Here is a 54,956-nt window from a genome sequence, read left to right as displayed (position 1 = left end):
TCGGCACGCCGGCCAGCGCGCCGCGTTCGCGCACCTGGCCGTAGACCTCCGACGAGGAACGGATCTCCGGCAGCATCGACATCGGAATGCCCATGTCGGAAGCGATCGACTCGTCCCACTGCAACGTGTCGAGGTCCATCAGCATGGTGCGCGACGCGTTCGTCGGGTCGGTGACGTGCACGCCGCCGTCCACCCCGCCCGTCATGTTCCACAGCACCCACGTGTCCATGTTGCCGAACAGCAGGTCGCCGGCTTCGGCCCTCTCCCGCGCGCCTTCGACGTTGTCGAGGATCCAGCGGACCTTGGGCCCGGAGAAGTAGGTCGCCAGCGGCAGGCCGACCTTCTGGCGGTAGCGCTCCTGGCCGCCGCCGAGCGCACCCAGCTCCTGCACGATCTTGTCGGTGCGCGTGTCCTGCCAGACGATGGCGTTGTAGACGGGCTCACCGGTGTTCTTGTCCCACACCAACGCGGTCTCGCGCTGGTTGGTGATGCCGACGGCAACTATGTCCGAAGTGGACAGATCGGCTTTCGCGAGCGCGCCCGCGGCGACCTGGCGGGTGTTCTGCCAGACCTCCTTGGGGTTGTGCTCGACCCACCCCGCCCTGGGGAAGATCTGCTCGTGCTCCTTCTGGTCGACCGAGACGACCCGCCCGGAGTGGTCGAAGATCATGCACCGGGTCGACGTCGTGCCCTGGTCGATCGCGGCCACGTACTGCGTCATGCGAGAAGTCCTTTCAGACCGGGAGAACCAGGAAGAGCAGCGCGGCGAGCGCGCCACCCACGAGCGGGCCGACGACGGGGACCCACGAATAGCCCCAGTTGGCGTTGCCCTTGTTGCGGATCGGCATCATGAAGGCGTAGGCGATGCGCGGACCGAGGTCGCGCGCCGGGTTGATCGCGTAGCCGGTCGGGCCACCGAGCGACGTGCCGATCACCAGCACGACGAACGCGACACCCGCGTAGCCGAGCGCCGAGTTGCCGAACGTCGGCACGCCGTCCACCGCCACCTTCGCGGCCGGCGACAGCAGGATCCACGCGACGAGAACGAACGTGCCGATGATCTCGGAGACGAGGTTCCACGGCTTGTTCGGCACGGTCGGGCCGGTGGAGAAGATGCCGAGCGTGTTCTGCGGTTCGTCGTGCGTGTCGAACTGCAGCTTGTAGGTGGCCCAGCAGAGCATCGCGCCGATGATCGCGCCGACCATCTGCCCGAGGATGTAGACGGGCACATCGCCCCACGGAGTCTTGTCCGCGATCGCGAGTCCCAGCGTCACCGCCGGGTTGAGGTGCGCCCCGCTCGGGCTGGCGATGCTCGCGCCGGTGAAGACCGCGAAGGCCCAGCCGACGTTGACGAACAGGAATCCCGTGCTGTTTCCGAGGGTGTTCTTGAGCACCTGGTTCGCGACGACACCGGTGCCCAGGAGAATGAGAACCGCCGTCCCCAGCATCTCCCAGACGAAGATCGAGCCTGCGCTCATCGTCGGCCTCCACTCGTTTGCGGCCAGGCAGGACGCGCAAACCCGAGGTCAGGGCCGCGCCGCCCGCCTACAACGTGCTCGGACGCTATTACCGACCTGATCAGTTGTCCACGCCAAGTGGGTGCGGTCAGGCCATTTGCGGGCCGGAAGGTTCTGGCCAGCGCGCCCGTGGGCGGACGGCGGTCGCTGAAGGTAGCGTGAGGCGAAGTCGTAGCAGGGAGGCGTCTGTCGTGGCCACGCGCAAGAACGCAGCTGCACCACCGCGAACCCATGCCGAACCGCCGATCACCGGCCGGCTCGGTCCGGCCGAACGCGAGGAGGCCTGGCAGCGGCTGGGCGCCGAGACGTTCGACGTCGTGGTCGTCGGTGGCGGTGTCGTCGGTGTCGGCGCGGCACTGGACGCCGCCACTCGCGGACTGCGGGTGGCGCTCGTCGAGGCCCGTGACCTGGCGTCGGGCACGTCCAGCCGGTCCTCCAAGCTCTTCCACGGCGGCCTGCGCTACCTGGAGCAGCTGGAGTTCGGCCTGGTGCGCGAGGCACTGCGCGAGCGCGAGCTGATGCTGACGCGAATCGCGCCGCACCTGGTGAAGCCCGTCGCGTTCCTCTACCCGCTGACCAACCGCGTCTGGGAACGCCCGTACTCGGCGGCCGGCCTGTTCCTGTACGACACGATGGGCGGCGCCCGGTCCGTGCCGGGGCAGAAACATCTCACCCGAGCGGGTGCGCTCCGGCTGGTTCCGGCGTTGAAGCGCGACGCGTTGATCGGCGGCATCCGCTACTACGACGCCCAGGCCGACGACGCCCGGCACACGATGATGGTCGGCCGCACCGCCGCCCACTACGGCGCCGTGGTGCGCACGTCGACCCAGGTGGTCGAGTTCCTGCGCGAGGCGGACCGCGTGTCCGGCGTGCGGGTGCGCGACGTCGAGGACGGGCGCGAGGTCGACGTGCGGGCGCACGCCGTGATCAACGCGACCGGTGTCTGGACGGACGAACTGCAGCGGCTTTCGGGCTCGCGCGGACGGTTCCGGGTGCGGGCGTCGAAGGGCGTGCACATCGTCGTCCCGCGCGACCGGATCGTCGCCGAGGCCGGGATGATCCTGCGCACCGAGAAGTCCGTGCTGTTCGTCATCCCGTGGCGCAACCACTGGATCGTCGGCACCACGGACACGGACTGGAACCTCGACCTGGCGCACCCCGCGGCCACCAAGCACGACATCGACTACATCCTCGAACACGTCAACTCGGTGCTCGCGACCCCGTTGACGCACGACGACATCGAGGGCGTCTACGCGGGCCTGCGGCCGTTGCTGGCGGGCGAGTCCGACTCGACGTCGAAGCTCTCCCGTGAGCACGCGGTCGCGCGGGTCTCCCCTGGCCTGGTGGCGATCGCGGGCGGCAAGTACACGACGTACCGGGTGATGGGCGCGGACGCCGTCGACGCGGCGCACGTCGACCTGCCGGGCCGGATCCAGCCGTCGATCACGGACAAGGTGCCGCTGGTCGGCGCCGACGGCTACCACGCGCTGGTGAACCAGGCCGATCAACTGGCGGCCAAGCACGGCCTGCACCCGTACCGCGTGCGGCACCTGCTGGACCGCTACGGCTCGCTGGTGCACGAGGTGCTGTCGCTGGCCGCGGACAACCCGGAGCTGTTGAAACCGATCCCGGCCTCCCCCGACTACCTGCAGGTCGAGGCGGTGTACGCGGTCTCGCACGAGGGCGCGATGCACCTGGAGGACGTGCTGACGCGGCGCACCCGCATCTCCATCGAGTACGCCCACCGCGGCGTCGACTCGGCGGACGCGGTGGCCAGGCTGGTCGCGCCGATCCTCGGGTGGGACGAGGACGCGATCAAGCGCGAGGTCGAGATCTACAACGCGCGCGTCGAGGCCGAGCGCACGTCCCAGACCAAGCCGGACGACCAGGCGGCGGACGCGATTCGTGCCTCGGCACCGGAAGCGCGTCCTCAGTTGACCGAACCCGTGAGCTGATCTTCGGCATGCTGTAGGGCATGACTGGGGTTGGCAGACGAACTTTCCTGATCGGCGCAGCCGTGGCCGGTGCCGCTTCGACCGGTACCGCCCACGCTGCCCCTCCTGTGTTCGAGCACGGTGTCGCGTCCGGCGACCCGTTGCCCGACGGTGTCCTCCTGTGGACGCGCGTGGTGACGTCGTCGCCGATCCGGTGGGAGGTCGCTCGTGACGAGGACTTCCACCGGATCGTGAAGCGCGGTGTCACCCGCACTTCCGCCGCACGCGACCACACGGTGAAGGTCGAGGTCCACGGCCTGCGGGACAACACCCGCTACTGGTACCGGTTCCGCGTCGGCGAGGTCGTGTCGCCGGTCGGCAGGACCAAGACCGGCGGTTGCGGTTCCGAGTTGAACTTCGGCGTCACGTCGTGCGCGAACTGGTCGGCCGGGTACTTCGCCGGCTACGGGTACCTCGCCCGCCAGGACCTCGACGCCGTGATCCACCTGGGCGACTACATCTACGAGAACGTCGACGGCGAGGTCCGCGTGCAGGACCCGCCGCACAAGTGCCTCACCCTCGACGACTACCGGCGCCGGCACGCGAAGTACAAGACCGACCAGCACGTCCAGGCGCTGCACGCGGCGCACGCCATGATCGCGACCTGGGACGATCACGAATCAGCTGACAACTCGTCCAGCATCGGTTCGCCGCAACACGATCCGGCCACCGAAGGCCCGTGGGGCGCGCGACTGGCCGCCGCGACGCAGGCGTACTACGAGTGGATGCCCGTGCGCGAGGGCAGGCTCGACCGGACGTTCCGCTTCGGCGAGCTGGCGACGTTGACCATGCTCGACCTGCGTTCGTACCGCACCGACACCACGATCCTCGGTGCCGCCCAACGGGACTGGCTGATCGACACCCTCACCACCGACCGCGCCCGCTGGCAGCTCGTCGGCAACTCGGTGATGCTCAGCCCGCTGAAGGTCCCGCCGCTGCCAGGGCTTCCGCAGACGAACCCCGACCAGTGGGACGGTTTTCCCGCCGACCGGGAGCTGGTGCTCAGGTCGTTGGGCGAGCGGAAGAACACGGTGTTCCTGACCGGCGACATCCACAGCTCGTGGGCCAACGACGTGCCGCTCGGCGGTCAGTCGGTGGCCACCGAGTACGTCGTCACGTCGCTGACGTCGGACAACTTCGACGACCTGCTGAAGGTGCCGCCGCGCACGGTCGCGTTGCAGGTCGAGGCGCAGTTCCTGGCGCTCAACCCGCACGTGCGGTTCGTAGAACTGGACTCGCACGGCGTCTCGACGCTGCGGGTCACCGCGGACGAGGTGCGGTTCGACTGGCACTACGTGACGGACAAGAAGAACCCGGACAGCGTTGTGGCGCATGCGCATTCGTTCCGCACGCGCCACAACACTGCTCAAACCGAGAGGGTTCCGCTCTAGGCGAGCGCTGCCAGCGCGGTGTGCACCATCACGCGGACGCCCACGAGGAGCGCACGCTCGTCGAGGTCGAACGTAGGCTGGTGCAGATCGCGCTGCTTCTCCTGGCCGTTCCACACGCCGAGGCGCGCGAACGAACCGGGGACGTGCTCCAGGTACCAGCCGAAGTCCTCACCACCGGACGACTGCTCGGTGCCTGCGAGCGCGTCGTCGCCCAGTGCGGCCTCGATGCCGGCGCGCAGGATCTGGGTCGACTCTCGCTCGTTCACCACCGGCGGCACGCCGCGGCGGTGGTGCAGGTCGAAGCCGACGCCGGTCGGGGCCAGCAGGCCCGTCACGAGGTCCTTGACCAACGGCTCCAGCTCGGCCCAGATGTCGCGGTCGCCGGTGCGCAGCGTGCCGCGCACCAGACCGTCCTGAGGCACCGCGTTCGGCGCCTCGCCCGCGTGCACCGCGCCCCACACCAGGACGGTGCCGGAGCGGGGGTCGACGCGGCGCGACAGCATCGTCGGCAGGCCGGTGATGACCGTGCCGAGCGCGTGCACCAGGTCCGCGGTGAGGTGCGGGCGCGAGGTGTGGCCGCCCGGCGACGACAGCCGCAGCTCCAGCAGGTCGGAGGCCGACGTGATGGCGCCGATGCGCGTGCCGATCCGACCGACCTGCAGACGCGGGTCGCAGTGCAGACCGAAAATTCGTTCCACGCCGTCGAGTCCGCCCGCGGCCAGCACGTCGAGCGCACCGCCCGGCATGACCTCCTCGGCCGGCTGGAACACCAGCCGGACGCGGCCGGGCAGTTCCGTCGCTGAAGCGAGGGCCAGCGCGGTGCCGAGCAGGACCGTCGTGTGGGCGTCGTGACCGCACGCGTGCGACACACCGTCCACAGTGGATCCGAACGGCAGGCCGGTGTTCTCGTGCAGCGGCAGGGCGTCCATGTCCGCGCGGAGAGCCACGCAGCGTGGGCCGTGGCCGATGTCGCAGATCAGGCCCGTGCCGCCGGGGAGGATGCGCGGCTTGAGGCCGACCTCGCGCAGCAGCTTCGCGACGAGTTCGGTGGTGTTGTACTCGCGCCGGGACAGCTCGGGGTTGGCGTGAATGTGCCTGCGCCAGGCGACGACGTCGGCGGAGTTCGCCTTCAGCCAGTCGTCGAGCCAGGCGGGGCCACGGCCTTCTCCCAGATCATCCACAGGAGACATGCTCACCCCGGTGGGGTCCACGAGCATCTCGGTGGACGTCTTCACAGTTGAGGAGCCCGAGGGCCGGGAGTCCAGAACCGTCATGCCGCACCTCCGCGGGCCAGCAGCCGTGCTCGCTGCTGGGAATCGGTGGCTGTCGCGATCGTCGTCCAAGCCATGGCTAGTGCTCCGTCGAGGAGCGCACGGTCGGCCGACGCCGAGGCACAGGCGGTCGCGAACTCTAGTTGGTGGTTCACCGCGTCTCCGCAGTCGATTGCGATGGTCGGGTGGATTGCGGGCAACACTCTGGTGACGTTGCCCATGTCGGTGCTCCCGATCTTCTCTCGTTGTTCCTGTTCGGGCGAGAGCGGTCGTCTTCCCAGCTCAGTGGCCGCACGCCGGTAGGCGTCCGCGAGCCACGGATCAGGAGTCAACTCGGCGTAGATCGGTGAGACCTGCACGACCTCATGGGTGCAACCGGTCGCGAGCGCGCCGGCCGAGAAGCAGTCGCGGATCCGGTTCTCCAGACGCTGCAACGATTCCAGGTTCTCCGCCCTCACATCGAACATCGCTGATGCGCGGGCGGGTATTACGTTCGGCACGCTGCCGCCGTGGGTGACGATGCCGCTCACCATCTGGCCGGGCTCGAAGTGCTGCCGCAGCAGACTGATCGAGATCTGCGCGACGGTCACCGCGTCCGCGGCGTTGATCCCCAGGTGAGGGGCGGCGGCCGCATGTGACGGCTTGCCCGTGTAGCGCACCTCGAGATCGGTGATGGCGAGCGATTTGGCGGCGCACGACTCGTACGGCGCCGGGTGCACCATCATCGAGAGCGAGACGTCGTCGAACACGCCTCGTTCCAGCATGAGCACCTTGCCGCCGCCGACCTCTTCCGCTGGAGTTCCGATCACCTTGACGGTGATACCCAACTGGTCGGCGATGTCACGCAGAGCGAGCGCGGAGCCGACGGAAGCGGCGGCGATGACGTTGTGCCCGCACGCGTGCCCGACTTCGGGCAAAGCGTCGTATTCGGCACAAAGCCCCAGCACCAGCTCGCCATCGCCGTACGTCGCGACGAACGCGGTGTCGAGATCTGCGACCCCGCGATCGACCTTGAAGCCCTCGCGGGCCAGCAGGGAGGTGATCTTCTCGACGCTGCGGTGCTCCTCGAAGGCCAGCTCAGGCTCGGCGTGGATCGAGTGCGACAGGTCCAGCAGCGCGTCCGAGTACCGCTCGAGGGTCGAGCGTGTGCTGATCTTCAAGTCGGTACTCATTTGCCACCATCCTGCATCACCACCTGTAGGACGCAGCGCGCTGATGATGATCAACCGGACGGCCGGTCGCGGCGCTGCGCCAAGCGGCGAGCGAGTTTCGGTCTGACCGATCAACGATGACGCAGATGGTCGCGAGACACGCTTAATTTTGACTATTACGTCCCAGCATGTGAGACGTGGCGTCTCAGCCCACCGACCGTTCGGCTAGCCCTTCTTGGCAGCCCGTTCCTTGCGCCACTTCGCCCACCGCTTCTTGTTGCGGTAGTAGACCAGCACGAACAGCAGCACGGCGATGCCGCCGATCCACAGCTTGCGCTTGGTCTCTTCACGGGTCTCAGGCGACGGCGCCTGCGGCGCGTTCACGTCGGGAGCCGGGTTCACGGTCGTCTGCTGCGCAGCCGCCACAGGCGTGTTCGCCGCCTCTTGCGCGGACGCCACTCCGGCGATCCCGAGAACGCTCATCAGCGAGAACACGCAGGCCAGCAGCAACCTCGACATGGCCTGAACTCTACCTCGAATACCACGATCGAAGGTCACCCAAACTAGTTAAGCGCCTACCGTGAGTCCGATTGGAACGCCTTCAAAATCTGCTCGGCCGCCAGGGTGGCGGTGAGCTCTCCGAGGCGGACCTTCTCTTCGAGAGAGGGGGCGAGGGAACGCACGGCGGTGCTTTCGCGCACCTGCCGCCACAGTTCGTCGTGGACCATCATCCAGGTCCATTCGACCTGCTGACGGCGACGGCGTTCGTCCAGTTCCCCGGCTTCTTCCAGGGTGCGGCGGTGTTCCAGCACTCGGGACCACAGCTCGTCGAGACCGGCTCCGGTGAGACCCGAGCAGGTGAGGACCGGCGGGTGCCACAGCGCGTCCGGCGGGCGCAGCATCTTCAGCGCCCCGGCCAGTTCGCGGGCGGCCTTGCGGGCGTCCAGCTCGTGGTCGCCGTCGGCCTTGTTGACCGCGATGACGTCCGCGAGCTCCAGGATGCCCTTCTTGATGCCCTGCAACTGGTCACCGGTGCGCGCGAGGGTGAGGAAGAGCGAGCAGTCCGTCATGTTCGCGACGGCCACCTCGGACTGCCCCACGCCGACGGTCTCGACCAGCACCACGTCGAAGCCTGCGGCCTCGACCAGCACGATCGTCTCGCGGGTGGCCTGCGCGACGCCGCCGAGCGTGCCGGACGTCGGCGAGGGCCTGATGAACGCGTTCTGGTTCACCGACAGCCGCTGCATCCGCGTCTTGTCGCCCAGAATGCTGCCGCCGGTGCGGGTCGAGGACGGGTCGACGGCGAGCACCGCGACCCGGTGCCCCTGCTCGGTCAGCGTGGTGCCGAGCGCGTCGATGAACGTCGACTTGCCCACGCCGGGCACACCGGTGATGCCGACCCTGATCGCGTCGCCCGACTTCGGCAACAGCTCGATCAGCAGCTCCTGAGCCTTGGCCCGGTGCTCGGCTCGCGTCGACTCGACCAGCGTGATGGCCCTGGCCAGCACGCCGCGATTGCCGTCGAGGACGCCCTTGGTGTACTCGGCGACATCGATCACCCTAGCCATGGTGCTCGAGTTGCTTCGCGAGTTTCACCAGAAGGTCCTTGGCCGCGTCCGCGATCACGGTGCCGGGCGGGAAGATCGCCGCCGCGCCCGCCGCGTACAGCTCGTCGAAGTCCTGCGGCGGGATCACGCCACCGACGACGATCATGATGTCCTCGCGGCCGAGCTTCGTCAGCTCCTCCTTGAGCGACGGCACCAGCGTGAGGTGACCGGCGGCGAGCGAGGACACGCCGACGATGTGCACGTCGGCCTCGACGGCTTGGCGCGCGACCTCGTCCGGCGTCTGGAACAGCGGGCCGACGTCGACGTCGAAGCCGAGGTCCGCGAACGCCGTGGCGATGACCTTCTGGCCGCGGTCGTGCCCGTCCTGGCCCATCTTGGCGACCAGAATGCGCGGCCGGCGCCCTTCCTCCACCGCGAAGGCCTCGACGACCTCGCGGCAGGCGTCCACGTTGGACACCGATCCGACCTCCTGCCGGTAGACACCGGAAATGGTGCGGATCTGGGCGGTGTGCCGCCCCCACACCTTGCCGAGCGATTCGGAGATCTCGCCGACGGTCGCCTTCGCGCGGGCGGCGTTGATCGCCAGCTCCAGCAGGTTGCCGCCGTTGTCCGTCGCCCTCGTCAGCGCGTCCAGCGCACTGTCCACTGCGGACTGGTCGCGTTCTTCCCTGAGCCTGCGCAGCTTTTCGAGCTGCTGCGTGCGCACGCCCGCGTTGTCGACCTTGAGGACCTCGATCTGCTCGTCGGTGCCCACCAGGTACTTGTTGACGCCGATGACGGGCTGCCGTCCGGAGTCGATGCGCGCCTGAGTTCTCGCCGCCGCTTCCTCGATGCGCAGCTTCGGGATGCCCTCGTCGATCGCGCGGGCCATGCCGCCGGCCTTCTCGACCTCGCTGATGTGCTCCCACGCCTTGGCGGCGAGCTCGTTCGTGAGCCGCTCGACGTACGCGCTGCCGCCCCACGGGTCGATCACCCGCGTCGTGCCGGACTCCTGCTGGAGCAGCAGCTGCGTGTTGCGGGCGATGCGCGCGGAGAAGTCGGTCGGCAGTGCCAGCGCCTCATCGAGTGCGTTGGTGTGCAACGACTGCGTGTGACCTTGCGTCGCCGCCATCGCCTCGACGCACGTGCGCGCGACGTTGTTGAACACGTCCTGCGCGGTGAGGCTCCACCCGGACGTCTGGCAGTGCGTGCGCAGACTCAGGGACTTCTGGCTCTTCGGCTGGAAGTCGTTCACGAGCTTCGCCCAGAGCAGACGCGCGGCCCGCATCTTGGCGATCTCCATGAAGTAGTTCATGCCGATCGCCCAGAAGAAGCTCAGCCGCGGCGCGAACGCGTCGACGTCCAGCCCCGCTTCCTTGCCGGCGCGGATGTACTCGACGCCGTCCGCGAGCGTGTACGCCAGCTCCAGGTCGGCCGTCGCCCCGGCCTCCTGCATGTGGTAGCCGGAGATCGAGATGGAGTTGTACTTCGGCATGTTCCGGCTGGTGTAGCTGAAGATGTCGGAGATGATCCGCATCGACGCCGCGGGCGGGTAGATGTAGGTGTTGCGGACCATGAACTCCTTGAGGATGTCGTTCTGGATCGTCCCCATGAGCTGCTCCGGCTTCACCCCCTGCTCCTCCGCCGCCACCACGAACAGCGCGAGAATCGGGAGCACCGCGCCGTTCATCGTCATCGACACGGACATCTTGTCCAGCGGAATGCCGTCGAACAGCGTGCGCATGTCGTAGATCGAGTCGATCGCCACACCGGCCATGCCGACGTCACCGGCCACGCGCGGGTGGTCCGAGTCGTAGCCGCGGTGGGTGGCGAGGTCGAACGCCACTGAGAGGCCCTTCTGGCCGGCCGCGAGGTTGCGGCGGTAGAAGGCGTTCGACTCCTCGGCGGTGGAGAAACCCGCGTACTGGCGGACGGTCCACGGCTGGTTGACGTACATCGTCGGGTACGGGCCGCGGAGGAACGGCGCCACGCCGGGGTAGGTCCGCAGGAAGTCGAGACCGTCCACATCGGACGGCCCGTAGACCGGCTTGACCGCGATGCCCTCCGGCGTCTCCCACGGCGGCAGGTCGGTCTCGTACTTCGCCTGCGGGAGCGGGCCGAGGTCGATGTCCGCGAAGTTGGGGATCATCGCTCCACTCCCAGAAAGCCGTAGGTGTCGTTGAGGATCTCTAGCGCCGGGCATCCCATGTGGACGAAGCCGTCGACGGTCGCGTCTGTCTTCTTACCCGCCAGGAGTACCCGCTCGGCTCCGGCCTGACGCAGCGCTTCGACGGTCGGGACGGCGCTTTCGGCATAGCTGGTGTCGCTGCCGCACAGGACGGCGACCTTCGCGCCGGACTCCTTGAACTTCTGGGCCACGTCCTCGGGGGTTCTGGTCGCGCCCGCGTTCGGGGTGGCGAAACCGCCGGCGTTGAAGAGGTTGGCGGCGAAGGTGGCCCTGGCGGTGTGCGCGGCGACCGGGCCGAGGGTGGCCAGGAAGACCTGCGGCCGTTCGGCCTGGGCGTCGGCGAGGTCGCGCAGTTCCTCGAAGGCCTGTGCATAACGGACCCGCGGCAGCCCGAAATTGTCAGACCTGCCTGAGAAACTTGGGATGGGGGGTGTTTCCCCCCAGGGGGCCTGCGAATCCGAATCGATTCCGAGGGCGGGTTCGGCGGGCGCGGATTCGGCAGCAGGCGCGGGCTGGCGGACGACCGGCTTCTCCGTCAGGTTCGGGAACTCGCTCACCCCCGTGATCGGGTCGCTGCGGTCCGCGAGCCGAGCCGACCGCGCCGCCCAGGTAGCCGCGATCCGCGAGGCCACCAGCGAGCGCGCCTCGTCCAGCCCACCCGCCCGTTCGATCTCCTGGAACCACGCCCAGGCCTCCACGGCCAGCGAATCGGTCAGCTTCTCCACGTACCAGGACCCGGCCGCGGGGTCGATCACCTCGCCGAGGTGCGACTCCTCCAGCAGCAGGTTCTGCGTGTTGCGCGCGATCCGCCTGGCGAACTCGTCCGGCAGCCCGATCGCCGCGTCGAACGGCTGCACGGTCACCGAGTCGGCGCCGCCGAGTCCCGCGGACAGGCAGGCCACGGTGGTGCGCAGCATGTTCACCCACGGGTCGCGGCGGGTCATCATCGCCGACGACGTCACCGCGTGCTGCGCCTGCACGGCGTCGGAAACGCCGGACACCTCGGCCACGCGCGCCCACAGCCGACGGGCGGCGCGCAGCTTGGCGATCGTCATGAACTGGTCGGCCGTCGCGGCGAAGCGGAACTCCAGCTGTGCGAACGCGGCAGACGCGTCGAAGCCGGCGGCAGTCAAAGCGCGCAGGTGCGAAACCGCCAGCGCGAGAGAGGCGCCCAGCTCTTCGGAGTCGGAGCCACCGGCGTCGTGGAACGGCAGCGCGTCCACCACGACGGTCCGCAGGCCCGGGAACTGCGAACGGGCCTGCTTGATGACGTCGAGAGCCTCGCCGTAGGGCGTCAGGGCCAGGTTGCCGCGCACCTCGTCGGCCAGGATCGGCGCCTGGTCGTAGATCCGCAGCATCGCGCGCGCGGCGTCCACGGAACCGTCGAGCACGATCGGCGCGAGGTCGAGGTACACGCCGTCGAGAAGGCCTTCCAGCGACGAGGCCGGCACGGCGAGCCACAGCGAGGTGACGCCGCCCTCCAGGTCGTTCATCAGAGCGACCGGATCGGGCACGGCGTGGCGCTGCCGGATGTCCCAGCCCTGCTTCACCGGAGCGAGCGCGTAGGGCTCCAGCGCGTCGTCGAGGGTGTAGAGCGGCTGGAGTTCGATGCCGTCGTACGTCTTCGTGACCAGGGAGTCGAAGCTCGCGCCGGTCTTGCGGAGCACGGCGTCGACCAGCTCACGCCACTGTTCCCTCGACGCTGAGGGGAACTCGTTCGGGCGGAATTCGGCGGTCAATGCCAACTCCATCATGCGTTGCAGTGTTACCGACCAGTACCGACACGGCTATGTGAGGTTCACCGCCGTTAACGATGCAGTCAGTGTGTCAGGAACAATTGAGGCGTGGACAAAGGTGACCTGAAGCGCCTGATCGCGGATCGATATCGGCTGCTGCACGTGCTCGGTCAGGGCTCGATGGGCACCGTGTGGGCCGCTCACGACGAGGTGCTGGGCAGGCAGGTCGCGGTGAAGGGCATCCTGCAGTCCCCCGGCATGCCCGAGGTCGAGGCCGCTCAGCTGCGCGAACGGACCATGCGCGAGGCGCGTGCGGTCGCCGCGTTGTCCCACCCGAACCTGGTGACGCTCTACGACGTGCTGCAGCAGGACGGCGACCCGTACGTGGTGATGGAGCTGGTGCCGTCCCGCAGCCTCGGCGAGGTGCTGCAGGAACAGGGCTGTCTCACCGAGAAGCAGGGCGCGGCGGTGCTGGACGCGGTCGCGGCGGCGCTGGCGTCGGCGCACCGGGTCGGCATCACGCACCGGGACGTGAAGCCCGGCAACGTGCTCATCGCGGACGACGGCCGGGTCAAGCTCACGGACTTCGGCATCGCGCGCAACGTCGCCGAGGCCACGATGACCGCGCGCGGCATCACGCTCGGCACTCCCGCGTACATCGCGCCGGAGGTGGCTCAGGGCGGTGACGTGTCGGCGGCCGCGGACAGGTGGTCGCTGGGCGCGACGATGTGGGCCGCGATGTCCGGCGAGCCGCCGTACGTGGGCCGCAACGTCATGCAGACGATCAACGCGGTGATCCACGGCGACGTGCCGGTGCCGGCGGGGGCAGGACGCCTCGCGCCGGTGATCAGCGGGTTGATGCAGAAGGACCCGGCCGAGCGGCTGTCGCTGGTCGACGTGCGCAGGCAGGTCTACCCGCTGCTGCCGGAGCCTGGCACGGACGCGTTCGAGGTCCGCGAGCCGGTGCAGGTGCCGATCATCGTGCGCCCCAAGCCGAAGATCGAGCCGGACGCGCCGCTGGCCGACGACCCCGGCCCGTTGCCGTTCATGATCACGAAGCCGATCGCGCCGGAGAAGCGACGCGGGCGCGTGGCCACGACGTTCGTCCTGGTGGCGGCGCTCCTGCTGTTCGTGGCGGGCTCCGGCGGCGGGTTCGCGCTGACCAGGATGGCCGCGGGCGCGCCACTGCTGCCGCCGGCCGAGCAGACGCTGCCCACCCTGCCGACCCTGCCCACGTCGGCGACCCTGCAGCCCCGCACCGTCTCGGCCGTGCTGGCGAACGGCGACCAGGGCGGCAGGTTCACGCTGAACGTCGAGCAGAGCTGGTCGGTCTACACCGAACAACGTGCCGCCGACCAGCGGTTCCCGGTCTCGGCGATGGTGCACTTCGTGTCGGGCAGCGGCGCGTACGAGGTGACGGTGCAGCGGTTCCCCGAGTACTACCCGAAGCGCGACATCGACACCTACGTGGCCGGGGTGCAGGGACGCTGGCCCGGCAGGTTCTTCGGCGGCGAGACGACCTCGACGACGGACCTCGCGGGGCCGCGCAGCGAGAACAGCGTCCAGTTCGTCTACAAGACGGTCGAGGGTGACGAACCCAACGCGCTGCGCCGGTCGCACTTCTCCCGCCTGCTCCCCTACGGCAACGACCTGTGGGTGGTCGAGGTCATCGTGCCGACCGAGCAGGAGGACGAGGCGCGCGTGCGACTCTTCGACGCGATCGCCTCCACCTTCGCACCGGTTTAAGCTCTCGCGGTGACTCCAGAAGAGCTGGCCGGCAAGGCCGCGGAAGAGATCCAGAGCCGCACCGGCAACGCGAAGCACGACATCGCCATCGTGCTCGGCTCGGGCTGGCGGCCCGCCGCCGACGTGATCGGCGAACCGGTCACCGAGATCCCGGTGGGCGAGCTGACGGGCTTCGAGGCGCCGACCGCGCTCGGCCACGGCGGCACCATCCGTTCCGTCGAGGTCGGTGACAAGAAGGTCCTCATCGTTCTCGGCCGCACCCACGGCTACGAGGGCAAGGGCGTCCAGAAGGTCGTTCACGGCGTGCGCACCATCGCGGCCGCAGGCGTGTCCACGGTCGTGCTGACCAACGCAGCCGGTGGTCTGCGTCAGGGCATGTCCGTCGGGCAGCCCGTGCTGATCTCCGACCACCTGAACCTGACGGCCGTGTCGCCGCTGGTCGGCGCACGGTTCGTGGACCTCACGGACCTGTACTCGCCGCGGCTGCGCAAGGTCGCGCAGGCGATCGACCCGTCGCTGGAGGAGGGCGTGTACGCGGGACTCCCGGGCCCGCACTTCGAGACGCCCGCCGAGATCCGGATGCTCCGCACGATGGGCGCGGACCTGGTCGGCATGTCGACCGTGCACGAGGCGATCGCCGCACGTGCCGAGGGCGTCGAGGTGTTCGGTCTGTCGCTGGTCACGAACCTCGCGGCGGGCATCACCGGCGAACCGCTGAACCACCAGGAGGTGCTGGAGGCCGGCGCCGCCGCCGCCCAGCGCATGGGCACGCTGCTGCGTGAGCTGGTGGACCGCGCATGAGCCTGCCGCCGGCACTGCGTGACGCGACGTTCCGGTGGATCGCCGACGACCCGTCGGACGCGACTCGAACCGAGCTGCAGGGCGTGTTGGCACGGGCGATGGGCGGTGACGCCGCTGCGTTGGAGGACCTCCAGGACCGCATGGCCGGTCCGCTGACGTTCGGCACCGCCGGGCTGCGCGGGCCGGTGCGGGCGGGCACGAACGGCATGAACGTCGCCACGGTGGTCCGCACGACGGCCGGTCTGGCGTCGTGGCTCGGCACGTCCGGCCTGGTGTTCGTGGGCCGGGACGCCCGGCACGGCTCGGAGGACTTCGCCGTGGCCGCCGCCGAGGTGATGGCGGCCGCGGGCTTCGACGTGCGCGTGCTGCCAGGACCGTTGCCTACGCCCGTGCTGGCGTACCTGGTGCGCGCACATGGTGCGGTGGCGGGGATTCAGATCACCGCGTCGCACAACCCGCCCGCGGACAACGGTTACAAGCTCTACCTGACCGGCGGTTCGCAGATCGTGCCGCCCGCGGACGGTGAGATCGAGAAGGCGATCGAGGCCGTTCCGGCCGCGGTGTCCGTGCCTCGCAACGTCACCTACACCACGGTTTCCGACGCCGACGTGGACGCGTACCTGGAACAGGTGGCGTCACTGCCTCGCGGCAACTCACGTTCGTTGAAGATCGCGCTCACGCCGATGCACGGCGTGGGTGGCGCGTTCGCCGTGGAAGCGTTGCGGCGTGCGGGTTTCACCGACGTGCACGTGGTGCGGTCGCAGGCGGTGCCGGACCCGGACTTCCCGACCGTGGTGTTCCCGAACCCGGAGGAGCCCGGCGCGTCCGACGAGCTGCTTTCCCTTGCGGCGTCAGTGGATGCCGACCTGGCCATCGCGCTGGACCCCGACGCGGACCGGTGCGCGCTCGGCGTCAAGGACGGCGAGACGTGGCGGATGCTTCGCGGCGACGAGACGGGCGTGCTGCTCGGCTCGCTCGTGTTGTCGACCACGGAGTCCACGGATCCGTTGGTGGCAACGACGATCGTGTCGTCGTCGCTGCTGAAGTCGATCGCGGCCGCACACGGTGCCCGGTACGTGGAGACGTTGACGGGCTTCAAGTGGCTGGCGCGCGCGGGCGAGGGTCTGGTGTTCGCCTACGAGGAAGCGCTCGGCAACTGCGTCGATCCCGTGCACGTCGCGGACAAGGACGGCATCTCGGCCGCCGTCGTCGCCGCTGACCTGGCTGCCGGTCTGAAGGCCTCCGGCCGCACGTTGCTGGACGCGCTGGACCAGCTCGCGACGGACCACGGCCTGCATCTGACCGACCAGGTCTCCTTGCGGTACACCGACTTGAGCCTGATCGGCGCGACGATGACCCGGCTGCGCGCGAACCCGCCCGCGGACTTCGCGTCCGAGGACCTGCTGCCCGGCGCGGACGTGCTGCGGTGGACGGCGGAAGGTGTGCGCGTGATCGTGCGACCGTCCGGCACCGAGCCGAAGCTCAAGGCCTACCTGGAGGTCGTGGAACCGGTCACGGACGGACTGGAGTCCGCCCGTGCGTCAGGTAGGGCCCGGTTGGCTGAACTGCGGGAACGGGTGACGGCGCTCGTCAGCTAGACATCAGCGCGATCGTCAGCGCGAGCACGGCGAGTGCGAAACCCCCGCCGGCCACGAAGTAGGCCCTTCTGGTCGGCGGGGACACCGCGTTGCGGCGTCCCTCGGTGACCGCCGCGACGGCGATCCGCCCGAAGATGTACGCGATCGCGCAGAGCCCCACGCCGAGTCCGAGCAGCATCGTGTTGACGTCCCACGGGCTGTGGTCGAACCCCGGCCACAGCGACGCGAAAAGGGGCCCGATGCCGATCATCCCGATGCTGATCGCAAGGCCGAAACCCCAGGTGATGCGGCGCTGCCGAGGGCTGGTGTGCATTAGGGCGGTGGTCTTCATGGTCCCTCCTGTGTACACCCTTTAGGACGTGCTTCCCGTGGCGGGGTTCCGTTTCTGGAGCAACAAGAACGCCTGCGGCCCGCCTTCGTCCACACCCTTCTGACGTTGCAGGCGTGCCACTTCGTTGAACCCGGCTTCGGTCGCGTTGGTCACGGTCTCGTCGATGTCGTGCCAGTGGACGTAGAGGTCCACGTCGTGGCCGTACGCGTGCGTGAGGTGTCCCTTCCGATCACCCAGCTTGAAGGCGTGCAACAGGTACCCGCCAGGTTCGAGGACCCGGTGGAACTCCCGCCACGGCACCTCGCTCGCGGGCATGTGGACCGTGGAGTACCAGACGACGGCGCCGCCGAGGCCGTCGTCTTCCAGGTCCAGCTTCGTGATGTCGCCCTGGGTGAACGTGAGGTGCGGGTACAGCCTCCTCGCCTGATCGAGCATGCCGTCGGACAGGTCGATGCCGAACGCGTCGAGGCCGAGTTCGTGCAGGTGCCCGGTGATGCGGCCGGTGCCGCAGCCGAGGTCCGCGACCGGGCCGCCGGTGAGCTCGGCGAACGCGCGCATGATCGCGGCGTCGAGCGGACGGCCGTCGTGCGCGTCCGGGATGAGCTGGGCATAGCTGGCGGCGACAATGTCGTAGGAGGCGCGGGTCATGGTCAACTATCTTGCCGCCCATGGACTACACGCGGCGTGATCTCGCGCTCGCCTACCTCAAAGCACACAGGATGCCCGAGTTCGGGCCCACTCCGCCGGAGTCGCTCGCCGCACGACTGAAGACCCACCACGAGGAGCTGCTGCGCGGGCTGAGGCACCTGTTCGGCTTCAGTCTGGAGGGCGAACCGGCCCTGCGGTTCTTCTTCAACAGCGTCGCGCACTCGTATCGCAGCAACACCCATCCGCTCTCCGGGATGTTGGAGGGCGGTCTGCTCTACAAGCGGGTCGAGGGCACCGGCACGCTGGAGGTCTGCGAGGAACTGGCCGGGCTGCACCGGCAGTCGCAGGAGAGGCACGTCGATCTCGCCGAGATGATCCTGGCCCTGGCCAAGCCGGACAACGGCGAGATCGTCACCAGCGAGCAGCTCAAGGCGATCGGTGTGGACGACGAGGAGCCGACCGACCCCGACTTCGAGTGGTACTAAGAGTGGTCATGAGGCTGCTTCTCGTCCACCACACGCCGTCGCCCGCCCTGCAGGCGATGTTCGAGGCCGTGGTCGCCGGCGCGTCCACACCCGAGATCGAGGGCGTCGAACTCGTGCGCAGGGCCGCGTTGTCCACAACCGCTGTGGATGTCCTGGAAGCCGACGGCTACCTGCTGGGCACGCCCGCGAACCTCGGCTACATGAGCGGTGCGTTGAAGCACTTCTTCGACACCGTCTACTACCCGTGTCTCGACTCCACGCGTGGCAGGCCGTTCGGGCTCTACGTGCACGGAAACAACGACACGGCGGGTGCGGTGCGCAGCGTGGAGACCGCCACGACCGGGTTGGGCTGGGAGAAGGCGACGCAGCACGTGGTCGTCACGGGCGAACCCGCGAAGGCCGACCTGGAGGTGTGCTGGGAGCTCGGCGCCACCGTCGCGGCCCAGTTGTCCACATGAACCCAGGGTTGTCCACAGCCTCTTGTCCCCAACCTGTGGACAACCCTGGGGATATGTTCGAACGTATGTTCTATCGACCGATCGAGCTCATGTCCGGATACCGGTCTCCGGCAACGGCGGAAGCGGGCACGGCGGCCTCGATCGCGGCGAGATCGTCGGCGGACAGCTCCAGCGACGCCGCCGCCACGTTCTCCTCCAGGTACTTGAGCCGCTTCGTCCCCGGGATCGGCACGACGTCCTGCCCGCGGTGCTGCACCCACGCCAGCGCCAGCTGACCGGCGGTCACGCCGCGGTCCGCCGCCAGAGCGCGCAGCGCCTCCACCATCTTGAGGTTCGCGTCGAGGTTCGAGCCGGTGAACCGCGGCTGTGCGAAGCCCCGGAAGTCCCCGGCGCCGAAGTCCGCAGCGGAGGTGAAACGACCGGTCAGCACGCCACGCCCGAGAGGCGAGTACGGCACGATTCCGACGCCCAGCTCACGGGCCGTGGGCACGATCTCGGCCTCGATGTCGCGCGACCACAGCGACCACTCGCTCTGCAGAGCGGTGATCGGGTGCACGGCATGAGCGCGGCGCAGCGTGTCGGCGCCCGCCTCGGACAGGCCGAGGAACCGCACCTTGCCCTCGGTGACCAGCTCGGCCATCGCGCCGACGGTCTCCTCGATCGGGGTGTCCGCCGGCACCCGGTGCAGGTAGTACAGGTCGATCGCGTCCACACCGAGGCGCTTCAACGAACCCTCGACCGACGACCGCACGTACGCACGGTCGCCACGCACAGCACGGCCGCCGCCTTCGTCGCGGACGATGCCGAACTTCGTGGCCAGCACCACCGAGGAACGACGGTCCGCGATCGCGCGGCCCACCAGTTCCTCGTTCACGTGAGGCCCGTACATGTCGGCCGTGTCGATCAGCGTCACGCCGAGCTCCAGGGCCCGGTGGATCACCGCGATCGACTCCGACTCGTCGCCGGCGCCGTAGAACTCCGACATTCCCATGCAGCCGAGCCCCTGCGGCCCGACCTCGAGCGATCCCAACAAACGGCTCACGCCGTCGCCTCCAAGTCCTGCTCGACCACCGCGTAGTGGTCGATCTTGTAGTCGAGCACCTCCAGGCACGTCTGCAGCTCCGCGATGCGGGCGCGGACGTCACCTCGGTGCTCGACGAGGATTTGCTTGCGGCGGCCTGCCGTCAGATCGCCGTGGTGCCTGAGCTGCGCGAACTCGCGCATCATGCGGATCGGCATGCCGGTCGTGCGCAGGCGCGTCACGAAGGCCAGCCAGCCGAGGTCCTCCTCCGAGTAGCTGCGACGGCCGCCCGAGTCACGCGCCGGCGGGTCGACGAGCCCGATTCGTTCGTAGTAGCGCAGGGTGTCGATGGACAACCCACTGCGCTGCGCGGCTTGGGCTATCGAGTAACTCACGGGTTCGACGCTAAGACCTGGAGTGCACTCTAGGTCAAGCGGAATCCTTCGGGAGTCCCCACGCTTCGAGATGACCGGCCATCTCCGGGACATCGATCTTGTCGCGCCCCAGGGAGCGGACGAGGCCGAGCGCGTCGTCCTCGTCGGCGTCGATCCAGTAGCCGTTGATGTCGCACATCGTGACGGCGGCGACCCAGGCGAGCCGCCAGTTGCCCTCGACCAGAGGGCGGGTTCGGACGATCGAGTCGAGCAGAGCGGAGGACTTCAGCCACAGCGTGTCGTAGGCCTCCACGCCGAGCACGGTGGCGCGGGGACGGTAGGCCGCCGTGTCCAGCAGGCCGATGTCCCTGACGAGGAGATCGCCACCGGTCACGGCCGTGGCCAGCACTAAGAGGTCCCCGGCGTCGAGGTAGGAGATCACGGCACCCAGTTGATCACAGAGGTCTGACAGATTCAGGAAGAACCGAGCCTATCCAAAAGACTTCGGTACTTCGGCAGGACTCGCCCGAGCACCTCGCCGAGCTTCTCCTCCTGCTGCATGCGCTGGTAACGATCCGCGATCGCCAGCCGCACGACCTCCTGCTTGGAGCGCCCCTCGGACTGCGCCAGTTCAGCGAGCCGCAGGTTCTCCTCCTCGGTCAACCGCAAGGTCATCGCCATGGAGGGACGGTATCAACCTGATACCACCCAGGCCAGCGGCCGATAGGATTGCGTGATGCCCCGGCCCAAGACCCACGACGACGCTCTGCGACGACGTCTGCTCGAACGAGCGGGCGAGTTGCTCAGCACCGAGGGCCCCGCCGCGGTGAGCCTGCGCAAGATCGCCACGGACGTCAACACCTCGACGACTGCGGTCTATTCCCTCTTCGGCGGAAAACCAGCGCTGCTCGAGGCGCTCTACGACGAGGCGTTCACCAGGTTCGGCAAGAACCTCGCGGCGGTGCCCGTCACCGGCGATCCCGCGGAGGACCTGCTGCGGATCGGGCTCGCGTACCGGCGCAGCGCGCTGGAGGACCCGCAGTTCTACTCGGTGCTCTACTCGAAGGTCGTCGAACCGACGAAGGAGATGAGCCGCGCGGCGGGCAGGACGTTCGCGCCGGTGATCAACGCGGTGCGGCGCGCGGTGGAGCAGGGCGTCTACCTCGCGGAGGACCCCGAGCAGATCGCGATGTCGATGTGGGGCGTCGCGCACGGCCTGGTGAGCCTGGAGCTCAACGGGAACCTGCCGTCCGGCATCGACGCGGCCGCCACGTACGAACTGGCGTTGCGCGCGCACGGCAGGGGCTGGCACACGGAAACCGGGAAAACCCTATGAGCACCACGGAATCCGGGGAGGCGGCCGCCGCGAAACCTCCCCGGACCCGCTGAACTGTCCGGTTAGGACAGTCCGTCTCGGTGGTGCGGTCTTACTTCAGGGCTCCGTCGAGCGCCTTGATCAGTTCGCCGTTGGCGGTGTCGCCGTCGAGCGACCAGATCATCGCGCCGCCGAGCCTGCGGTCGTTGATGTAGCGAGCCTTGCGCTTCATCTCGGTCGCGTCGTCGTAGGTCCACCACGTCTTGCCGTCGTAGATCCACGCGAAGCCGGCCCGCTCGTCGCGGTAGATCTTGTACGCGTTGCCGGGCTCGGAGAGCTTCGCCTTGATGCGGTGGAAGTCCTCGTAACCGGCCTCGTACTTGGCGGGCGCCGGCACACCGGTGCCGAACAGGCCGTTGCGCTTGCCGGGGGCGACGCCGTCCCAGCCGCGGCCGTAGAACGGAACGCCGAGCACGGCCTTCGACCGCGGAGCGCCGCGACGGAGCCACGCGTCGACCGTCACCTCGGAGCTGAACTCGAACTCCGCCGGGTCGCCCTTGGGCACCCGCAGCGCGGACTGCTGGTTCGCCGGGGCGTCCCAGGCACCGTGGTAGTCGTAGCCCTGCAACGTGCCGAAGGTGAGGTAGGTGAACACCTTCGCGACCTCGAAGCCGCGGTCCACCTGCACCGGGTCGGCCGGCAGGAACGCCGTCAGGTCGCGGTTCCAGCCCATCTGCTTGCGGTACTCGGCGAGCAGCTTGGTGAAGTTCTGCTTGTCCTCTGGCCGAATGACGTTCGGCGGGGTCGGGTTGCCCGCGCTCGACGGCCACTCCCAGTCGAGGTCGATGCCGTCGAAGACGCCCTTCGCGGCGCCGGCGGGCAGACCGGGCAGGTCACCCTTGATCCACATGTCGGTGCACGACTTGACGTGCGCGGCACGCGACTCGGGCGTCAGCGCGGCGTTGGAGAAGTAGCGCGAGCCCGTCCAGCCGCCCAGCGAGATGTTGATCCTCAGCTTGGGATACTTGGCCTTGAGCTGCTTGAGCTGGTTCAGGTTGCCCAGCAGCGCCTGGCCTGCCTCGTCGGCCTTGCCGCTGACGGACTGCTCCGCGGTGTAGGGCATCTGCCAGTCGGCCCACGGGTCGGCACTGACGCACTTGCCGGCCTCGTCGAGGAAACCGAAGGCGTAGTTCAGGTGCGTGAGCCGCGCGGCGGCCCCGCTGTCCACGAGGTTCTTGACGCGGAAGTTCCGGTCGTACACGCCCCACTGGATGAAGTACCCAACGGTGCGGGTCTTCGAGTAACCGTGGTGCCCATTGGTCTCGACGTCGGCGTTCGCGGGCGCAACGGCCAGCGACGCGGACAGGGCGCCGACCGCGAGAGCGGCGACACCCCATCTCCGTCTGGACATGAGTCTCCTAGTTCGTTCGCGGCAGCGGCGATGTGTGGTCCACAGCACGATAGGCCTGAGGTCTAGACCACTGCTACGTCCGATCGGAGGTATGTCCTAAACCGCCCCGTACAGTCGGTCACCGGCGTCGCCCAGGCCCGGCACGATGAAACCCGAGTCGTTCAGCCTCTCGTCGACCGACGCCGTGATGAGACGGCACGGCAGCTTCGAGTCCTCCAGGTGATTGATTCCCTCGGGCGCCGCGAGCACGCACACGGCCGTCACGTCGGTCGCGCCGCGCTGGGTCAGCAGGCGGATCGTGTACGCCATCGAACCGCCGGTCGCGAGCATCGGGTCGAGCACGAGCACCGGGCGTCCGGCGAGGTCCTCCGGCAACGACTCCATGTACGGCGTCGGCTGCAACGTCTCCTCGTCGCGGGCAAGACCGACGAACCCCATCTGGGCGTCCGGGATCAGCTTGTGCGCCTGGTCGGCCATGCCGAGCCCGGCCCGCAGCACCGGCACCAGCAGCGGCGGGTTTGCGAGCTTGTAACCGGTGGTACGGGCTACCGGTGTGTGCGTGCGGTCTTCCTTCAGCGGCGCCTCGCGCATCGCTTCGTAGACCAGCATCACGGTGAGTTCCTGCAACGCGGCGCGAAACGCGGCATTGTCCGTGCGCGCGTCACGCATCGTTGTGAGTCTCGCCTTGGCGAGTGGATGATCGACGACCAGGACGTCCATGCTCGACACCGTAACCCGCTGGGAGGAGCTAGGGGTGTTCGAAGAGATCTACCGCGAGGCACGTCAGCGCATCGTCGGACTGACGATGGGCCTGACCGCCGACGAGCTCGAACGGACCGTGCCCGCCTGTCCTGAGTGGACCGTGCACCAAGTGATCGCGCACCTGTCCGGCCAGTCGTCGGATCTGGTCACCGGACGCATGGAGGGCGCACCGTCGGACGAGTGGACGGCCCGGCACGTCGCCGAGCGCGCGGACGTTCCGGTGGACGACCTGCTGGAGCAGTGGAACGTCTTCGGCGACAAGATCGGCGAAATGCCGCGCATCCCGTACCAGCTCGCGCTGGACGCGATCACGCACGAGGCCGACCTGCGCGCGGCACTCGGCCGGGAACGCCTGCCGGACGCCGTGTGGCAGCCGACCCTGGTGTGGATCGCGCCGCGCAGACTGACGGACGTGACGGTGAAGACCGAGTTCGGCGACCTCGGCGACGGCCCGATCACGCTGGAGGTCGAGGGTTACGAACTGTGGCGCGCGTTCTTCGGCAGGCGCTCACGCGCCCAGATGGAGTCGTGGAACTGGTCGGACCGGTCGCCGATCGAGAAGATCCCGTTCTTCCCCTCCAGAGAGACCGACCTTGTGGAGTAAACGCCGTTAACTGAAGAGGTGTAGGGTCGGCCGCGTGACAGACCACGTGCGCATCGGAGTGCTCGGCGCGGCCATGATCGCGCCATCCGCTGTCATCCGTCCGGCCCGCTCTTCGACGGTCGCCGAAGTCGTGGCCGTGGCAGCGCGATCGGCCGACAAGGCCAAGGCCTTCGCCGACAAGCACGGCATTGCGCGCGTGCACGGCTCGTACGAGGACCTGCTGGCGGACCCTGCGGTCGACGCCGTCTACAACCCGCTGCCCAACGGCCTGCACGGCAAGTGGACGCTGGCCGCACTGGAAGCCGGAAAGCACGTGCTGTGCGAGAAGCCGTTCACCGCGAACGCCGCCGAGGCCGCTTCCGTCGCCAAGGCTGCCGACGCGTCCGGCCTGGTGGTGATGGAGGCGTTCCACTACCGCTACCACCCGCTGGCGATGCGCGTCGCCGAGATCATCTCCTCCGGCGTGCTCGGCCCGTTGCGGCACGTCGAGGCCTCGGTCTGCTTCCCGCTGCCGATGTTCTCCAACATCCGTTACGACTACTCGCTCGCGGGCGGCGCGATGATGGACGCCGGCTGCTACGCCGTGCACATGGCACGGCTGCTGGGCGACGAAGAGCCCGAGGTGCGGTCCGCGAAAGCGTTGCTGCGCGGGCCTTCCATCGACCGCGCGATGCGTGCCTCGCTGCGCTTTCCTTCTGGCCACACGGGTTCCGTGCACGCGTCGCTGTGGTCGTCGACCGTGTTGAAGCTGTCGATGAAGGCGATCGGCGAGAACGGCACGTTGAGCGTCTTCAACCCGCTCGGCCCGCAGACGTTGCACCGCTTGTCGCTGAAGCTCAAGGACAAGAAGTCGTCGGAGACGTTCGGGAAGCGCGCGACGTACGCCTACCAGCTCGACGCGTTCACCGACGCCGTGCTGCACGGCAAGCCGTTCCCGACGACCGCGGACGACGCCGTGAAGAACATGACCGTGATCGACTCGATCTACCGGGCGGCCGGACTGCCGCTGCGCCAGCCGACTCCGTGACCCAGGTCACCCAACCTCCCCCGCACCGCGCCGTGTCTTGAGTGCGGACGGAAGGGGGAGGGTTGGCTGACGACGAGTACACCGAGTACGTCACGGCGGCACTGCCTTGGTTGCGGCGCACGGCATATCTGCTGTGCGGCGACGTGCACAGCGCCGATGACGTCGTGCAGGTCGCGATCACGCGGCTCTACACGAACTGGCGAAGAGCCAAGGCCGCCGACAACATCGACGCGTACGTGCGGACGATCCTCGTGCGCACGTTCCTCAACGAGCGCAGGCGGCCGTGGAGCCGGGTGCGCCTGCTGGACCGGGTCGACGAGCTGCGCGCCGCCGCGAACCCGGACGTCGAGACCCGTGAGGAAGTCCGGGTCGCCCTGATGCGCCTGGCACCGGGCCAGCGCGCGGTGCTCGTCCTGCGATTCCTGTTCGACCTGCCCGTCGCCGAGGTCGCGCGTGCCCTGAAGTGCTCGGAAGGCACCGTGAAGAGCCAGACGTCGGCCGGGCTCTCGGCCCTGCGCACACAGTTGGGAGTGACTCAGTGATGTCCGAAGAGGACGGTGCCCGGCTGCTCGGGTCGCTGCGGACCGTGGAGGTGCCCGCGTCGGACGGGGTCAGCGTGTCGCGGGCGATCAGGACCGGGAAGCGCACGAAGTCGTTGCGGGTGGCGACGGCCGGGGTGCTCGTGCTGATCGTCGCCGGCGTGGTGCCGCTGCTGGTCCGGCCTGGCGGAACGCCTCCGGCGGCCGGTTCGGGGTTCGATCCGTTGGTGCGCAACGTGAGCGTGCGCGAGACCGACGGGCTGCGGCCGTCGAGCTACATCACCGGGCGGGACGTGCAGGTGATCTTCCTGAAGCCGGTGGGCGGCGGAGACCAGAAGGGAAGCGTCAACGTCTTCACCGCGGACAGCTTCCGCTATGCCGCGGGTGAGCCCTTGCCGGACATCAACGGCATGCGCGCGAGGTGGAACGGCGACTCGCTGGCACTCGAGTGGTCACCGGGCGCGTGGGCGGTCGTGAGGGTCGAGGGCTTCCCCGACGACCGCGACCGGACCCGACGGCTGGCGGCGAACCTGACGTTCGGCGAGCACATCGAGATCAAGGTCCCGTACACCGTGGAGACCTCCTGGAAGCTCAACCGCGTCTTCGACGACGAGGGCGACGTCCAGCTGGAGTTCGAGAACAGCGTGCGGATCGCTCTTCGCGGTGGCGTCGGCTTCGTGCAGGGCCACGCACCCCAGGCGGAGGTGGAGGCGCTGGAGAAGTCGCTGCGGCGAGCCGACCCTCCGGTGACCAACCCGTTCCGATGACCACCTGATCAGGGGCCCGCACAACCCGATCCGGGAGTAAAGAACCGCCAAAGCAGCTCCGAAGAGTCTCTTAGCCAGTTGAGACGTGGAGGTGCGAACGGTGACGATCGAACAGAAGCCCGTCCAGCAATTGTGTGAATCCCCGCTGGTCATCCTGGGTGTTTCGGGGTCACTCGCCGTGTTGATCGGCGTGCTGCCGCTGACGTGGGGCTACAGCCCGGCCCTCGCGGCGGCGCTCGCCGCATTCCTGGTGATCGCTTTCGCGATCACCATCAAGTACGCACCGAACCGCAAGTGAGCGTTCTAGACTCGATCGGGTGAGCGACGAGCTGGTACCGGCTGACCAGAGTCACATGCGGGCCTCCGACGCGGACCGGGAACGGATCGCGCAGGTGCTGCACAAGGCGACCGCCGAAGGCCGCCTCGACATCCACGAGCTGGACGAACGACTCGTGGCGGTTTATGCCGCGAAGACGTACGGCGAACTCGTTCCCATCACCGCCGACCTGGTGCTGAGCGGCCTGCCGCAGACCCCGGCCGTGCCGCAGTACCAGCCGGCGGTGGGCGACCGCATCGGCGGCCAGCCCGGCAGCGCGGTGTCCGTGGCCTTCTGGTCCGGCGTCAACCGCAAGGGCCAGTGGGTCGTCCCGCGCCTGCACAACGCCGTCGCCGTCATGGGCGGCATCGAGCTGGACCTCACCCACGCGAGCTTCGCCGAGGCCGAGGTCACCATCAGCGTCTTCGCGTTCTGGGGCGGCGTCGAGATCCGCGTGCCCGACGACATCAACGTGAAGGTCGACGGATTCGGGTTCATGGGCGCGTTCGAGGACCGCGCGCCTGGGCGCCGCTACATTCCCGGCGCGCCTACGGTGCGGATCACCGGGCTTGCGCTCATGGGCGGCGTGGAAGTGAAGGGGCCGAAGAGGAAGAAGTCGAGCATCCTGCGCGAACTGCTCGATTGAGGTTGTGGTGAACGAGCATTAAGCACGTCTGACCAGGGCGAACTTCGTCACTTAGGACGGGCGTCCCATTCCGCTTAGACTCCCAGGCATGGCTGCTCCAACGACACTGCCGTCGGCCCTGGCTGACGCCGTGCGCGACGAATCGTCGCTGCGGCGTTTCCTGCACGGGCTCCCCGGCGTCGACCAGGTCGGCGTCGAGCAACGAGCCGCGGGCCTCGGCACGCGGAGCATCAAGAAGGCCTCGAAGCTGCACGCCATCGACCTGGCGATCAGCATGGTGGACCTGACGACGCTGGAAGGCGCTGACACTCCCGGCAAGGTGCGCGGTCTCGCCGCCAAGGCGCGCAGGCCCGATCCCGAGCGGCCCGACGTGCCGAGGGTCGCGGCGGTCTGCGTCTACCCGGACATGGTGAAGACGGCGGCCGACGACCTCAAGGGCACCGGCGTCAACGTCGCCAGCGTCGCGACGGCGTTTCCCAGTGGGCGCAGCACGATCGACATCAAGCTGGCCGACACCCGGTTCGCCGTCGAGCAGGGCGCGGCCGAGGTCGACATGGTGATCGACCGCGGCGCGTTCCTGAGCGGCCGGTACGGGCTGGTGTTCGAGGAGATCGTCAAGGTCAAGGAAGCCTGCGGGGACGCGCACCTCAAGGTCATCCTGGAGACCGGCGAGCTCGTGACGTACGACAACGTGCGCCGCGCGTCGTGGCTCGCGCTGCTGGCCGGCGGTGACTTCATCAAGACGTCGACCGGCAAGGTGCAGCCCGCCGCGACGTTGCCGGTGACGCACGTGATGCTGCAGGCGGTGCGGGACTGGAAGGACCTGACGGGTGAGCTGCGCGGGGTGAAGCCCGCCGGTGGCATCCGCACGACCAAGGACGCGATCAAGTACCTGGTGGCCGTGCACGAGGTGGCCGGTCCGGAGTGGCTCGACCCGCACCTCTTCCGGTTCGGCGCGTCGACGTTGCTCAACGACCTGCTCATGCAGCGTCGGACCCAGTTGGACGGCCACTACAGCGGCCCGGACTACGTGACGGTGGACTGAAGACATGTGGGAATACGCCCCCGCGCCCGAGTCGCGGGACATCGCGAACCTCAAGCCGAGCTACAAGATGTTCGTCGACGGCAAGTTCGTCGAGGGCACCGGCGAGCCGCTCAAGACCATCAACCCGGCCACCGAGGAGGTGCTCGCGGAGGTCTCGACCGCGAGCCAGTCCGATGTGGACACCGCGATCAAGGCCGCACGCAAGGCCTACGACCGCGTGTGGTCGAAGATGCCCGGATCCGAACGGGCCAAGTACATCTACCGGATCGCGCGGCAGATCCAGGAACGCGGCCGTGAGCTCGCGGTGCTGGAGTCGCTCGACAACGGCAAGCCGATCAAGGAGTCGCGCGACACCGACATCCCGACGGCGGCCTCGCACTTCTTCTACCACGCGGGCTGGGCGGACAAGCTCGGTTACGCGGGCTACGGGCCCGACCCGAAGCCGCTGGGTGTCGCCGGTCAGGTGATCCCGTGGAACTTCCCGCTGCTGATGGCCGCGTGGAAGATCGCGCCGGCACTGGCGTGCGGCAACACCGTCGTGCTCAAGCCCGCCGAGACCACCCCGCTCACCGCGCTGGTGCTGGCGGACATCATCCAGCAGTGCGACCTGCCGCCGGGCGTCGTGAACATCATCCCGGGCGCCGGTGACGTCGGCGCCGCGCTCGTCGGGCACGAGGACGTCAACAAGGTCGCCTTCACCGGCTCGACCGACGTCGGCAAGATCATCCAGGGTCAGCTCGCGGGCACGTCGAAGAAGCTCACGCTGGAACTGGGCGGCAAGGCGGCGAACATCGTGTTCGACGACGCCCCGCTCGACCAGGCCGTCGAGGGCATCGTCAACGGCATCTTCTTCAACCAGGGCCACGTCTGCTGCGCCGGATCCCGCCTGCTCGTGCAGGAGTCCATCGCCGACGAGCTCCTGGAGAAGCTGCACGCGCGCGTCTCCACCCTGCGCGTGGGCGATCCGCTCGACAAGAACACCGACGTCGGCGCGATCAACTCCCGCGAGCAGCTCACCAAGATCAAGGAGCTGACCGAGTCGGGCGAGGCCGAGGGTGCCACCCGCTGGACGTCCTCCTGCCCGTTGCCGGACAAGGGTTTCTTCTTCGCCCCGACCGTGTTCTCCGGTGTGTCGCAGGCGATGCGCATCGCCCGTGAGGAGATCTTCGGCCCGGTGCTCTCCGTACTGACGTTCCGCACGCCGGAAGAGGCCGTGGCCAAGGCGAACAACACGCCGTACGGCCTGTCCGCCGGTATCTGGACGGAGAAGGGCTCGCGCATTCTCTGGATGGCACAACGCATGCGCGCCGGCGTCGTCTGGTCCAACACGTTCAACCGCTTCGACCCGACCGCCCCGTTCGGCGGTTACCAGGAGTCGGGCTTCGGCCGTGAGGGCGGCCGCACCGGTCTGGAGGCCTACCTCGATGTCTGATCGACTCACGGTCGCGAAGACCTACAAGCTCTACATCGGTGGCAAGTTCCCGCGCTCCGAGTCGGGCCGCAGCTACCCGGTGGCCGACGCGAAGGGCACGTTCCTCGCCAACGCGGCGCAGGGCTCCCGCAAGGACGCGCGTGACGCGGTTTCCGCCGCCCGCAAGGCTTTCGCGGGCTGGTCCGGCACCACGGCCTACAACCGGGGCCAGGTCCTGTACCGCGTGGCCGAGGTCCTCGAAGGCCGCCGCGAGCAGTTCATCGCCGAGGTCGCCACCTCCGAGGGCGTCCAGGCGAAGAAGGCGCAGTCCCTTGTGGACACCGCCATCGACCGCTGGGTCTGGTACGCGGGCTGGACCGACAAGATCGCGGCCGTCCTGGGTTCCTCGAACCCGGTGGCGGGCCCGTACTTCTCGTTCTCCACCCCCGAACCGACGGGCGTGGTCGCCGTCCTGGCCCCGCAGCAGTCGTCGCTGCTCGGCCTGATCTCGGTGATCGCACCGGTGATCGCGTCCGGCAACACCTGCGTGGTCATCACCTCGCAGGACCGCCCGCTCCCCGCGATCACGCTGTCCGAGGTGCTGGCCACCAGCGACGTCCCCGGCGGCGTCGTCAACATCATCACCGGCCGCACCGCGGAGATCGCCCCGTGGCTGGCCTCGCACGGCGACGTGAACGCGCTGGACCTCACCGGCGCACCGGAGTCGATCCGCGCGGACCTGGAGCGGTCGGCCGCCGGCACCGTGAAGCGCGTGCTGCGCAACAAGCCCAGCGAGGACTTCACCGTGACGCCGGACATGTCGCGCCTGCGCGCGTTCCTGGAGACGAAGACGGTCTGGCACCCGATGGGCGTTTAGGGAAGCTAGTCGGCGGCGTAGGCCTTGCCCTGCGCCGCCAGCTCCTCGCCGAGGATCCTGATCGCCTTCGGACCGACGCCGTGGATCTTCAGCAACGTCTTCGCGGACACCTTCGTCAGCGAGTCGAACGTCGTGTACCCGTGGGCCGTCAGCTCACGGGTCGCGACCTTGCCGATCGAGGTCGGGAACTCGGCTGTCACGAGTTCACCAGCCCCGCGCGCCACGCCCAGGAAGCGATCCCGACGCGGTTGCGCACGTTCAGCTTGGTCTGCACGGAAGCCAGATGCGTCTTCACCGTGGACAGCGACAGGAACAGCGACGAAGCGATCTCCTGGTTGCTGAGCCCTCGCGCCACCTCCCGGACCACGTCCTGCTCGCGAGCCGTGAGCAGCGACAGGTCGGGCCGCTGGGCAGGCCGGGCGAAGTGTTCCAGCATCCGCACGGTGACCTGAGGCGAGATCAGCGCGTTCCCCGCGGCGGCGGCGCGCACGGCCTCCACCAGCAGAGCCGGCCCGGCGTCCTTGGTCAGGAACCCGGAAGCCCCGTTCTCCAGCGCCGTGTGCACGTACTCGTCCAGATCGAACGTCGTCACCACGACGACCTTCGTCGTGGGCGACAGCTTCTTGGTCACCTCGAGCCCGTCCATCCCCGGCATGCGGATGTCCAACAGGGCCACGTCGGGCTTGAGCTCACGAGCGGCGGTGACGGCCGAGATCCCGTCGGGAACGTCGGCGACGACGGTGATGTCCGGCTGCTTCTCCAGGATCATCCGAAAGCCGACGCGGACCATCTCCTGGTCGTCGGCGATGAGGACCGAGATCACTTCTTCCCTTCCAGGGGTAGCTCGGCGAGCACCTGCCAGCCGTGCTCACGCGGACCCGCGGAGAACAGGCCGCCCAGCAGGTCGACCCTCTCACGCATACCTACGAGACCGTAGCCACCCTGGTTCAGCTCGTGCAGCTGCCCGTCGTCGGCGACGATCACGCGCAACGCCCCACCGGGCGTCCGGGAGATCTCCACGTCGATCATCGTGGGCGACACGGCGTGTTTGTGCACGTTGGTGAGCGACTCCTGGACCAGGCGCAGCACCGACCGGCCGAGCTCCGGCGGCACCTCGTCGGGCAGGTCGATGCGCAGGCGGGTGTCGAAGCCGAACTCGCGAGTGCGTTCGACGGCCGAGATGACGTCGGCGGCCAGGTCGGTGGTGGCGGCCTCGTTCTCACCCTGGCGCAGCGTGCCGACGAGCCGGCGCATCGCGCCCAGGGCCTCGGTGCCCGAACGGACGATGCCGGGCAGCAGGCGGTGGGCGGCCCGCGGGTCGTCGTCGGAGACCTCCAGCGCGGCCTGGGCCTGCACGAGCATGCCCGTCACATGGTGGGCGACGACGTCATGCAGTTCACGGGCCAGGGCGATGCGTTCTTCCTTCTGCGCGTCGGTGACGGCGGCGGCGATCAGGCGACCGCCCTCAGTGTCGCGGGCGCGGAAGTACAGGCCTGTGCCGATGGCGGTGAAGCCCAGCACGAGCGAGCCGAGCATCTCGTTGTAGTTGCTCGACGAGAGCCAGTTGTCGCGGACGATGGCGGCGAAGAAGCTCACGGCGACCAGCGAGCCGACCGACCACGTGGCGGCGCGGCGGGGTTCCTCTCGGACGACGACGGCCGTGATGACCAGGCACGCGGCGGTCTCGGCGACGGTCAGCGGACTCAGCAGCGTCGGCAGGTTGACGTTGAAGAGCCGGATCACGAACGACGACAGGAAGATCGACGCGACCGCCACCGGGATGGTGAAGGCACGCGACTTGAACGACGTGACGGCGACGATGCACACCGGCACGGTCATCAGCCACACCAGCGCCTCGGGGCTCCCGCCCCCGCTCATCAGAAGGAGCTCGCCGAGCATCAGCAAGGCGAGAACGGCGGCGATCGGCCATTGGCCCCGATGACTGTCCACGGGAGACAACGGTAGGACCACCACACCTCCACGGCCTCGGTCATCCGGCTGATCCGGTGTGTCGTCAAGGCTGAGGTTTTCCGGCTCCGTGCACGGCACCTTGAGGAACATGAATTCGGTTCTGGCCGCTCGTGGCCTGGTCAAGACCTACGGCGACGTGCACGCGCTCGCCGGGGTGGACATCGACATCAAGGCCGGGGACGTGCTGGCGGTCGTCGGTCCGTCCGGGTCCGGCAAGACGACGCTCCTGCACGTGCTGTCCGGCATCCTGCGCGCCGACGGCGGCGAGGTGTTCCTGGACGGGCGGGCGATCGGCGAGCTGAACGAGACAGGACGCAGCGCGCTGCGGCGCACGGCGTTCGGGTTCGTGTTCCAGTCGGGCATGCTCGTGGCCGAACTGACCGCAGAGGAGAACGCGGCGCTGCCGATGCTGCTCGCCGGCGGTTCGCGCGCGGAGTCGCTCGGCGCGGCAAGGCTGTGGCTTTCGCGGCTCGGCCTGCAGGGCATGGAGAAGCGGCTGCCGAGTGAGCTCTCCGGCGGGCAGGCGCAACGGGTCGCGATCGCGCGGGCCCTCGCGCACAGCCCGCGGGTGATCTTCGCGGACGAACCGACCGGCGCCCTCGACACGCGCACCGGCCAGGAGATGATGACCGTGCTCCTGCAGGCGGCGGAGGAGACCGGCGCGGCGATCGTGATCGTCACGCACGACAAGGCGATCGCGGACCGGGCGTTGCGCGTCGTCGAGATCCAGGACGGCAAGATCGCCGCGGGGGTGTCCGCGTGAGGATCGCTCTCGCGGTGCTGCGCAGGGACCGCCGCAGCCAGGTCGCGACCGTGCTGGTCGCGCTCGGCGTGATGATCGCGGTGTCACTGGTCCTGTGGCTGCTCGCCGCACCGAACGGCCTGCAGGCGCGCGCCGACCGCACGGCGTGGCGCGACGGAATCGGCCAAGCCGACAAGGGCGCCATTTCCGTTGCCATGAACCAGGATTCGTACGATGGCAGGCTCATCGAACGGTTCGACGTCGCTCGCACCGAACAGGGCGCCGTCCCGGTCGCGGCCGGCATCTCCCAGTTCCCGGAGGCGGGCGAGGTGCTGCTGTCGCCCGCGCTCGCGGACCTCGTGCGGAACACCCCGCCGGAAGAACTCGGCAACCGCTTCCCCGGCAGGCAGATCGCGGAACTGGGGCCGGAGGCGCTCAAGTTCCCCGGCGAACTCGTCGCGATCATCGGCCACGAGAAGGTCGGGAACGGCTACCCCGCGGCCGATCTGCGGGGCGGCGCCGGCTCGTACCGCGACGACTACCACGGCATGCTCTACCTGCTCACGCGCGTCGGGCTCGTGGTGCTGGTCGTGCCGTGTCTGGTGCTGGTCGCCTCGGCCGCGAGGCTGACCGCGGCGAAACGGGAACGGCGCCTCGCCGCGCTCAGGCTCGCCGGCGCCAGTCCGCGGCAGGTCGTGGTGATGACCGCCGTCGAGACCGCGATCGGCGCGGTCGTCGGCAGCGTGCTGGGTGTGGTGCTGGCACAGCCGTTCAGCCACATCACCGCCCAGGTCCCGTGGGAGGGCGGCACCTGGTATCCCGGCGACTTCGTGCCGGAACCCGCGGTCGTGGCGGCGGTGGCCGTGCTCGCGCCGTTGCTGGTCGTCGGGGCCGCGATCATGGGACTGCGGCGCGTGGTGAACCAGCCGCTCGCGGCGGAGGCGAAGCGCAAGGTCAGGTCGTGGCGGCTGCTGACCATGGCCGGCGCGCTGGGCGTGTTCTTCCTCGGCATCGTGTACGCGCAACAGTCCAGCGGCGACGGCCAGTTCACCGTCGTGCTCCTCGGCCTCGGCGCGGTGGCGCTCGCGCTGGTGCTGGCAGGGCCCGTGCTCACCGCGTGGGTCGGCAGGTTCTTCGTCGGGCGGTGGCGCCGACCGTCGACGTTGCTGGCCGGACGCAGGCTCGCCGGTGACCCGGTGGCGGCGTTCCGCGGCTCGGCGGGCGTGGTGATCGCCGTGTTCACCGGCTCGATGGCACTCACGATGCTGCCGGGGCTGGAGAGCCAGGTCCCGTATCGCGACTCGACATGGCTGGAGAACGCGATCGTGGCGGAGCAGGTGACGCACGACATCACGCCGTTGCGCCTGGCGACTTCGGCACCGATCGTCACGATGCTCGACGGCACGATCAGGAGTGGCGACTACGGCATGTACGTCGTCGTCGGCGACTGTGCCGACGTCGCGCAGGTGCTGATCGGCCTCCACTGCCAGGCCGGACCCGCCGTCTACTCGTCAGGACCGTTGCAGGGCAACGAGTTCAGATCCAGCGGCAAGGACCCGCTGATCGCGCAGCTGCCGGCGCAGTACGAGAGGCGGCCTTTCGAGGGCGGTGGCCGGGTGAGCGCGGTCATCGACCGCGGTCTGCTGCCGTCACTGGCGGGTGACGTGTCGATGGTCGGCGTGCCGACGACGCCGGAGAACCGCGACACCGTGCACACCGCGCTGATCGGCACGTTGCCGGGCGTGCGGCTGGTGGACGGTGAGCAACGGGGTCTCCTCGGCGACACGCTGCTGGCGGACCTGCAGCGGGCCACGATCATCGGCCTCTCCATCGCGGCGGTGCTCGGCGGCATCGGCGCGGCGGTGGCCGCGGCCGGGTCGGTGATCGACCGCAGGCGCACTTTCGGCGCGTTGATCGCGGCAGGTACTCCGATTCGTGTGCTGGCTCACGCATTGCGCCGGGAAGTGATGCTGCCGGTGGTCGCCGTCACAATCGCGGCGTGTGGTGCGGGAATTGTCGTGGGCCTCGGACTGCTCACTCTTGCGCGCGGACTGGTGGGCCACGGTGAAATGCCGATCACGCCGTGGGTGATCGCCCCGGTGGGCGTCGGCGTCGTGGTCGCGCTGGTGGCGGCTCTGGCGTGCGGTCCGGTACTACGCGGTATCAGCCCCCGGGATTACGCGGCGGAGTAGTACTCGGCCGGAAGTACGAGGATGGAACTGGCCCTCAGCGCGATGTGCGCGGAGGGCCTTTTTCATAACTTTGATTCATGACGAATGCACAGCTCGCGAGCATCCAGTGGGGCGTTTTCCTGTCGGTCGTTTTCCTGCTCCCGCAGCTGCTGTTCCGTCAGCTCACCTTCCGCGGCGCCACCATCACCGTCTACGCGAGCATGCTGTTCTCGGCGACGTTCCTGCCGGTGCAGACCGCGCCACCGCGCCAGTCCGTGCAGCTCGTCCCGTTCCAGTGGATCGCCGACACCTTCCGCGACGGGCAGATCGCGTTCGACCAGATGACGTTGAACGTGCTGCTGTTCGTGCCGCTCGGCGCGATGCTGATGTTCTGGGGCAAGCGCACGATCGGCCAGACCGCGTTGATCGGCTACGGCGTCTCGCTGCTGATCGAGGGCTCGCAGTTGTTGTGGGCCAACCGGATCTTCGACGTCGACGACCTCATCACCAACACCACCGGCACCGCGCTCGGCTGGCTCGGCGCGCTGGCCGCCGTGAAGGTCTACGCCCGCGTGACGGCCGCCGCGGTACCGCAGCGCGAACTCGTCAGCGCACGCTGACCTGCGGATTCCAGAAAACCTGCAAGCCCCGTGTGGATCCTTCACCGCATGAGTGTCAGACGAACGATCGCCGTCATCACCGCACTCCTCGGACTGATCCTGGTGACCGCGGGCCCCGCGTCGGCCGCGACGGGCAGTTGGCAGGCGTACGGCAACACGAACCCGATCACGTCCAGCCCTCACAAGTGGGTCTGCGCCAGCAGCAAGGCGATCGCGACCGACGTCCTCGCGCGGGTGTGCGTGATCAGGACGGCCAGCGGGGGCTCGGCACAGGGCGCGGTGATCGTGCGCAACAACCGGTCCAGCGCCTTCTCCACGACGGCGAGGGTGGACCTGTGGACCGCGGAGCACGGCCAGTTCGACTGGTGGTACTGCACGTCGTCCGGTGTCGGCGCCAACTCGTGGTCGGTGTGCTTCGGCCGGAGCCAGGCCGTGCCCTCCAGCAATCTGGCGAACTCCACCGGATACGCCAGGGAACTGCCCCTCGGCTTCACAGGGCTCGTCTGACCCCACGTTCACCCGGCGGCGTGAGGTGACGCGCGCCGCCGGGCCCTTCGCCTGATCATGGCCGCCATGAAGTTCGTGGAGGCGTTCAGCATCCTGGTCGCCGTGGTCGGCCCGCCGAAGATCCTGCTGGCGTTCCTGATGGACACCGAGGGCGCCGACTCCCGGACGCGCTGGCGGGTGGCGTTCACCTCCACCGCGATCGCGCTGGGCGTCGGCCTGTTCGTGGTGGTGGCCGGGCGGGCGTTGCTCTCGGTCTTCCACATCAGCGAGGGGGCGCTGTACCTCGCGAGCGGCGTCATCCTGTTCGTGCACGCGCTTGATCTCGTGCTCGGACGCAAGCAGGAACCGACGCACGACGAGACGCGCGGCACGCACGAGTTGGCCACCGCCTACTACGCGAACCCCGTGGCGCTGGCCTACCTGTTCCTGCTGTCGGACACGAAGTCGGTCGAGACGACGTTCGTGCTGGCCGGCGGGTTCGCGGCGGTGATCGCGCTCGACCTGGCGGCGATCGCCGTGCTCGGCATCGCGCTGCGCTGGGTCAAGATGACCTACGCCTGGGTGCTCGTGCGGGTGCTGGGCGTGCTGCTCGCGGCGCTGGGCGTCGACCAGATCGTCGAGGGCCTGATCACGCTCGGCATCCTCGAACGGGTCTAGTGGCGTGACCCAGAACGTTGCCGGGTGAATTCGCGGTCAGACGGGTGCGTCGTGGTGCCGCCCCCACGTCCTCATACTGGACCGTATGGGGGCGTGGGGGCGGTGCCGCGAGGCGCCCTGCTGAGCGTGAATACGCCCGCCAACGGGCTGGGTCACGCCACTAGCTCGTCCGCCAGCCCAGTTCTCCCGCGGAGTTGACCTCCGGGAAGCAGTGCCCGACCACGCTGCGCGTCTCCAGGGCCGTCGCGACCTGGTCGAACATCTCCACGATCGACGTCCACTCCGGCTTGACCATCTCGTTGCGCTCTTGGTCCCACTCGACCACGCAGCCGCGCAGCACGCCGGGCCGGAGGTCCACGGCGAGCACGTCGCCGGTGCCGTCGAACGCGATCGGCAGCCACTCGGGGTGGAATCCGCTCGTCGGCGCGCCGGCCTCGGAGGCGTCGACGGGCTTGCTCACGTGGGTGTCCCTGAGCACGAACGCGCGATCGGCGCCCAGGGGCGTGTAGAAGGGCGGCAGGATCTCGGCGAAGCGGCCTTCCTCGGTGCCGCCGTAGACGCTCCACCACAGCTGGAGATCGATCGGAACCCGAAGCTCCGGCAGCGCGTCATATCTCGGCCGCAGCACGGCACGGGTGGCAGGAGCGTGCTCCGCCAGCCATGCCAGGATCCGGTTCCAGTGCTCGATCACACCCACCGTTCCATGATCTTGGCGGAACGTCGGGCGAGGTACCGCCCATCGGGGCAGGATCAAGTCGAACAGGTCACTACTGGGGGAAGAGCTTTCAGATGGCGGAACAAGGCCTCAAGGTCGACTTCGACGCCTTGACCGGATACGCGTCCGCGGTGAGCGGTCTGGCGAGCGAGGTCGGGACCGTCGGCAGCGGCACGTTGAACGGCACCACCAGCCTTCCTGGCGACTGCTTCGGGAAGCTGGGCAACGAGGTCGGCCTCAACGCCGCCTTCCAGACGGCCGCGCAGGCGCAGCTCGACGCGCTGAAGGCCGCGTCGACGGGTCTGGCCGGTCTCGGCACCGCGGTCTCGAAGGCCCGCGAGTCGTACATCGCCCAGGAAGAAGCGCACAAGGCGGCGATCACCAAGGCGGGACAGGTATGAGCGTCGAGGGGCTGCTGAGCCAGTTCATCGCGCCCATGAAGGAGGATCTGGCCAAGCTGGACGGTGACACCGGCGGCGCCACGCGTGCCGGGGACGCCTTCGGCCGCGCCCAGACCGCGATGACCGACCTGGGCACGCGGCACGGTTCGGCTTCGACGGCCGTGCTGAACACGTGGTCCGGCGACAAGGCCAACGCCTTCACCGCCCGCGTGTCGACCTTCGCCTCGGCCGCGACCCTGTTGTCCTCCAACGCTTCCACGCTCAAGACCGCGGCCTCGACCGGGGTGTCCGCGGTGACCGGCGGCCGCACCGCGATCCAGGGCCTCATCGACGAGTTCACGTCCAAGGCGACCCCGAAGCTCGCCGCGGCCCTCGCGCTGTCCCTCGTGGCAGGGCCCGGTGTCGTGCTGGCGGCCGTGGCCGACCTCGCCGGGATGGCGTCCGGGTACCAGAGCAAGACCTCCGCCGAACTGCAGAAGGTGCGCGACCAGCTCACGCAGCTCGTCGGGCAGCTCAACGGCCTGCAGAAGCCGGACGCGGGCGCGCTGGCGAAGCTCGGCGACCCGCTCGGCGGCGACGAGGGCACCACCTCGACCTCCGGCGCCTCCGACACCCCGAAGCAGCAGGAGTCCGGTCCCAGCTCGAACAACAACGGCGGCGGCTCCGGCTCCGGCGGTGGTGGCGGCAGCGGTTCCGGCGGCGGCGGTAGCGGAGGTTCGGGCGGCGGTGGAGGTGGCGGCGGCTCCGGCCCGCGCCTGCCCGTCGCGATCCCGCCGCAGCCCGGCGAGGGCGTCGGCGTGAACCTGCCCGACGGCAGCAGTGCCGAAGCACCGAACGAGACCGCGGCCAAGGCCGTGCGCAACGCGCTGTCGGCCCTGGGCACCCCGTACGTGTGGGGCGGCGCGAACCCGCCCCAGGGCACCGACTGCTCGGGCCTCACGCAGTGGGCTTACGGCGGCGCGGGCTTCGACATCCCGCGCCCGGCCTCGTCCCAGGCGATGGGCGCCTCGGTGCCGGCGGACCAGGTGCTGCCCGGCGACCTCGTCGTGTGGGACGGGCACGTGGCGATGATCATCGGCAACGGCCAGATGGTCGAGGCCGGAGACCCCGTGCAGGTGCAGCCGATCCGGACGACGAACAGCGGGATGTCGTTCTACGGCTTCTACCGCCCCACGGGGTGAGTCACTTCGCGGCCTGGGCCGCGGCCTTCAGGTCGGCGAACTTCACGATCTGACCGCCCGCGCCCCAGGTCCCCTCCGGCTGCTCGTGGATCAGCACCCACACCCGCAACGCGTCGGCCTCACCCAGTCCGGCGGCCTCCAGCACCAGCGCGGTCGCCTCCTGCACGAGACCGGCCTTGCGCCGGTCGGACAGCGCGCCCGCCGGCACCCTGACGTCCACCCGGAACCGCGGCGCGTCGTCCTGCGCCGTGGTCTGCGCGCCCGCGGGCAGTTCGTGCAGGTAGGTCCAGGCCACCGAGCGGAAGAACTCGTTGTCCGGCGCGCCTTCCCACTTCAGCAGCAACGCGGCCAGGTCGCGCTGCACGCTCTTGCGGCCCGCGTCCGTCAGCGATCCGACCGGCGCGGTCAGTTCGATCATCGGCATGAGGTTCCCCGATCTATGACGACTGTTATAACCCCTGGCGGACGCTAACCTATGACGAGCGTTATAGCCAGAGAGGCCTGAGATGTCCCGAGAGCAGATCGTCACCGGCGCGGCCGACATGATCCGGCGGCGTGGCCTCAACGCGACGAGCATCCGCGAGGTCGCCAAGCACGCGGGCACGCCGCTCGGCTCGACGTACCACTACTTCCCCGGCGGCAAGACGCAGCTCGCGACCGAGGCGGTCCAGTGGGCGGCGGAGACCGTCTCGAAGGTGCTCACGGCGAAGCTCCGCAAAGGACCGGTCGACGGGCTGAAGGCGTTCTTCGCGCTGTGGCGGCAGATCGTCACCGAGACCGGTTTTCAGGCCGGTTGTCCCGTGCTCGCGGTGTCCATCGAGGAGAACGCGAGCCCGCAGGCGCTGATGGCCGCGGCGGACGGGTTCCGGGCGTGGTCGGCCCAGCTGGCCGCGTCTTTGGAGGAGCACGGCGTCTCGCCGGCCCGTGCGCGCAGCCTCGCCCACCTGTGCGTCTCGGCCGCGGAGGGCGCGGTCGCGATGTGCCGGGCCGAGCGCAGCATCGAACCCCTCGACGACGTGGCCGCCGAACTCACCGCGTTGCTACATGCCGCCACCGAAGATCCTGGAATGCGGCACACTGTCCCCACCAGGGGGTGATCGGAGTGGACGACGACGTCCAGCGCGCCGCGCGGAAGGTGCGCGAGGTCGAGCAGGCCGTGTCGGAGCACGTCACGCGCAGTGGTCCCGTCACGGGACGCGCGTCCTCTCCGGACGGTGCGGTGACGGTGGTCGCCACGCCCGGTGGTCCGCCGCAGCAGATCGCGGTGAGCCCGGCGGCGTTGCGGATGGGCCCGCACGGGCTGGCCGCCGAGATCATGCGCATCGCCGACAAGGCCCAGCGCAACGCCAACACCCACCTGCACCAGACCCTGGACCGAGTGGTCGACCCGCGTGAACTGACCGCCATGGGCCTCGAACGCGGCCCCGACGAGGACGAACTCGGGTGGCGGCGGTGAACGAGGAACGCTTGCAGGCGACCGAGCGGCTTCAGCGCGAGCTCGCGGCCCTCACCGCCACGGTCGAGCACCCGAACGGGCTGTGCATGGTCACGGCGTCGCCGAAGGGTGAGATCAAGGCCCTGCACCTGCACCCCGCGCTGCTGCAGCAGGGCGCGCAGGCCGTCGGGCAGGTCGTCACCGAGACCGTCCAGCTCGCGACGAACGCCGCCGTGCAGGTCAGCTTCAACAAGATGGCGCTGGCGCTGGGTGACGGAATGGCGATCGACGTCGAGTCCATCGCCGGCGACTCACCCTTCCGGTCGACGTGGAACCCCGTCGTGCCACCCAAATCCGCAGCTCCGGAGGCACCGCCGGAGCGCAGGCCGAGGACTCCGCGCGTCGAGGACACCGACGACGACACTTTCTTCGACAACCCCTCGTGGCTCCGGTGATCAGCACCGTTAGGCTCGTCGACGGCATCAGGCAGGCGTGACCGGGAGGTCAGGATGGCGCAGGACATCGTCCCCATCGAGCTGGGGCTGACGCAGGGTGACGTAGTCACTCTGTGGGCACCCCGCTGGCGCGAGAAGGGCGAGGAGTGGGAGGCGTTCCTCGGCGACGAGGAAGACCTGTTCGTCTTCCCCGACGCCGCGCATCTCGCCGCCTTCGTGCGCACCGCCGAGGAGCACGACCTGACCGATCACCCTGCGTGGCCGGTCGTGCCGTCGCTGGGCGTCGCGGACCTCTCGCCGGACGACAACCACCAGTTCGACCTCGTCGGCGTGCCGGAGCTCGTCGCGGAGGACCCGGACACCTGGACGATCGGCGAGCTCGCCGACGTCATCGCGATCGTGCGCGCCCTCGCGGACGTCTGCGACCTGGAGAAGGTCCACGAGGTGCTCGACAGCGCCGAGGGCTTCTCGCTGCTGCCGCAGGGCACGCTGCCGTTCAGCGGCCGTGACGGCGGCAAGCTGTGGGGCGAGCTGTCCGAGGTCGTCTCCGAGAAGTGGGACGAGGTCCTCGACGCGATCGACAGCGTGGTGAACACGCCGGAGGTCCCCGAGAAGGAGCTCTCCGTCGCGCAGGACGAGCTCGCCGCGCTGGAGGCCGCCACGGCCGCGGCCGCCGTCGACTCCCCCGCGGACGAGGACTCCGACGAGGACAAGGCCGAGCCCACGGGCTTCTGGGCCGAGGTCGGCGTCGACCCCATCAAGATCATCACTTCGGCCGGCGAGTTCTACACGCTGCGCTGCTACCTCGGCGACGACCCGGTGTTCCTGGGCCGCCGCGGCAAGATCGAGGTCTTCAGCTCGCACCGTGCCCTGAGCCGCTTCGTCGCCGAGAACGACGAGCACGACCTGGCCGAGGTCGAGACCTGGAACGACATCAAGGTCAAGGCCACCGCGGGCGAGCTCGACGTCGACGTGAACGACGACAACGTCTACGTGCTCACCGGCATCGCCGAGGACATGGAGGAGGGCCCCGACTCCCTCGACCCGCAGCAGCTCGACCTCGCCGTCGAACTGTTCGAGGACGCGGCCGAGTGGGCGGAGGACGAGTCCGTGAAGGACGCGCTCGCCTCGTCCGAGTCGCTGGGCTGGCTCGTGTCGTTCGTCGTGTCGCCGGACCCGACGCGTCTCGCGCCGTCCGCTCCGTACGACGCCGAGGTGGCCGCGTTCCGCACGCTGCAGGCGACGTTCGAGGACCGGCTCAACAGCAACTGAGCTCTTGTGTGAAAAGGGGCCGCTCACTTCTGGTGAGCGGCCCCTTCGCGTTGGTGCCTAACGGACCCGGTAGCTCACCGCGGGGAACGGGAAGTTGCCCTGATGCAGGCTGCCGAGGACGTAGTAGAGGTCGCTGGGCTTGCCAGGGCTCCCCTTCTGGCAGTCCGCGTTGAAGAAGACCTCGATGTCGGCGGCCGAGATGTTGGCCGCGGACTTCGCGGGCGTGGTGTTCACGCACTGCTTGTTCGTGAGGTCGACCGAGTGCTTGGCGCCGGTCAGGTCCGTTCCGGCGTAGAAGGCGGCGTTCTCCCAGGAGTCGGCGCTGGCGGGCAGGGCGAGGGCCGTCGAGGCGAGGACTGCGAGTCCTCCGGCGATCAGTGCAGGGCGCATGTGACCAACTCTCCCAGCGGGAGCTGTCGATCAGCTGTCACCCACGACCGGAACCACATCCGGTTGAGACACCTGTATGATACAGGTTTATGACAGGTTCTCGATCACAGCGTCTCGCCGCTGAACTGCGGGAGCGCATCACGCTCGGCGACTACGGTCCGGCCGGGTCGATCGAGAGCGAGGCCGAACTAGGCCGCCGCTACGAGGTCAGCCGCGTCACCGTGCGCCGCGCACTGGAGCAGCTTCGCGACGAAGGCCTGCTGGCGTCGCGAAAGGGCGCCGGCTGGTACGTGGTGTCGTTCGCCCAGCCGCTCGCGCTCGGCACGTTCCAGCACGCGCAGTCGGCGGTCGCCGAGGCCGGTGTCGCGCTGGTGCGGTCCGTCCTCGAGTACGGCTACCGCGAGGCTTCTGCCGGTGTCGCTTCGACGCTGGGCTCTGGCGAGATGCTGCGCGTGCGTTCGTTGCGCCGCACCGGAGACACGCCGCTCGACGTCGTGACCGAGTGGGTGCCCCTGGCTTTGGCCGCACCGGTGAGCCGTGCCGATGCCGAGTCGCCCGGAACCTGGGAAACGTTGCGCCGCAACGGAAACCAGATCGCCGTCGTGCGGCAGAGCATCGCGGCCGTCGCCGCGGGCGACGTCGGTCCCCTGCTCGGCGTCACGGCCGCCACACCGGTGCTGCTGGTGCGGCGCATCGCACTGGACGCCGCGGAGCACCCAATCGCCCTGTCCGAGCACCACTACCTGGGCCACCGGTTCCAGCTGGAGGTCGAGTTCCGCGGCTGGCCCGGCGCGGAACCTCCTGGCGTCGCAGCGATCCCCTCGGAGGACTGACCATGCGCGTGCTCGTCACCGGCGCGGCCGGGTTCATCGGCTCGCACTTCACCCGCTACTGGCTGCGCGAACACCCGGCGGACGAGGTCATCGCCCTCGACGCGCTGACCTACCGCGGCACCCGCGCGAACCTGACCGCCGACGTGCCGTTCGTGCACGCGGACATCGCCGAAGCGGACGTCGAGGGCATCGACGTCGTGGTGAACTTCGCCGCCGAGTCGCACAACAGCCTCGCCGTGCTGGATCCCGGCCTTTTCTTCCGCACGAACGTCCTGAGCACGCAGGCGTTGCTGGAGTCCTGCCGTCGCGCGGGCGTCCAGCGGTTTCACCACGTGTCGACGTGCGAGGTGTACGGCGACCTTGCGCTCGACGCCACCGAGGCGTTCCACGAGGGCTCGCCCTACCAGCCGCGCACGCCGTACAACGCGTCGAAAGCCGGCGCGGACCACGCGGTCCGCTCGTACTTCGAGACGTTCGACCTGCCGGTGACGATCACCAACTGCGCGAACAACTACGGCCCCAACCAGTTCCCCGAGAACGTCCTGCCGCTGTTCACGACTCGTGCTTTGGACGGCGAGCAACTGCCGGTCTACGCGTCGAGCGACAACCGTCGCGAGTGGATCCACGTGCTCGACCACTGCCGCGCGATCGACGCGGTGCTGCGGGACGGCGAGATCGGCCGGACGTATCACGTGGGCACGGGTGTCGAGGCGAGCGTCGACCAGATCGCCGACCTGGTGCTGGACGAGCTCGGCCTGCCGCAGTCGCGGAAGTCGATCGTCGCCGACCGCCCCGGCCACGACCGCCGCTACCTGCTGGACTCCAGCAGGATCGGCCGCGAGCTCGGATGGCGCCCGGAGATCGGCTTCGAGGCCGGAGTCCGGGACACCATCCGCTGGTACGCCGCCAATCGCGCGTGGTGGGAGCCGTTGCGGAAGCTCAGCGTGATCGACGAGAGCGCGTGGGCTGCTACGGCTGGGCGGTGAGGGCCGCGTAGCCCGGCTTGACCAGCTCGTTGATGATCGCCAGCCGCTCGTCGAACCCGAGGAACGCCGACTTCATCGCGTTGATCGTGAACCACTGCAGGTCCGCCCACCCGTAGCCGAACGTCTCGGCCAGCGCGGCGAACTCGCTCGACAACGTGCAGTCGCTCATCAGGCGGTTGTCGGTGTTGACGGTGACGCGGAACCGCAGCTTCGCGAGCAGGCCGATCGGGTGGTCGGCGAGCGTCGGGGCGGCTCCGGTCTGCAGGTTCGACGTCGGGCACATCTCCAGCGGGATGCGGCGGTCGCGGACGTACGCGGCCAGGCGGCCCAGCTGGACGTCGCCGTCGCCGGAGACCTTGATGTCGTCGACGATCCGCACGCCGTGGCCGAGGCGTTCGGCACCGCAGTGCTGGATCGCCTCCCAGATGGACGGCAGGCCGAACGCCTCACCGGCGTGGATGGTGAAGTGCGTGTTCTGCTGGCGCAGGTACTCGAACGTGTCGAGGCCCCTGGTGGGAGGGAAACCGGCCTCGGGGCCCGCGATGTCGAAGCCGACGACGCCCAGGTCGCGGTAGCGGACCGTGAGCTCGGCGATGCGCAGCCAGCCCTCGTTCTGGCGCATCGCGCACAGCAGGGTGCCGATGCGGATCTTGCGGCCGGTCGCGGCGACGCGCTGCTCGCCGACGCGGAAGCCCTCCTGGACGGCCTCGACGACCTGTTCCAGCGAGAGGCCCTTGTCGGTGTTGAGCTCGGGCGCGTAGCGGATCTCGGCGTAGACGACGCCGTCCGCGGCCAGGTCCTCGACGGCCTCGGCGGCGACTCGCACCAGCGACGCCTCGTCCTGCATGACTCCGCACGTGTGGGCAAAGCCTTCGAGGTAACGCACGAGGGAGCCGGAGTTCGCGTTGTCGCGGAACCAGCCGCCGAGGACGCCCGCGTCGGTGGTGGGCAGGCCCTGGTAGCCGGTGGCATCGGCGAGTTCGATCACCGTCTGCGGGCGGAGGCCACCGTCGAGGTGGTCGTGCAGCAGCACCTTCGGCGCGCTGCGGATGGACTCCAAGGTAAGCGGCGTGGACATTGCTACACGTTACTCCAGGCGACACGCCGCTTCAGTGCTGGCCAAAATGATCTTGCCCTCGATATGATCATTTGCTGCGTCAACGTCGTTGCAGATCCGTGATCAGCAACTTTCTGCAACCAACGCGAGGCTTGAGTCACCCCAAGGTAGGAACATCATCGGTGGCTACTGCCTGCTTTCGGCCGGTCACTTGGCGTTCAGAGTAGTCGGGTAACCTGATCGGGTTAGTTGCCCGTCCGCACCCAGCCTTTTTCTGGCGGGGGTGGTACAGCGACGTCCCGTGACGCGGATAGGCTCCCGTGGTCTCCCCCTCCCCTGGACGAAGGCACTCAGCCGTGACAGAGAACAACAACTCCACGATGTCCTTCGATCGGATGCGCAACATGCTCACGCGCGCCGCGGAGATCCGTGAGAGCGAGCAGCAGCAGATCTTCGACGCGCTGGACGAGATCCACGCCCGGATGTCGCCTCTGGAGTCGCTGGGTTCGGTTCGCAAGCGCCTGTCGGAGCTGCCGGACCGCACCGAGGTCAGCGTTCTCGCTGAGCGCCTGGACGAGGCCCTCGCCAAGCTGGAGGCCCAGGACACCGCCGTCGCCGACATCGGTCGCGCGGTCGACGCCCTGGTGGACAAGCTCGCCAAGCCCTTCGCCCAGCTGGACGGACGCCTCGACGGCGTCGCCGGCCGCTTCGAGGGTGTCGCGGGCCGCATGGACGGTCTCGAGGACAAGCTCTCGAGCATTCACAAGCGCATCGACGACCTCGACGGCCACCTGGACAAGCAGGACGGCAAGGTCGACGCGATCCCGGCCGCCGTGACGAACCCGCTGCGCGAGCGCGTCGAAGCGCTGGAGGCCGCGCTGCGTGGCCGTCTCGACGAGGTGGACGAGGGCGTACACGAGCACCTCGACGGCACCCGCGAGGCCCTGCAGAAGATCCTCGCCGAGTCCTTCTCCAGCGTGCACGGCCGCGCCGACGAGCAGCGTGACGCCCTCGCCGCTGCCCGCACCGAGCTGGTCACCGCCATCGCCGAGAGCCGCGGGGAGCTGGCCGGGGCGATCACGGACAGCCGCGAGAAGCTGACCTCGACCGTCACCGACCGCCACAACCAGCTGGCCGCGTCGCTCACCGAGACCCGCACCGAGCTGTCCGGCGCCGTGGCGGAGACCCGCGGCGAACTGGCAGGCGTCGTGGCGGAGACCCGCGACTCCCTCGCCGGCACGCTGGCCGAGACCCGCGACGCGCTCGTCGGTTCGCTCGCCGAGACCCGCACCGAGCTGTCCGGCGCCGTGGCGGAGACCCGCGACGTCGTGAACGGCAAGCTGGACGAGGCCCGCACCGCCCTGTACGCGGCGATCGAGCAGTCCCGCGACCAGGTCGACGCAGCCGACCGCCTCGAGTCCCTGGCCCGTCGCCTGGAGCTCGTCACCTCGCAGCTCGACAACATGACCAACCGCCTCGACAAGGTCGAGGACGGCTTCGCCAGCCGCATCTCCGAGCTCGGCGGCACGGTCGACGCGAGCCTCACCAAGGTCGCCGAGACCGTGGGCGCCCGCCCGGACGCCGACGCGCTGCAGTCCCTGGTCCGCAAGTCGAACCAGGAGTCCGAACTGCGCATCGGCGGCCAGCTGGACGAGGCCATGGCCACCTTCGCCGAGCTCATCCTCGGCGGCGGCTCGCCCACGCCTCCCCCGCCGCCCACCGCCCTGCCGCGCCCGCAGCGCCGCACCCGCAAGAACGGCGGCCCGAAGCCGGCGAACGGCGGCAAGGACATGGACGACGACGACCTGGCGGCCGAGGGCGCCTGATCGCCTGAACCGCCTTGCCTGACGAACGGCCCCGGAGCTGCTGCTCCGGGGCCGTTCTGCGTTTACGACCGAATTCTCTCTGCCTTGTAATCTTCCGCGAGCATGGTCCGTTTTGGACGTCACAAAGCTAAGATCCACGGCCATGAAACACCCGCCGATCACCTTTCGCGGCGCACTGCAGATCCTCGGCCACTACGACCGACCGTGGCTCGACAAGGTGAACGGCCTGGTCGGTGGAATCGTTCTCGCGACCGGACTCGCCCCTGACGCCTCCCCGATCTCGCCGATGTGGGGATGGATCGACCAGAAGAACGAGGGCACCGGCCTTCTCCGCACCGCTCTCGACGGTGCTGCCGCGCGGCTCACCGACACCGCGGGCCTGGAACGCCGGCAACTGGTGATCGCCGCCCACACCGCGTTGGTGATGAGCGCCTTCTTCGACGCGGTCGCGGCTTCTCCGCTGGGCGCCCTCTACGCGGAGGCCGCAGTGGCCGACCGCTACAAGCTCCAACTCGCCGGCGCCTCTGCGGAAGAATCAGAGTCAACCGTCCGCGCCCTGTACAAGATCGCTGTTCCTATACCCACCGCCGCGATCGGATTCTACGAGAATGTGCCACTTGTGCAGTTCTGGGCCGCCGGACTATACCGCAGGACGTTCAATTACATCAGACATGTCTTGGACGAGCTGATCGAACCCAAGAGGCAGGACGAACTCAGAGAATCTCTGTTCGAAATCAGACAAACGGCCGGAGAAAAGTACCAAAGCTACTATCTGGAATTCTCCGGGCGAGTTCCCGAGTTCGCCATCTGGTCGAACAGCATGGAGCACGCCGCTACTCGCTCCGCGATGGGCAGCCTCGAACAGCTGCTCTCCCAGGTAGCGGGATCAGCACCCCAGGCGCGGGACACACGCTCGGCGATGCGCCGTGTGAACGCCGGCGTCCTGCGCGCCCCCGTGCTGGACCTGCACACGGACGGCTACGGCTTCGACACCCCTTTCCCGTCCGTAGAGGCTCTTTTCGTCAAACCGGACTGCCGCGTCGCGACCGCGCTTTCGACCGCCAGGATCAGCAGCGAGGACTGGTGGCAGGACACGCCTGTGTCAGAGGACCTGTGCGTCGTACTGGCCAGGCACTTCACCTCGGCCGACGCGACGTCGTCGCCACTGCTGCTGCTCGGGCATCCTGGGGCGGGAAAGTCCCTGGTGACGAAGATGATCGCCGCTCGGCTGCCTGCCTCGCAGTACACGGTCGTGTGCGTGCCCCTTCGCCACGTTGACGCCAACGCTCTCCTGTCCGACCAGGTGCAGGAGGCGCTGAACCAGTCGACACACGGGCGCGTGCAGTGGGCGGACCTGGTTGAACAGAGCACCGGCGTCACACGCGTGTTGCTGCTCGACGGCCTCGACGAGCTGCTGCAGGCCAGCACCAGCGACCGCACCGACTACCTCGTCAGAATCGCGGAGTTCCAGCGCCGCGAGGCGGACATGGGGTTCCCGGTGGCAGTGGTCGTCACCTCTCGGACACTGGTCGCCGACAGGGTCAAGGTCCCCCAGACCACCTCGGTCATCAAGCTGGAGGAGTTCAGCGACGACCAGATCAGCGAGTGGGTGCGGAACTGGAACGACGCCAACACCAGCGCCCTGCTGCCGGAGATGTCCGCCCAGTGGGCGTTGACCCACCGGCACCTGGCCTCACAACCGTTGCTGCTGCTGATGCTGACGCTCTACCGAGCCAACCGCGGCACTGACGCGGAGGACGAACTCTCGTCGGCTGATCTCTACGGACGACTGTTCGACGACTTCGCGCGGCGCGAGATCGTCAAGCGCGAAGGCAGCAAGCTTCAGGGCCAAGCGTTCGAAGACGCGGTCGACCAGCAACTCCGAACGCTCGCCATCGTCGCACTCGGCATGTTCAACCGAGGCCGTCAGGACATCACCGAACCCGAGCTGAGCGACGACCTGAAGACGCTGGAAGCGAACACGTCAGGAAAGCGGCTGCTCGCGGAGTTCTTCTTCATCCACAGCCCGGAAGCACAAGCCACCGAGACCATTCGCAGCTACGAGTTCCTGCACGCCACGTTCGCGGAGTACCTCGTGGCGGACCGCGTCGTCGATGCCCTTCGTGACGTGGCAGAAGGTGCTTTCGGCCGCCGGGTTCGGCACGCGCCGGAGGACGACCTCCTGTTCGCACTTTTGTCGCATCAGCCTCTCGCCATCCAGCAGCCGGTGCTGAAGTTCGTCCAGGACAAGCTCGCGGAGCTCGATCCCGTGGAACTCGATCGCATCCGGCAGACGCTGGACGTCCTGCTGACCGGGTACCGCGGCAGGCTGCCGTCGCGGCGCTTCGGGGACTACCGGCCGACGCCGTTCGACGGGCTGCGCTCGATGGGCACCTACTCCGCCAACCTGGTGTTGCTGCGAATCCAGCAGCCACTCTCCGGCGTTGGCGCCCCGCTGACGGAAATGTTCGCCACCGACAAACCCTTGCCGCAGTGGCGCGCGACCGTCGACCTGTGGAAGTCGTCCCTGGACGAGGCCGCTTATCACGCAATACTCGGCGCGGTCGATCTCGTCGATGGCGGCATCGTTGCCCGAATCGGGTTGACCGGGTTTGTGCCCCAGCTTCAAGCACTGCATCACGCACGCTTACTGCACGACAGGGAAACACTTTCGCAGTTGAGGCACGGCGCGGCGCTGATGCAGTCGACCTCGTACATGACCATGCGAGGATCAGGAGAATCACGCGCCTGGGAATGGCAGGACCATATCTCGGCCTGGCTGAAGGTAATCTCCGCAGGAGAGCTTCGCACACCCTCACTCGCGAGATCAGAAATGCCCAGCGAGGTTCCTACAAACACACAAGAGGAAATCGCAAGAAGAGCCGCCAATCTGATTCAACTCGGCCGAACAAGTCAGTCATCCAGCGGCACGTCTGCAATGAAATGGCTCGCAGATCAACTCGGCGAAATTGGTGAAACAATAAGCGAAGAAATACGCCAACAGGAAGTCCGGGACGTCGACGAGCCGATAATACACTTGTCGCACCCCCCCAAGCCGAAGCCACAACGACAGCTTGCCCGAGAGGCAGCGCCGGTCGAACTGAACCACACCGAGAACACAGCCCACCACGACCTCGAAAACATACATAAACTCATCGAGTTCAAGGAGGTCGAAATCGGGACCTTCTTCTTTCCCGATTTCACCTACTACTGCGTCTCATTCATTGAATCAGACGACGGCATCACCGTGAATCCGATCGTTGGCAGCAGATCAGGCCTCCGCAAGCGCTCCTGGACGACCTCACAAAACCGAACGAAGCAGTCAGTCGATGAAGCAACGGATGAGGCGCAAGCGTCTGACGAGCTCCCCGACGACCTCGTCTGACCGCCCCGCCGACGCCATCACAGTGAACCAACGCGGCGTGACACACGTGACCATGACGAGAGCGCTCACACGGCCGTCGTTATGCTCGCCGGAATCTGGGGGCGTCCAGAAGGGATAGTCCGTGCAGCAACAGCGACTTGTCGCCAACCGCTACGCACTGCTCGCGGAGCTCGGCCGCGGTGCGATGGGCATCGTGTGGCGCGCCCAAGACCAGGTACTCGGCCGCGCGGTAGCCCTGAAGGAGCTGCACCCGCCGCAGGGCATGGCAGCCGCGGAGCGCACCGTGCTGGAGGAGCGCATGCTCCGCGAGGCACGCACCGCAGGCAGGCTGAACCACCCCGCCGTGGTGACGGTCTACGACATCGTCCGCGAGAACGACCGCACCTACCTCGCGATGGAACTGGTCGACGCGCTCGACCTCTCCACCATCGTGCAACGGCACGGGCCTCGCGACTCGACCTGGATGGCGAACGTGGCACTGCAGGTGCTGGGCGCGCTGGAGACCGCGCACCAGGCCGGCATCGTGCATCGGGACGTCAAGCCCAGCAACATCATGGTGCGGCCGGACGGTGCCGTGAAGCTGACCGACTTCGGCATCGCGCAAGCCGTGGACGACCCCCGGCTCACGCACAACGGGGGCATCGTCGGCTCGCCCGCGTACATGTCGCCGGACCGGCTCAGCGGCTGGGAGGCCTCGCCCGCGTCGGACCTGTGGGCGCTCGGCGTCACGATGGCGCACGCGGTCGAGGGCATCAGCCCGTTCGAACGCACCTCCACGGCGTCGACGCTGCACGCGGTCATGAACGAGCCGCCCGTGCTGCATCGCGCGTCGCCCGCACTGGCACAGGTGATCCGCGGGTTCCTGACCGTCGACGTGGCGCGTCGGCTGACCGCGCCCCAGGCGCGGCAGATGCTGGCCGCGATCAGCCAGGGCGCCACGCAGGTCTCGTTGCCGCACCACAACGACGGCAAGAAGAAGGGCGCAGCGGTCAAGATCGCCGCCGTGGTCGTGGGGATCGCCGTGCTCGCCGGTGTGGCATTCGCCGGGTACCAGGTCTTCAAGCCGAAGAACTCGACGACGAACAACGCGAGCCCGAGCACCAGCCAGACCAGCGAGAACTCCACCGAGTGGACCGACGCCGCGTCGCTGCCGGTGGGTGCTCCGCTGCCGTCGCGGCGCATCGCCACGTTCGGGCGCGGGGGTGACGTGCCCGAGTGGAACCTCTCCGGCACGCAGTGCGCCAAGGACTTCCTCACGCAGGGGTCGCCGGTGCGGACCGAGGTGCCGTGCAGCGGGCCGCACGGGATTCAGCTCTTCTCCGCCGCGACCCCGTTGTGGGACAAGCCGAAGGACATCGCCTACCCCGGCACGCAGTGGCTCGCCGACTTCACCAAGAACTACTGCACCGAGCAGTTCAAGGTCGTCGAGCCGAACTCCAAGGAGGTCCTCGGCTTCACCGGCCTCGTGCCCACGCAGAAGGAGTGGGAGGCCTACAACGACGCCGCGTCGCCAGGCCGCCAGGAGGTCCTGTGCGTGCTGTGGAAGCAGGACAGGTCGCCCCTGGCGGGCTCGCTCGTCAACTAGAGGCCTCAGCCTCGGATGGTGTCGATCACCAGCGGTGAACGCTCCGGCGCGGAGTCGGTGACCGAGTAGGCGCCTTCCAGCGCCTGCAAAGCACCGTCGACCGCGTCCGGGGTGTCGGTGAACAGCTCCAGCAACGGCTGGCCCGCCTCGACGGAATCCCCCGGCTTGGCAAGGCAGAGCACGCCGGCACCGAACTGCACCGGGTCCTCCTTGCGCGCGCGGCCGGCACCGAGCCGCCACGCCGCCACACCGACGCCGTAAGCGTCCAAAGTGGACAGCACGCCGGAGGCAGGCGCCACGACCACGTGCTTGTGCGAGGCAACGGGCAGTGCGGCATCGGGATCGCCGCCCTGGGCACGGATCATCCGCGCCCACACCTCGTACGCCTCACCGGAGGCGAGCACCTTGGCCGGGTCAACGGAAATCCCGGCCAGCGACAGCATTTCGGAAGCCAGCGCGACGGTCAGTTCCACGACGTCGGCAGGTCCACCGCCGCGCAGCACGTCGACGGACTCGGCCACCTCGACCGCGTTGCCGACAGCCCGTCCGAGAGGCACGGACATGTCGGTCAGCAGAGCCGAGATCCGCACTCCGTGCTGAACACCGATGGCCACCAACGCCTCGGCCAACGCACGTGCGGAGGTCAGGTCCTTCATGAACGCGCCGGAGCCGACCTTCACGTCCAGCACCAAGGACTCGGCGCCTTCGGCGATCTTCTTCGACATGATCGAGGACGCGATCAGCGGAATCGCCTCGACGGTTCCGGTGACGTCCCGCAACGCGTAGAGCTTGCGGTCGGCCGGAGCAAGTCCTTCAGTGGCAGCACAAACCACGGCGCCGACCGAGGACAACTGCGAAAGAATCTCCGAAGTGGACAGTGCGGCCCGCCAGCCGGGGATCGACTCCAGCTTGTCCAGGGTTCCGCCGGTGTGGCCGAGACCGCGGCCCGAAAGCTGCGGCACGGCAGCGCCACACGCGGCGACGAGAGGCGCCAGCGGCAGCGTGATCTTGTCGCCGACACCGCCCGTCGAGTGCTTGTCCACGGTCGGGCGGTCGACGTGCAGCGAGAGCCGTTCGCCGGACGAGATCATCGCCTGCGTCCAGCGCGCGGTCTCGGACGACGTCATGCCGTTGAGGAAGATCGCCATGGCCAGCGCGGACATCTGCTCGTCCGCGACGGCGCCGCGCGTGTAGGCGTCGATGACCCAGTCGATCTGCTCGTCCGACAGAGCAGCGCCGTCGCGCTTGGCGCGAATGACGTCCACGGCAGAGAAGCTCATGGCAGATCCTCCGGTCCGAACGCGTCCGGCAGCACCGACGACATCGGCAGGATGCCGGACGGCGTGTCCACCAGGCAGTCACGACCGCCCAGTTCGTAGAGAACCTGACGGCAACGGCCGCACGGCATCAGCAGATCACCGGCACCGGACCGACAGGCCACCGCGACGAACCGGCCGCCGCCCGTGAGCTGCAACTGACCGGCCATCGCGCACTCGGCGCACAAACCCACGCCGTACGAGGCGTTCTCCACGTTGCAGCCCACGACGATGCGGCCGTCGTCGCACAGCGCCGCGGATCCGACCTGCAGCCCCGAGTACGGGCAGTGGGCGAACGACGCCGCTTCCACCGCCCGTGCCCTGAGCAGGTCCCAGTCGACCTCAGCCACGGCGGTACACCAGACCGTCGGCCGCCGGCATTCGCAAGCGCTGCGATGCCACGGCCAGCACGGCCAGCGTCACCATGTGCGGGGCGTAGGAGACGAACTCGCTGGGGATCTCGTCGAGGCTGAT

General features: G+C 68.6%; 59 protein-coding genes (2 of these 59 cut by a window edge). 33 read left to right on the top strand and 26 right to left on the bottom strand.

Features of this window, described 5'->3' with window-relative positions:
- Window positions 1-721 carry the 5' portion of a glycerol kinase GlpK gene (gene glpK / locus OG205_RS37195; RefSeq protein ID WP_330272515.1) on the bottom strand. 788 nt of this gene lie to the left of the window's left edge, so the window shows 721 of its 1,509 coding nt (coding positions 1-721); it begins with the start codon at window positions 719-721; its stop codon lies beyond the left edge, outside the window.
- Between the two features lie 13 nt (window positions 722-734).
- Entirely contained in the window at window positions 735-1,478 is a 744-nt protein-coding gene (locus tag OG205_RS37190; protein ID WP_330272514.1) for an MIP/aquaporin family protein, read from the bottom strand.
- Window positions 1,479-1,762: 284 nt separating this feature from the next.
- Between OG205_RS37190 and OG205_RS37185 the strand changes: the two genes are divergently transcribed.
- Both OG205_RS37185 and OG205_RS37180 read left to right on the top strand, forming a co-directional pair.
- The gene (locus OG205_RS37185) at window positions 1,763-3,472 is read left to right on the top strand and encodes a glycerol-3-phosphate dehydrogenase/oxidase (protein ID WP_330278312.1); all 1,710 of its coding nucleotides are present in this window, start codon (window positions 1,763-1,765) and stop codon (window positions 3,470-3,472) included.
- A gap of 20 nt (window positions 3,473-3,492) precedes the next feature.
- Window positions 3,493-4,902: an alkaline phosphatase D family protein gene (locus OG205_RS37180; RefSeq protein ID WP_330272513.1), complete on the top strand. Its 1,410-nt coding sequence runs from the start codon at window positions 3,493-3,495 to the stop codon at window positions 4,900-4,902.
- Here OG205_RS37180 and OG205_RS37175 read toward each other — a convergent pair.
- The 6 genes from OG205_RS37175 to OG205_RS37150 form a co-directional block, all read right to left on the bottom strand.
- Window positions 4,899-6,176 (bottom strand): M20 family metallopeptidase, encoded by a 1,278-nt coding sequence (locus OG205_RS37175; protein ID WP_330272512.1) that lies wholly within the window; start codon window positions 6,174-6,176, stop codon window positions 4,899-4,901. The two genes, OG205_RS37180 and OG205_RS37175, sit on opposite strands and share 4 nt — an antisense overlap.
- Window positions 6,173-7,345, bottom strand: coding sequence for a M20 family metallopeptidase (locus tag OG205_RS37170; RefSeq protein WP_330278311.1), 1,173 nt, complete (start codon window positions 7,343-7,345; stop codon window positions 6,173-6,175). The genes OG205_RS37175 and OG205_RS37170 overlap by 4 nt, the downstream gene beginning before the upstream one ends.
- A 204-nt stretch (window positions 7,346-7,549) precedes the next feature.
- Window positions 7,550-7,843 (bottom strand): hypothetical protein, encoded by a 294-nt coding sequence (locus OG205_RS37165; RefSeq protein ID WP_330272511.1) that lies wholly within the window; start codon window positions 7,841-7,843, stop codon window positions 7,550-7,552.
- A 56-nt stretch (window positions 7,844-7,899) separates the two neighbouring features.
- On the bottom strand, window positions 7,900-8,892 hold the full coding sequence (meaB, locus tag OG205_RS37160) for a methylmalonyl Co-A mutase-associated GTPase MeaB (protein WP_330272510.1): 993 nt from the start codon (window positions 8,890-8,892) through the stop codon (window positions 7,900-7,902).
- Window positions 8,885-11,020, bottom strand: coding sequence for a methylmalonyl-CoA mutase (scpA, locus tag OG205_RS37155; protein WP_330272509.1), 2,136 nt, complete (start codon window positions 11,018-11,020; stop codon window positions 8,885-8,887). The genes meaB and scpA overlap by 8 nt, the downstream gene beginning before the upstream one ends.
- Window positions 11,017-12,813 (bottom strand): methylmalonyl-CoA mutase family protein, encoded by a 1,797-nt coding sequence (locus OG205_RS37150; RefSeq protein WP_330272508.1) that lies wholly within the window; start codon window positions 12,811-12,813, stop codon window positions 11,017-11,019. The genes scpA and OG205_RS37150 overlap by 4 nt, the downstream gene beginning before the upstream one ends.
- A 90-nt stretch (window positions 12,814-12,903) precedes the next feature.
- On the opposite strand from OG205_RS37150, the gene OG205_RS37145 reads away from it, so the two are divergent.
- The 3 genes from OG205_RS37145 to OG205_RS37135 are packed head-to-tail and all read left to right on the top strand — an operon-like array spanning window position 12,904 to window position 16,940.
- A complete protein-coding gene (locus OG205_RS37145) occupies window positions 12,904-14,541 on the top strand; it encodes a serine/threonine-protein kinase (RefSeq protein ID WP_330272507.1) in 1,638 nt (545 codons plus the stop codon).
- Between the two features lie 9 nt (window positions 14,542-14,550).
- Window positions 14,551-15,342, top strand: coding sequence for a purine-nucleoside phosphorylase (locus OG205_RS37140; protein WP_319975099.1), 792 nt, complete (start codon window positions 14,551-14,553; stop codon window positions 15,340-15,342).
- Window positions 15,339-16,940 carry a phospho-sugar mutase gene (locus tag OG205_RS37135; protein WP_330272506.1) on the top strand — a complete coding sequence of 534 codons (1,602 nt, stop codon included), beginning with the start codon at window positions 15,339-15,341 and terminating at the stop codon, window positions 16,938-16,940. The genes OG205_RS37140 and OG205_RS37135 overlap by 4 nt, the downstream gene beginning before the upstream one ends.
- Here the strand turns inward: OG205_RS37135 and OG205_RS37130 are convergent.
- Both OG205_RS37130 and OG205_RS37125 read right to left on the bottom strand, forming a co-directional pair.
- Window positions 16,933-17,271, bottom strand: coding sequence for a hypothetical protein (locus OG205_RS37130; RefSeq protein WP_319975097.1), 339 nt, complete (start codon window positions 17,269-17,271; stop codon window positions 16,933-16,935). The genes OG205_RS37135 and OG205_RS37130 overlap by 8 nt on opposite strands.
- A 21-nt stretch (window positions 17,272-17,292) precedes the next feature.
- The gene (locus OG205_RS37125) at window positions 17,293-17,919 is read right to left on the bottom strand and encodes a class I SAM-dependent methyltransferase (RefSeq protein WP_330272505.1); all 627 of its coding nucleotides are present in this window, start codon (window positions 17,917-17,919) and stop codon (window positions 17,293-17,295) included.
- Window positions 17,920-17,939: 20 nt separating this feature from the next.
- On the opposite strand from OG205_RS37125, the gene OG205_RS37120 reads away from it, so the two are divergent.
- Together OG205_RS37120 and OG205_RS37115 are read left to right on the top strand one after the other, a co-directional pair.
- On the top strand, window positions 17,940-18,404 hold the full coding sequence (locus OG205_RS37120) for a hypothetical protein (protein WP_330272504.1): 465 nt from the start codon (window positions 17,940-17,942) through the stop codon (window positions 18,402-18,404).
- Window positions 18,405-18,412: 8 nt separating this feature from the next.
- Entirely contained in the window at window positions 18,413-18,862 is a 450-nt protein-coding gene (locus OG205_RS37115; RefSeq protein WP_330272503.1) for a flavodoxin family protein, read from the top strand.
- Window positions 18,863-18,932: 70 nt separating this feature from the next.
- Here the strand turns inward: OG205_RS37115 and OG205_RS37110 are convergent, their stop codons facing one another.
- The 4 genes from OG205_RS37110 to OG205_RS37095 are packed head-to-tail and all read right to left on the bottom strand — an operon-like array spanning window position 18,933 to window position 20,938.
- Window positions 18,933-19,853, bottom strand: coding sequence for an aldo/keto reductase (locus OG205_RS37110; RefSeq protein ID WP_330278310.1), 921 nt, complete (start codon window positions 19,851-19,853; stop codon window positions 18,933-18,935).
- Window positions 19,854-19,900: 47 nt separating this feature from the next.
- Complete coding sequence (locus tag OG205_RS37105; protein WP_093591660.1) at window positions 19,901-20,278, bottom strand: MerR family transcriptional regulator; 378 nt, start codon at window positions 20,276-20,278, stop codon at window positions 19,901-19,903.
- Between the two features lie 34 nt (window positions 20,279-20,312).
- A complete protein-coding gene (locus OG205_RS37100; RefSeq protein WP_330272502.1) occupies window positions 20,313-20,699 on the bottom strand; it encodes a type II toxin-antitoxin system death-on-curing family toxin in 387 nt (128 codons plus the stop codon).
- A gap of 32 nt (window positions 20,700-20,731) precedes the next feature.
- Window positions 20,732-20,938 carry a ribbon-helix-helix protein, CopG family gene (locus OG205_RS37095; protein WP_093591654.1) on the bottom strand — a complete coding sequence of 69 codons (207 nt, stop codon included), beginning with the start codon at window positions 20,936-20,938 and terminating at the stop codon, window positions 20,732-20,734.
- 55 nt (window positions 20,939-20,993) lie between these two features.
- Between OG205_RS37095 and OG205_RS37090 the strand changes: the two genes are divergently transcribed.
- A complete protein-coding gene (locus OG205_RS37090) occupies window positions 20,994-21,593 on the top strand; it encodes a TetR/AcrR family transcriptional regulator (RefSeq protein WP_330272501.1) in 600 nt (199 codons plus the stop codon).
- Between the two features lie 91 nt (window positions 21,594-21,684).
- Here the strand turns inward: OG205_RS37090 and OG205_RS37085 are convergent, their stop codons facing one another.
- Together OG205_RS37085 and upp are read right to left on the bottom strand one after the other, a co-directional pair.
- Window positions 21,685-22,983, bottom strand: coding sequence for a glycoside hydrolase family 18 protein (locus OG205_RS37085; RefSeq protein ID WP_330272500.1), 1,299 nt, complete (start codon window positions 22,981-22,983; stop codon window positions 21,685-21,687).
- Window positions 22,984-23,079: 96 nt separating this feature from the next.
- A complete protein-coding gene (upp, locus tag OG205_RS37080; protein ID WP_319975090.1) occupies window positions 23,080-23,703 on the bottom strand; it encodes a uracil phosphoribosyltransferase in 624 nt (207 codons plus the stop codon).
- Between upp and OG205_RS37075 the strand changes: the two genes are divergently transcribed.
- The 9 genes from OG205_RS37075 (at window position 23,702) to OG205_RS37035 (ending at window position 30,977) form a co-directional block, all read left to right on the top strand.
- A complete protein-coding gene (locus OG205_RS37075) occupies window positions 23,702-24,349 on the top strand; it encodes a maleylpyruvate isomerase N-terminal domain-containing protein (protein ID WP_330272499.1) in 648 nt (215 codons plus the stop codon). The two genes, upp and OG205_RS37075, sit on opposite strands and share 2 nt — an antisense overlap.
- Window positions 24,350-24,383: 34 nt before the next feature.
- Window positions 24,384-25,376, top strand: coding sequence for a Gfo/Idh/MocA family protein (locus OG205_RS37070; protein WP_330272498.1), 993 nt, complete (start codon window positions 24,384-24,386; stop codon window positions 25,374-25,376).
- Between the two features lie 62 nt (window positions 25,377-25,438).
- Window positions 25,439-25,918, top strand: coding sequence for a SigE family RNA polymerase sigma factor (locus OG205_RS37065; protein WP_330272497.1), 480 nt, complete (start codon window positions 25,439-25,441; stop codon window positions 25,916-25,918).
- On the top strand, window positions 25,918-26,682 hold the full coding sequence (locus OG205_RS37060; RefSeq protein WP_330272496.1) for a hypothetical protein: 765 nt from the start codon (window positions 25,918-25,920) through the stop codon (window positions 26,680-26,682). The genes OG205_RS37065 and OG205_RS37060 overlap by 1 nt, the downstream gene beginning before the upstream one ends.
- Window positions 26,683-26,782: 100 nt before the next feature.
- A complete protein-coding gene (locus OG205_RS37055; RefSeq protein ID WP_330272495.1) occupies window positions 26,783-26,980 on the top strand; it encodes a hypothetical protein in 198 nt (65 codons plus the stop codon).
- Window positions 26,981-26,999: 19 nt separating this feature from the next.
- On the top strand, window positions 27,000-27,644 hold the full coding sequence (locus OG205_RS37050) for a DUF1707 SHOCT-like domain-containing protein (RefSeq protein WP_442916639.1): 645 nt from the start codon (window positions 27,000-27,002) through the stop codon (window positions 27,642-27,644).
- Between the two features lie 88 nt (window positions 27,645-27,732).
- A complete protein-coding gene (deoC, locus tag OG205_RS37045; RefSeq protein WP_330272494.1) occupies window positions 27,733-28,689 on the top strand; it encodes a deoxyribose-phosphate aldolase in 957 nt (318 codons plus the stop codon).
- 4 nt (window positions 28,690-28,693) lie between these two features.
- Window positions 28,694-30,121, top strand: coding sequence for an aldehyde dehydrogenase family protein (locus OG205_RS37040; protein WP_330272493.1), 1,428 nt, complete (start codon window positions 28,694-28,696; stop codon window positions 30,119-30,121).
- Entirely contained in the window at window positions 30,114-30,977 is an 864-nt protein-coding gene (locus OG205_RS37035; RefSeq protein WP_330272492.1) for an aldehyde dehydrogenase family protein, read from the top strand. Before OG205_RS37040 ends, OG205_RS37035 begins: the two co-directional genes overlap by 8 nt.
- A 5-nt stretch (window positions 30,978-30,982) precedes the next feature.
- Here the strand turns inward: OG205_RS37035 and OG205_RS37030 are convergent, their stop codons facing one another.
- From OG205_RS37030 to OG205_RS37020, 3 genes are read right to left on the bottom strand one after another with little or no spacing between them, the layout of a single operon-like run.
- Window positions 30,983-31,177: a hypothetical protein gene (locus OG205_RS37030; protein ID WP_330272491.1), complete on the bottom strand. Its 195-nt coding sequence runs from the start codon at window positions 31,175-31,177 to the stop codon at window positions 30,983-30,985.
- Window positions 31,174-31,800, bottom strand: coding sequence for a response regulator transcription factor (locus OG205_RS37025; RefSeq protein ID WP_330272490.1), 627 nt, complete (start codon window positions 31,798-31,800; stop codon window positions 31,174-31,176). The genes OG205_RS37030 and OG205_RS37025 overlap by 4 nt, the downstream gene beginning before the upstream one ends.
- Complete coding sequence (locus tag OG205_RS37020; RefSeq protein WP_330272489.1) at window positions 31,797-32,927, bottom strand: sensor histidine kinase; 1,131 nt, start codon at window positions 32,925-32,927, stop codon at window positions 31,797-31,799. The genes OG205_RS37025 and OG205_RS37020 overlap by 4 nt, the downstream gene beginning before the upstream one ends.
- A gap of 109 nt (window positions 32,928-33,036) precedes the next feature.
- Here OG205_RS37020 and OG205_RS37015 point away from each other — a divergent pair, with 109 nt between their 5' ends.
- The 5 genes from OG205_RS37015 to OG205_RS36995 all read left to right on the top strand — a co-directional run bounded on the left by OG205_RS37015 (window position 33,037) and on the right by OG205_RS36995 (window position 37,645).
- Window positions 33,037-33,711, top strand: a complete 675-nt coding sequence (locus OG205_RS37015; protein ID WP_330272488.1) for an ABC transporter ATP-binding protein — start codon at window positions 33,037-33,039, stop codon at window positions 33,709-33,711.
- Window positions 33,708-35,882, top strand: coding sequence for an FtsX-like permease family protein (locus tag OG205_RS37010; protein ID WP_330272487.1), 2,175 nt, complete (start codon window positions 33,708-33,710; stop codon window positions 35,880-35,882). The genes OG205_RS37015 and OG205_RS37010 overlap by 4 nt, the downstream gene beginning before the upstream one ends.
- 77 nt (window positions 35,883-35,959) lie before the next feature.
- Complete coding sequence (locus OG205_RS37005; protein WP_330272486.1) at window positions 35,960-36,481, top strand: VanZ family protein; 522 nt, start codon at window positions 35,960-35,962, stop codon at window positions 36,479-36,481.
- 48 nt (window positions 36,482-36,529) lie between these two features.
- Window positions 36,530-36,988 carry a hypothetical protein gene (locus OG205_RS37000; protein WP_330272485.1) on the top strand — a complete coding sequence of 153 codons (459 nt, stop codon included), beginning with the start codon at window positions 36,530-36,532 and terminating at the stop codon, window positions 36,986-36,988.
- Window positions 36,989-37,054: 66 nt separating this feature from the next.
- Complete coding sequence (locus OG205_RS36995) at window positions 37,055-37,645, top strand: MarC family protein (RefSeq protein WP_330272484.1); 591 nt, start codon at window positions 37,055-37,057, stop codon at window positions 37,643-37,645.
- 160 nt (window positions 37,646-37,805) lie between these two features.
- Here OG205_RS36995 and OG205_RS36990 read toward each other — a convergent pair whose 3' ends face one another.
- Entirely contained in the window at window positions 37,806-38,342 is a 537-nt protein-coding gene (locus OG205_RS36990) for an SMI1/KNR4 family protein (protein WP_330272483.1), read from the bottom strand.
- A gap of 92 nt (window positions 38,343-38,434) precedes the next feature.
- Here OG205_RS36990 and OG205_RS36985 point away from each other — a divergent pair, with 92 nt between their 5' ends.
- Window positions 38,435-38,761 carry a hypothetical protein gene (locus OG205_RS36985; protein WP_330272482.1) on the top strand — a complete coding sequence of 109 codons (327 nt, stop codon included), beginning with the start codon at window positions 38,435-38,437 and terminating at the stop codon, window positions 38,759-38,761.
- Window positions 38,758-39,942 (top strand): C40 family peptidase, encoded by a 1,185-nt coding sequence (locus OG205_RS36980; protein WP_330272481.1) that lies wholly within the window; start codon window positions 38,758-38,760, stop codon window positions 39,940-39,942. Before OG205_RS36985 ends, OG205_RS36980 begins: the two co-directional genes overlap by 4 nt.
- Window position 39,943: 1 nt before the next feature.
- On the opposite strand, the gene OG205_RS36975 is transcribed toward OG205_RS36980, so the two are convergent.
- Window positions 39,944-40,360 (bottom strand): tautomerase family protein, encoded by a 417-nt coding sequence (locus OG205_RS36975; RefSeq protein ID WP_330272480.1) that lies wholly within the window; start codon window positions 40,358-40,360, stop codon window positions 39,944-39,946.
- 88 nt (window positions 40,361-40,448) lie between these two features.
- Here OG205_RS36975 and OG205_RS36970 point away from each other — a divergent pair, with 88 nt between their 5' ends.
- The 4 genes from OG205_RS36970 to OG205_RS36955 are packed head-to-tail and all read left to right on the top strand — an operon-like array spanning window position 40,449 to window position 43,104.
- Window positions 40,449-41,039, top strand: a complete 591-nt coding sequence (locus tag OG205_RS36970) for a TetR/AcrR family transcriptional regulator (protein WP_330272479.1) — start codon at window positions 40,449-40,451, stop codon at window positions 41,037-41,039.
- 5 nt (window positions 41,040-41,044) lie between these two features.
- A complete protein-coding gene (locus OG205_RS36965) occupies window positions 41,045-41,398 on the top strand; it encodes a hypothetical protein (RefSeq protein WP_330272478.1) in 354 nt (117 codons plus the stop codon).
- Complete coding sequence (locus OG205_RS36960) at window positions 41,395-41,832, top strand: YbaB/EbfC family nucleoid-associated protein (protein WP_330272477.1); 438 nt, start codon at window positions 41,395-41,397, stop codon at window positions 41,830-41,832. Before OG205_RS36965 ends, OG205_RS36960 begins: the two co-directional genes overlap by 4 nt.
- A gap of 54 nt (window positions 41,833-41,886) precedes the next feature.
- A complete protein-coding gene (locus OG205_RS36955; protein ID WP_330272476.1) occupies window positions 41,887-43,104 on the top strand; it encodes a primosomal protein in 1,218 nt (405 codons plus the stop codon).
- A 57-nt stretch (window positions 43,105-43,161) separates the two neighbouring features.
- Here the strand turns inward: OG205_RS36955 and OG205_RS36950 are convergent, their stop codons facing one another.
- On the bottom strand, window positions 43,162-43,494 hold the full coding sequence (locus tag OG205_RS36950; protein WP_330272475.1) for a hypothetical protein: 333 nt from the start codon (window positions 43,492-43,494) through the stop codon (window positions 43,162-43,164).
- Window positions 43,495-43,583: 89 nt separating this feature from the next.
- On the opposite strand from OG205_RS36950, the gene OG205_RS36945 reads away from it, so the two are divergent.
- A complete protein-coding gene (locus tag OG205_RS36945; RefSeq protein ID WP_319975061.1) occupies window positions 43,584-44,327 on the top strand; it encodes a GntR family transcriptional regulator in 744 nt (247 codons plus the stop codon).
- Window positions 44,328-44,329: 2 nt separating this feature from the next.
- Window positions 44,330-45,313 (top strand): dTDP-glucose 4,6-dehydratase, encoded by a 984-nt coding sequence (locus tag OG205_RS36940; protein WP_330272474.1) that lies wholly within the window; start codon window positions 44,330-44,332, stop codon window positions 45,311-45,313.
- Here the strand turns inward: OG205_RS36940 and OG205_RS36935 are convergent.
- Complete coding sequence (locus OG205_RS36935; protein WP_330272473.1) at window positions 45,297-46,391, bottom strand: adenosine deaminase; 1,095 nt, start codon at window positions 46,389-46,391, stop codon at window positions 45,297-45,299. The genes OG205_RS36940 and OG205_RS36935 overlap by 17 nt on opposite strands.
- 374 nt (window positions 46,392-46,765) lie before the next feature.
- Here OG205_RS36935 and OG205_RS36930 point away from each other — a divergent pair, with 374 nt between their 5' ends.
- The 3 genes from OG205_RS36930 (at window position 46,766) to OG205_RS36920 (ending at window position 53,166) form a co-directional block, all read left to right on the top strand.
- Entirely contained in the window at window positions 46,766-48,196 is a 1,431-nt protein-coding gene (locus OG205_RS36930; protein ID WP_442916853.1) for a hypothetical protein, read from the top strand.
- 142 nt (window positions 48,197-48,338) lie between these two features.
- Entirely contained in the window at window positions 48,339-51,581 is a 3,243-nt protein-coding gene (locus OG205_RS36925) for an NACHT domain-containing protein (RefSeq protein WP_330272471.1), read from the top strand.
- A gap of 121 nt (window positions 51,582-51,702) precedes the next feature.
- Window positions 51,703-53,166 (top strand): serine/threonine-protein kinase, encoded by a 1,464-nt coding sequence (locus OG205_RS36920; RefSeq protein WP_330272470.1) that lies wholly within the window; start codon window positions 51,703-51,705, stop codon window positions 53,164-53,166.
- A 5-nt stretch (window positions 53,167-53,171) separates the two neighbouring features.
- On the opposite strand, the gene OG205_RS36915 is transcribed toward OG205_RS36920, so the two are convergent.
- The 3 genes in view from OG205_RS36915 to OG205_RS36905 are tightly spaced (each overlapping or abutting the next) and all read right to left on the bottom strand, a layout consistent with a single transcriptional unit that may run on beyond the window.
- A complete protein-coding gene (locus OG205_RS36915; RefSeq protein ID WP_330272469.1) occupies window positions 53,172-54,446 on the bottom strand; it encodes a thymidine phosphorylase in 1,275 nt (424 codons plus the stop codon).
- Complete coding sequence (locus OG205_RS36910; RefSeq protein ID WP_330272468.1) at window positions 54,443-54,832, bottom strand: cytidine deaminase; 390 nt, start codon at window positions 54,830-54,832, stop codon at window positions 54,443-54,445. The genes OG205_RS36915 and OG205_RS36910 overlap by 4 nt, the downstream gene beginning before the upstream one ends.
- Window positions 54,825-54,956 carry the final stretch of an ABC transporter permease gene (locus tag OG205_RS36905; protein WP_330272467.1) on the bottom strand. 1,122 nt of this gene lie beyond the right edge of the window, so the window shows 132 of its 1,254 coding nt (coding positions 1,123-1,254); its start codon lies beyond the right edge, outside the window; it ends in the stop codon at window positions 54,825-54,827. The genes OG205_RS36910 and OG205_RS36905 overlap by 8 nt, the downstream gene beginning before the upstream one ends.

Origin of the sequence: Lentzea sp. NBC_00516 (genome assembly GCF_036346835.1) — a bacterium.
Classification (GTDB): Bacteria; Actinomycetota; Actinomycetes; order Mycobacteriales; family Pseudonocardiaceae; genus Lentzea; species Lentzea sokolovensis.
Note: the sequence above shows the minus strand (reverse complement) of the source record. Positions and strands in the feature narration are given on the sequence as shown.

Coding starts and splice junctions, on each gene's coding strand:
- OG205_RS37190 (WP_330272514.1), bottom strand. CDS start 1,478: ATGAGCGCAGGCTCGATCTTCGTCTGGGAGATGCTGGGGACGGCGGTT.
- OG205_RS37180 (WP_330272513.1), top strand. CDS start 3,493: ATGACTGGGGTTGGCAGACGAACTTTCCTGATCGGCGCAGCCGTGGCC.
- OG205_RS37175 (WP_330272512.1), bottom strand. CDS start 6,176: ATGACGGTTCTGGACTCCCGGCCCTCGGGCTCCTCAACTGTGAAGACG.
- OG205_RS37170 (WP_330278311.1), bottom strand. CDS start 7,345: ATGAGTACCGACTTGAAGATCAGCACACGCTCGACCCTCGAGCGGTAC.
- OG205_RS37165 (WP_330272511.1), bottom strand. CDS start 7,843: ATGTCGAGGTTGCTGCTGGCCTGCGTGTTCTCGCTGATGAGCGTTCTC.
- meaB (WP_330272510.1), bottom strand. CDS start 8,892: ATGGCTAGGGTGATCGATGTCGCCGAGTACACCAAGGGCGTCCTCGAC.
- scpA (WP_330272509.1), bottom strand. CDS start 11,020: ATGATCCCCAACTTCGCGGACATCGACCTCGGCCCGCTCCCGCAGGCG.
- OG205_RS37150 (WP_330272508.1), bottom strand. CDS start 12,813: ATGATGGAGTTGGCATTGACCGCCGAATTCCGCCCGAACGAGTTCCCC.
- OG205_RS37135 (WP_330272506.1), top strand. CDS start 15,339: ATGAGCCTGCCGCCGGCACTGCGTGACGCGACGTTCCGGTGGATCGCC.
- OG205_RS37130 (WP_319975097.1), bottom strand. CDS start 17,271: ATGAAGACCACCGCCCTAATGCACACCAGCCCTCGGCAGCGCCGCATC.
- OG205_RS37125 (WP_330272505.1), bottom strand. CDS start 17,919: ATGACCCGCGCCTCCTACGACATTGTCGCCGCCAGCTATGCCCAGCTC.
- OG205_RS37120 (WP_330272504.1), top strand. CDS start 17,940: ATGGACTACACGCGGCGTGATCTCGCGCTCGCCTACCTCAAAGCACAC.
- OG205_RS37115 (WP_330272503.1), top strand. CDS start 18,413: ATGAGGCTGCTTCTCGTCCACCACACGCCGTCGCCCGCCCTGCAGGCG.
- OG205_RS37110 (WP_330278310.1), bottom strand. CDS start 19,853: ATGGGAATGTCGGAGTTCTACGGCGCCGGCGACGAGTCGGAGTCGATC.
- OG205_RS37095 (WP_093591654.1), bottom strand. CDS start 20,938: ATGGCGATGACCTTGCGGTTGACCGAGGAGGAGAACCTGCGGCTCGCT.
- OG205_RS37090 (WP_330272501.1), top strand. CDS start 20,994: ATGCCCCGGCCCAAGACCCACGACGACGCTCTGCGACGACGTCTGCTC.
- OG205_RS37085 (WP_330272500.1), bottom strand. CDS start 22,983: ATGTCCAGACGGAGATGGGGTGTCGCCGCTCTCGCGGTCGGCGCCCTG.
- OG205_RS37075 (WP_330272499.1), top strand. CDS start 23,702: ATGCTCGACACCGTAACCCGCTGGGAGGAGCTAGGGGTGTTCGAAGAG.
- upp (WP_319975090.1), bottom strand. CDS start 23,703: ATGGACGTCCTGGTCGTCGATCATCCACTCGCCAAGGCGAGACTCACA.
- OG205_RS37060 (WP_330272496.1), top strand. CDS start 25,918: ATGTCCGAAGAGGACGGTGCCCGGCTGCTCGGGTCGCTGCGGACCGTG.
- deoC (WP_330272494.1), top strand. CDS start 27,733: ATGGCTGCTCCAACGACACTGCCGTCGGCCCTGGCTGACGCCGTGCGC.
- OG205_RS37040 (WP_330272493.1), top strand. CDS start 28,694: ATGTGGGAATACGCCCCCGCGCCCGAGTCGCGGGACATCGCGAACCTC.
- OG205_RS37035 (WP_330272492.1), top strand. CDS start 30,114: ATGTCTGATCGACTCACGGTCGCGAAGACCTACAAGCTCTACATCGGT.
- OG205_RS37015 (WP_330272488.1), top strand. CDS start 33,037: ATGAATTCGGTTCTGGCCGCTCGTGGCCTGGTCAAGACCTACGGCGAC.
- OG205_RS37005 (WP_330272486.1), top strand. CDS start 35,960: ATGACGAATGCACAGCTCGCGAGCATCCAGTGGGGCGTTTTCCTGTCG.
- OG205_RS37000 (WP_330272485.1), top strand. CDS start 36,530: ATGAGTGTCAGACGAACGATCGCCGTCATCACCGCACTCCTCGGACTG.
- OG205_RS36995 (WP_330272484.1), top strand. CDS start 37,055: ATGAAGTTCGTGGAGGCGTTCAGCATCCTGGTCGCCGTGGTCGGCCCG.
- OG205_RS36985 (WP_330272482.1), top strand. CDS start 38,435: ATGGCGGAACAAGGCCTCAAGGTCGACTTCGACGCCTTGACCGGATAC.
- OG205_RS36980 (WP_330272481.1), top strand. CDS start 38,758: ATGAGCGTCGAGGGGCTGCTGAGCCAGTTCATCGCGCCCATGAAGGAG.
- OG205_RS36975 (WP_330272480.1), bottom strand. CDS start 40,360: ATGATCGAACTGACCGCGCCGGTCGGATCGCTGACGGACGCGGGCCGC.
- OG205_RS36970 (WP_330272479.1), top strand. CDS start 40,449: ATGTCCCGAGAGCAGATCGTCACCGGCGCGGCCGACATGATCCGGCGG.
- OG205_RS36955 (WP_330272476.1), top strand. CDS start 41,887: ATGGCGCAGGACATCGTCCCCATCGAGCTGGGGCTGACGCAGGGTGAC.
- OG205_RS36950 (WP_330272475.1), bottom strand. CDS start 43,494: ATGCGCCCTGCACTGATCGCCGGAGGACTCGCAGTCCTCGCCTCGACG.
- OG205_RS36945 (WP_319975061.1), top strand. CDS start 43,584: ATGACAGGTTCTCGATCACAGCGTCTCGCCGCTGAACTGCGGGAGCGC.
- OG205_RS36940 (WP_330272474.1), top strand. CDS start 44,330: ATGCGCGTGCTCGTCACCGGCGCGGCCGGGTTCATCGGCTCGCACTTC.
- OG205_RS36935 (WP_330272473.1), bottom strand. CDS start 46,391: ATGTCCACGCCGCTTACCTTGGAGTCCATCCGCAGCGCGCCGAAGGTG.
- OG205_RS36930 (WP_442916853.1), top strand. CDS start 46,766: ATGCGCAACATGCTCACGCGCGCCGCGGAGATCCGTGAGAGCGAGCAG.
- OG205_RS36925 (WP_330272471.1), top strand. CDS start 48,339: ATGAAACACCCGCCGATCACCTTTCGCGGCGCACTGCAGATCCTCGGC.
- OG205_RS36915 (WP_330272469.1), bottom strand. CDS start 54,446: ATGAGCTTCTCTGCCGTGGACGTCATTCGCGCCAAGCGCGACGGCGCT.